This is a genomic window from Streptomyces sp. NPDC127106 (genome assembly GCF_042677605.1).
In the GTDB taxonomy this organism is placed as follows: Bacteria; Actinomycetota; Actinomycetes; order Streptomycetales; family Streptomycetaceae; genus Streptomyces.
This window is the reverse complement of record NZ_JBHXTC010000006.1, coordinates 138,178-191,195: the sequence shown is the minus strand read 5'-3', so window position 1 is coordinate 191,195 and position 53,018 is coordinate 138,178. Positions and strand designations below refer to the sequence as shown.

The 53,018-nt window shown below is 69.0% G+C and carries 57 protein-coding genes and 3 tRNA genes; 5 read left to right on the top strand and 55 right to left on the bottom strand.

Annotation, left to right across the window (positions count from 1 at the left end; genetic code table 11):
* Window positions 1-98: 98 nt before the first annotated feature.
* The 32 genes from ACFVGY_RS09145 to rfbB form a co-directional block, all read right to left on the bottom strand.
* The gene (locus tag ACFVGY_RS09145; protein ID WP_385673303.1) at window positions 99-746 is read right to left on the bottom strand and encodes an adenylate kinase; all 648 of its coding nucleotides are present in this window, start codon (window positions 744-746) and stop codon (window positions 99-101) included.
* A complete protein-coding gene (secY, locus tag ACFVGY_RS09140; RefSeq protein WP_385673300.1) occupies window positions 746-2,059 on the bottom strand; it encodes a preprotein translocase subunit SecY in 1,314 nt (437 codons plus the stop codon). The genes ACFVGY_RS09145 and secY overlap by 1 nt, the downstream gene beginning before the upstream one ends.
* A 186-nt stretch (window positions 2,060-2,245) precedes the next feature.
* A complete protein-coding gene (rplO, locus tag ACFVGY_RS09135; protein ID WP_385427934.1) occupies window positions 2,246-2,701 on the bottom strand; it encodes a 50S ribosomal protein L15 in 456 nt (151 codons plus the stop codon).
* A gap of 2 nt (window positions 2,702-2,703) precedes the next feature.
* Window positions 2,704-2,886: a 50S ribosomal protein L30 gene (gene rpmD, locus ACFVGY_RS09130; RefSeq protein ID WP_005313525.1), complete on the bottom strand. Its 183-nt coding sequence runs from the start codon at window positions 2,884-2,886 to the stop codon at window positions 2,704-2,706.
* Window positions 2,886-3,488 carry a 30S ribosomal protein S5 gene (rpsE, locus tag ACFVGY_RS09125; protein WP_179173317.1) on the bottom strand — a complete coding sequence of 201 codons (603 nt, stop codon included), beginning with the start codon at window positions 3,486-3,488 and terminating at the stop codon, window positions 2,886-2,888. The genes rpmD and rpsE overlap by 1 nt, the downstream gene beginning before the upstream one ends.
* 45 nt (window positions 3,489-3,533) lie before the next feature.
* On the bottom strand, window positions 3,534-3,917 hold the full coding sequence (gene rplR, locus ACFVGY_RS09120; protein WP_360624191.1) for a 50S ribosomal protein L18: 384 nt from the start codon (window positions 3,915-3,917) through the stop codon (window positions 3,534-3,536).
* A gap of 4 nt (window positions 3,918-3,921) precedes the next feature.
* Entirely contained in the window at window positions 3,922-4,461 is a 540-nt protein-coding gene (rplF, locus tag ACFVGY_RS09115; RefSeq protein ID WP_114053744.1) for a 50S ribosomal protein L6, read from the bottom strand.
* Between the two features lie 20 nt (window positions 4,462-4,481).
* Window positions 4,482-4,880 (bottom strand): 30S ribosomal protein S8, encoded by a 399-nt coding sequence (gene rpsH, locus ACFVGY_RS09110; RefSeq protein WP_042812335.1) that lies wholly within the window; start codon window positions 4,878-4,880, stop codon window positions 4,482-4,484.
* Window positions 4,881-5,100: 220 nt separating this feature from the next.
* Window positions 5,101-5,286, bottom strand: a complete 186-nt coding sequence (locus ACFVGY_RS09105) for a type Z 30S ribosomal protein S14 (RefSeq protein WP_003956452.1) — start codon at window positions 5,284-5,286, stop codon at window positions 5,101-5,103.
* A gap of 5 nt (window positions 5,287-5,291) precedes the next feature.
* Window positions 5,292-5,843, bottom strand: coding sequence for a 50S ribosomal protein L5 (gene rplE / locus ACFVGY_RS09100; RefSeq protein WP_189808023.1), 552 nt, complete (start codon window positions 5,841-5,843; stop codon window positions 5,292-5,294).
* Complete coding sequence (gene rplX / locus ACFVGY_RS09095; RefSeq protein WP_179173314.1) at window positions 5,843-6,154, bottom strand: 50S ribosomal protein L24; 312 nt, start codon at window positions 6,152-6,154, stop codon at window positions 5,843-5,845. Before rplX ends, rplE begins: the two co-directional genes overlap by 1 nt.
* A 2-nt stretch (window positions 6,155-6,156) precedes the next feature.
* Window positions 6,157-6,525, bottom strand: coding sequence for a 50S ribosomal protein L14 (gene rplN / locus ACFVGY_RS09090; RefSeq protein WP_003956455.1), 369 nt, complete (start codon window positions 6,523-6,525; stop codon window positions 6,157-6,159).
* Between the two features lie 102 nt (window positions 6,526-6,627).
* Window positions 6,628-6,909: a 30S ribosomal protein S17 gene (rpsQ, locus tag ACFVGY_RS09085; RefSeq protein WP_079429300.1), complete on the bottom strand. Its 282-nt coding sequence runs from the start codon at window positions 6,907-6,909 to the stop codon at window positions 6,628-6,630.
* A complete protein-coding gene (gene rpmC / locus ACFVGY_RS09080) occupies window positions 6,909-7,133 on the bottom strand; it encodes a 50S ribosomal protein L29 (RefSeq protein WP_125540842.1) in 225 nt (74 codons plus the stop codon). Before rpmC ends, rpsQ begins: the two co-directional genes overlap by 1 nt.
* Entirely contained in the window at window positions 7,133-7,552 is a 420-nt protein-coding gene (rplP, locus tag ACFVGY_RS09075) for a 50S ribosomal protein L16 (protein WP_352193895.1), read from the bottom strand. The genes rpmC and rplP overlap by 1 nt, the downstream gene beginning before the upstream one ends.
* 5 nt (window positions 7,553-7,557) lie before the next feature.
* Window positions 7,558-8,397 (bottom strand): 30S ribosomal protein S3, encoded by an 840-nt coding sequence (rpsC, locus tag ACFVGY_RS09070; RefSeq protein WP_179173312.1) that lies wholly within the window; start codon window positions 8,395-8,397, stop codon window positions 7,558-7,560.
* Window positions 8,397-8,744: a 50S ribosomal protein L22 gene (gene rplV, locus ACFVGY_RS09065; protein WP_361090680.1), complete on the bottom strand. Its 348-nt coding sequence runs from the start codon at window positions 8,742-8,744 to the stop codon at window positions 8,397-8,399. Before rplV ends, rpsC begins: the two co-directional genes overlap by 1 nt.
* Window positions 8,745-8,787: 43 nt before the next feature.
* Window positions 8,788-9,069, bottom strand: a complete 282-nt coding sequence (rpsS, locus tag ACFVGY_RS09060; RefSeq protein WP_179173310.1) for a 30S ribosomal protein S19 — start codon at window positions 9,067-9,069, stop codon at window positions 8,788-8,790.
* 12 nt (window positions 9,070-9,081) lie between these two features.
* Window positions 9,082-9,918, bottom strand: coding sequence for a 50S ribosomal protein L2 (gene rplB / locus ACFVGY_RS09055; RefSeq protein ID WP_045945287.1), 837 nt, complete (start codon window positions 9,916-9,918; stop codon window positions 9,082-9,084).
* A gap of 40 nt (window positions 9,919-9,958) precedes the next feature.
* Window positions 9,959-10,282, bottom strand: a complete 324-nt coding sequence (gene rplW, locus ACFVGY_RS09050) for a 50S ribosomal protein L23 (RefSeq protein WP_030298212.1) — start codon at window positions 10,280-10,282, stop codon at window positions 9,959-9,961.
* A complete protein-coding gene (gene rplD / locus ACFVGY_RS09045) occupies window positions 10,282-10,932 on the bottom strand; it encodes a 50S ribosomal protein L4 (protein WP_125540845.1) in 651 nt (216 codons plus the stop codon). Before rplD ends, rplW begins: the two co-directional genes overlap by 1 nt.
* Before the next feature lie 5 nt (window positions 10,933-10,937).
* Complete coding sequence (gene rplC, locus ACFVGY_RS09040; RefSeq protein WP_361090689.1) at window positions 10,938-11,582, bottom strand: 50S ribosomal protein L3; 645 nt, start codon at window positions 11,580-11,582, stop codon at window positions 10,938-10,940.
* A gap of 14 nt (window positions 11,583-11,596) precedes the next feature.
* The gene (gene rpsJ, locus ACFVGY_RS09035; protein WP_003948644.1) at window positions 11,597-11,905 is read right to left on the bottom strand and encodes a 30S ribosomal protein S10; all 309 of its coding nucleotides are present in this window, start codon (window positions 11,903-11,905) and stop codon (window positions 11,597-11,599) included.
* A 494-nt stretch (window positions 11,906-12,399) separates the two neighbouring features.
* Window positions 12,400-13,587 carry a hypothetical protein gene (locus ACFVGY_RS09030; protein ID WP_385673287.1) on the bottom strand — a complete coding sequence of 396 codons (1,188 nt, stop codon included), beginning with the start codon at window positions 13,585-13,587 and terminating at the stop codon, window positions 12,400-12,402.
* A gap of 81 nt (window positions 13,588-13,668) precedes the next feature.
* Window positions 13,669-15,267: an N-acetylmuramoyl-L-alanine amidase gene (locus ACFVGY_RS09025; RefSeq protein WP_385673284.1), complete on the bottom strand. Its 1,599-nt coding sequence runs from the start codon at window positions 15,265-15,267 to the stop codon at window positions 13,669-13,671.
* Window positions 15,268-15,329: 62 nt separating this feature from the next.
* A complete protein-coding gene (locus ACFVGY_RS09020; RefSeq protein ID WP_385673282.1) occupies window positions 15,330-17,270 on the bottom strand; it encodes a hypothetical protein in 1,941 nt (646 codons plus the stop codon).
* Between the two features lie 73 nt (window positions 17,271-17,343).
* Window positions 17,344-18,249 (bottom strand): glycosyltransferase family 2 protein, encoded by a 906-nt coding sequence (locus ACFVGY_RS09015; RefSeq protein ID WP_385673279.1) that lies wholly within the window; start codon window positions 18,247-18,249, stop codon window positions 17,344-17,346.
* A 5-nt stretch (window positions 18,250-18,254) separates the two neighbouring features.
* Window positions 18,255-18,677 (bottom strand): DUF2304 domain-containing protein, encoded by a 423-nt coding sequence (locus tag ACFVGY_RS09010; RefSeq protein WP_385673276.1) that lies wholly within the window; start codon window positions 18,675-18,677, stop codon window positions 18,255-18,257.
* On the bottom strand, window positions 18,677-19,363 hold the full coding sequence (locus ACFVGY_RS09005) for a glycosyltransferase family 2 protein (protein WP_385673273.1): 687 nt from the start codon (window positions 19,361-19,363) through the stop codon (window positions 18,677-18,679). Before ACFVGY_RS09005 ends, ACFVGY_RS09010 begins: the two co-directional genes overlap by 1 nt.
* Before the next feature lie 68 nt (window positions 19,364-19,431).
* On the bottom strand, window positions 19,432-20,763 hold the full coding sequence (locus ACFVGY_RS09000) for a lipopolysaccharide biosynthesis protein (protein ID WP_385673270.1): 1,332 nt from the start codon (window positions 20,761-20,763) through the stop codon (window positions 19,432-19,434).
* On the bottom strand, window positions 20,760-21,728 hold the full coding sequence (gene rfbD / locus ACFVGY_RS08995; RefSeq protein WP_385673267.1) for a dTDP-4-dehydrorhamnose reductase: 969 nt from the start codon (window positions 21,726-21,728) through the stop codon (window positions 20,760-20,762). Before rfbD ends, ACFVGY_RS09000 begins: the two co-directional genes overlap by 4 nt.
* Window positions 21,725-22,702 (bottom strand): dTDP-glucose 4,6-dehydratase, encoded by a 978-nt coding sequence (rfbB, locus tag ACFVGY_RS08990; RefSeq protein ID WP_385673264.1) that lies wholly within the window; start codon window positions 22,700-22,702, stop codon window positions 21,725-21,727. The genes rfbD and rfbB overlap by 4 nt, the downstream gene beginning before the upstream one ends.
* An 83-nt stretch (window positions 22,703-22,785) precedes the next feature.
* Here rfbB and rfbA point away from each other — a divergent pair, with 83 nt between their 5' ends.
* Both rfbA and rfbC read left to right on the top strand, forming a co-directional pair.
* A complete protein-coding gene (gene rfbA, locus ACFVGY_RS08985) occupies window positions 22,786-23,661 on the top strand; it encodes a glucose-1-phosphate thymidylyltransferase RfbA (protein ID WP_385673261.1) in 876 nt (291 codons plus the stop codon).
* Entirely contained in the window at window positions 23,658-24,257 is a 600-nt protein-coding gene (rfbC, locus tag ACFVGY_RS08980; protein WP_385673258.1) for a dTDP-4-dehydrorhamnose 3,5-epimerase, read from the top strand. The genes rfbA and rfbC overlap by 4 nt, the downstream gene beginning before the upstream one ends.
* A 274-nt stretch (window positions 24,258-24,531) precedes the next feature.
* Here the strand turns inward: rfbC and tuf are convergent, their stop codons facing one another.
* From tuf to rpsL, 4 genes are all read right to left on the bottom strand, one after another.
* Window positions 24,532-25,725 carry an elongation factor Tu gene (tuf, locus tag ACFVGY_RS08975; protein ID WP_385673255.1) on the bottom strand — a complete coding sequence of 398 codons (1,194 nt, stop codon included), beginning with the start codon at window positions 25,723-25,725 and terminating at the stop codon, window positions 24,532-24,534.
* A gap of 153 nt (window positions 25,726-25,878) precedes the next feature.
* The gene (gene fusA / locus ACFVGY_RS08970) at window positions 25,879-28,008 is read right to left on the bottom strand and encodes an elongation factor G (RefSeq protein ID WP_385673252.1); all 2,130 of its coding nucleotides are present in this window, start codon (window positions 28,006-28,008) and stop codon (window positions 25,879-25,881) included.
* Between the two features lie 39 nt (window positions 28,009-28,047).
* Window positions 28,048-28,518, bottom strand: coding sequence for a 30S ribosomal protein S7 (gene rpsG / locus ACFVGY_RS08965; RefSeq protein ID WP_114053724.1), 471 nt, complete (start codon window positions 28,516-28,518; stop codon window positions 28,048-28,050).
* Between the two features lie 2 nt (window positions 28,519-28,520).
* Entirely contained in the window at window positions 28,521-28,892 is a 372-nt protein-coding gene (rpsL, locus tag ACFVGY_RS08960) for a 30S ribosomal protein S12 (RefSeq protein ID WP_007265893.1), read from the bottom strand.
* 429 nt (window positions 28,893-29,321) lie between these two features.
* On the opposite strand from rpsL, the gene ACFVGY_RS08955 reads away from it, so the two are divergent.
* Window positions 29,322-31,826: a YfhO family protein gene (locus tag ACFVGY_RS08955; RefSeq protein WP_385673247.1), complete on the top strand. Its 2,505-nt coding sequence runs from the start codon at window positions 29,322-29,324 to the stop codon at window positions 31,824-31,826.
* Between the two features lie 196 nt (window positions 31,827-32,022).
* Here the strand turns inward: ACFVGY_RS08955 and ACFVGY_RS08950 are convergent, their stop codons facing one another.
* The 10 genes from ACFVGY_RS08950 to ACFVGY_RS08905 form a co-directional block, all read right to left on the bottom strand.
* Entirely contained in the window at window positions 32,023-35,922 is a 3,900-nt protein-coding gene (locus tag ACFVGY_RS08950; protein WP_385673244.1) for a DNA-directed RNA polymerase subunit beta', read from the bottom strand.
* 98 nt (window positions 35,923-36,020) lie between these two features.
* Window positions 36,021-39,503, bottom strand: a complete 3,483-nt coding sequence (rpoB, locus tag ACFVGY_RS08945) for a DNA-directed RNA polymerase subunit beta (RefSeq protein WP_385673241.1) — start codon at window positions 39,501-39,503, stop codon at window positions 36,021-36,023.
* A 597-nt stretch (window positions 39,504-40,100) separates the two neighbouring features.
* Window positions 40,101-40,484 carry a 50S ribosomal protein L7/L12 gene (rplL, locus tag ACFVGY_RS08940; RefSeq protein ID WP_362172486.1) on the bottom strand — a complete coding sequence of 128 codons (384 nt, stop codon included), beginning with the start codon at window positions 40,482-40,484 and terminating at the stop codon, window positions 40,101-40,103.
* Window positions 40,485-40,595: 111 nt separating this feature from the next.
* Window positions 40,596-41,126, bottom strand: coding sequence for a 50S ribosomal protein L10 (rplJ, locus tag ACFVGY_RS08935; RefSeq protein WP_385673238.1), 531 nt, complete (start codon window positions 41,124-41,126; stop codon window positions 40,596-40,598).
* Between the two features lie 275 nt (window positions 41,127-41,401).
* Window positions 41,402-42,319, bottom strand: coding sequence for a hypothetical protein (locus ACFVGY_RS08930; protein WP_385673236.1), 918 nt, complete (start codon window positions 42,317-42,319; stop codon window positions 41,402-41,404).
* 330 nt (window positions 42,320-42,649) lie between these two features.
* Window positions 42,650-43,378 (bottom strand): 50S ribosomal protein L1, encoded by a 729-nt coding sequence (rplA, locus tag ACFVGY_RS08925; RefSeq protein WP_385673233.1) that lies wholly within the window; start codon window positions 43,376-43,378, stop codon window positions 42,650-42,652.
* 89 nt (window positions 43,379-43,467) lie between these two features.
* The gene (rplK, locus tag ACFVGY_RS08920) at window positions 43,468-43,902 is read right to left on the bottom strand and encodes a 50S ribosomal protein L11 (RefSeq protein ID WP_385673230.1); all 435 of its coding nucleotides are present in this window, start codon (window positions 43,900-43,902) and stop codon (window positions 43,468-43,470) included.
* 166 nt (window positions 43,903-44,068) lie between these two features.
* A complete protein-coding gene (gene nusG / locus ACFVGY_RS08915) occupies window positions 44,069-44,983 on the bottom strand; it encodes a transcription termination/antitermination protein NusG (protein ID WP_385673227.1) in 915 nt (304 codons plus the stop codon).
* Window positions 44,984-45,067: 84 nt separating this feature from the next.
* A complete protein-coding gene (gene secE / locus ACFVGY_RS08910; protein ID WP_385673224.1) occupies window positions 45,068-45,349 on the bottom strand; it encodes a preprotein translocase subunit SecE in 282 nt (93 codons plus the stop codon).
* Window positions 45,350-45,454: 105 nt separating this feature from the next.
* Window positions 45,455-45,527: transfer RNA gene (locus ACFVGY_RS08905), tRNA-Trp, on the bottom strand.
* 192 nt (window positions 45,528-45,719) lie between these two features.
* Between ACFVGY_RS08905 and ACFVGY_RS08900 the strand changes: the two genes are divergently transcribed.
* Together ACFVGY_RS08900 and ACFVGY_RS08895 are read left to right on the top strand one after the other, a co-directional pair.
* Window positions 45,720-46,946 (top strand): pyridoxal phosphate-dependent aminotransferase, encoded by a 1,227-nt coding sequence (locus ACFVGY_RS08900; protein ID WP_385673221.1) that lies wholly within the window; start codon window positions 45,720-45,722, stop codon window positions 46,944-46,946.
* Between the two features lie 183 nt (window positions 46,947-47,129).
* On the top strand, window positions 47,130-48,161 hold the full coding sequence (locus ACFVGY_RS08895; protein WP_385673218.1) for an adenosine deaminase: 1,032 nt from the start codon (window positions 47,130-47,132) through the stop codon (window positions 48,159-48,161).
* 92 nt (window positions 48,162-48,253) lie between these two features.
* Here ACFVGY_RS08895 and ACFVGY_RS08890 read toward each other — a convergent pair whose 3' ends face one another.
* The 9 genes from ACFVGY_RS08890 to ACFVGY_RS08850 all read right to left on the bottom strand — a co-directional run bounded on the left by ACFVGY_RS08890 (window position 48,254) and on the right by ACFVGY_RS08850 (window position 52,536).
* Window positions 48,254-48,670, bottom strand: coding sequence for a hypothetical protein (locus ACFVGY_RS08890; protein WP_385673216.1), 417 nt, complete (start codon window positions 48,668-48,670; stop codon window positions 48,254-48,256).
* 15 nt (window positions 48,671-48,685) lie between these two features.
* A complete protein-coding gene (locus ACFVGY_RS08885; protein ID WP_385673213.1) occupies window positions 48,686-49,768 on the bottom strand; it encodes a UDP-N-acetylmuramate dehydrogenase in 1,083 nt (360 codons plus the stop codon).
* A 38-nt stretch (window positions 49,769-49,806) separates the two neighbouring features.
* Entirely contained in the window at window positions 49,807-50,205 is a 399-nt protein-coding gene (locus ACFVGY_RS08880; RefSeq protein ID WP_385673210.1) for a DUF3291 domain-containing protein, read from the bottom strand.
* A 118-nt stretch (window positions 50,206-50,323) separates the two neighbouring features.
* On the bottom strand, window positions 50,324-50,959 hold the full coding sequence (locus ACFVGY_RS08875) for a TetR/AcrR family transcriptional regulator (protein WP_385673207.1): 636 nt from the start codon (window positions 50,957-50,959) through the stop codon (window positions 50,324-50,326).
* A 117-nt stretch (window positions 50,960-51,076) separates the two neighbouring features.
* A complete protein-coding gene (locus tag ACFVGY_RS08870) occupies window positions 51,077-51,505 on the bottom strand; it encodes a MaoC family dehydratase (protein WP_385673204.1) in 429 nt (142 codons plus the stop codon).
* 2 nt (window positions 51,506-51,507) lie between these two features.
* Entirely contained in the window at window positions 51,508-51,960 is a 453-nt protein-coding gene (locus ACFVGY_RS08865; RefSeq protein WP_385673201.1) for a MaoC family dehydratase N-terminal domain-containing protein, read from the bottom strand.
* Window positions 51,961-52,087: 127 nt separating this feature from the next.
* Window positions 52,088-52,252, bottom strand: a complete 165-nt coding sequence (gene rpmG, locus ACFVGY_RS08860; RefSeq protein WP_003956487.1) for a 50S ribosomal protein L33 — start codon at window positions 52,250-52,252, stop codon at window positions 52,088-52,090.
* Window positions 52,253-52,341: 89 nt separating this feature from the next.
* Window positions 52,342-52,414: transfer RNA gene (locus ACFVGY_RS08855), tRNA-Met, on the bottom strand.
* Between the two features lie 49 nt (window positions 52,415-52,463).
* Window positions 52,464-52,536, bottom strand: a tRNA-Thr gene (locus ACFVGY_RS08850).
* Between the last annotated feature and the right edge of the window lie 482 nt (window positions 52,537-53,018).

Sequence of the window (53,018 nt, the reverse complement as noted above, 5' to 3'; positions counted from 1 at the left end):
TGGACCTTTACCGTGCTTACCACTTTTTACACGGGGTTTTAACAACCTTCCGGCCGCGGTGCCCGGGGTACACCGCGGCCGTACGCACAGCAGGGGTACTACTTCTTCAGGGCGTCCATCGCGCGCTGCGTGACTTCCTCGACCTTCCCGAGGGCGGGGATCGTCACCAGCAGGCCCTGGGCCTTGTAGTAGTCGATGATCGGCTCGGTCTGCGTGTGGTAGACCTCCAGCCGGGTCCGGACCGTGGCCTCGGAGTCGTCGTCGCGCTGGTACAGCTCGCCGCCACACTTGTCGCAGACGCCCTCGGCCTTCGGGGCGCTGTACTCGACGTGGAACACGTGTGCGGAGTCGTTGCGGCAGATCCGGCGGCCGGCGATGCGCTTGACGACCTCGTCCTCCTCGACCTCCAGGTCGAGGACGGCGTCGAGCTTCATGCCCGCGGTCTGGAGCATCTCGTCCAGGGCCTCGGCCTGCGACACGTTGCGCGGGAAGCCGTCCAGCAGGAAGCCGTTCGCGGCGTCCGGCTGCTCCATGCGGTCCTTGGCCATGCCGACGGTGATCTCGTCCGGGACGAGCTTGCCGGCGTCCATGAATTCCTTCGCGCGGCGGCCCAGCTCGGTGTTCTGGCTGATGTTGGCCCGGAACAGGTCGCCCGTCGAGATGTGCGGAATCGACAGGTTCTTTGCAAGGAACGCGGCCTGCGTTCCCTTGCCCGCACCGGGCGGTCCGACGAGGACGATACGCATCAGCGGAGGAACCCTTCGTAATTGCGCTGCTGGAGCTGGCTCTCGATCTGCTTCACGGTTTCCAGACCCACACCCACGATGATGAGGATGCTCGTCCCGCCGAACGGGAAGTTCTGGTTCGCTCCGAAGCCGGCCAACGCCATCGTCGGCACTAGAGCGATCAGACCCAGGTACAGCGACCCCGGCCAGGTGATCCGGTTGAGCACGTAGCTCAGGTACTCGGCGGTGGGTCGACCGGCACGGATACCCGGGATGAACCCACCATACTTCTTCATGTTGTCTGCAACTTCCTCGGGGTTGAACGAAATCGCCACGTAGAAGAACGCGAAGAAGACGATCAGGAGGAAGTAGGTCGCGATGTAGTACGGGTGGTCACCCTTGACGAAGTGCTTTTGGATCCAGATCGCCCAGTCTGCGGTGGATCCGCTGAACTGAACGATCAGCGCCGGGATGTACAGCAGCGACGAGGCGAAGATGACCGGAATCACACCGGCCTGGTTCACCTTGAGCGGGATGTAGGTCGAGGTGCCGCCGTACGCGCGCCGGCCGATCATGCGCTTCGCGTACTGCACTGGAATGCGGCGCTGGGCCTGCTCGACGAAGACCACCAGCGCGACCATCGCGAGGCCGACCAGGATCACGACACCGAACTCGACCCAGCCGTCGGCGATCTTGCCCTGGAGCTTGATCTGCCACAGCGCGCCGATGAAGCCGGCGGCGATCGAGATGAACATCAGGATCGACATGCCGTTGCCGATGCCGCGGTCGGTGACCAGCTCGCCGAGCCACATCACGACACAGGTACCGGCGGTCATCGTGACGACCATGGTGATGGTGGTGAAGATCGACCGGTCCGGGACGATCTGGCTCGCGACCGGGCAGCCCTGGAACAACGCGCCCGTACGGGCGGTGGCGACGAGACCCGTGCCCTGGAGGATGGCGAGCGCGACCGTCAGGTAGCGCGTGTACTGCGTGATCTTCGCGGTGCCGGACTGGCCCTCCTTCTTGAGGGTCTCCAGCTTCGGGATGACCACGGTCAGCAGCTGCAGGATGATGCTCGCCGTGATGTACGGCATGATCCCGAGCGCGAAGATCGTGATCTGGAGCAGCGCGCCGCCGCTGAACATGTTGACGAGACCGAAGAGGCTGTTGCTGCTTCCGGCCTGGTCGACACAGATCTGGACGTTCTTGTAGTTCACGCCGGGTACCGGGACGTGGGACCCGAGCCGGAACAGCACGATGATGCCGAGCGTGAAGAGCAGCTTCTTGCGCAGGTCGGGCGTCTTGAACGCCCGGGCGAACGCGGTGAGCACGGTGCCTCCTGCGACCCCCGCGCTACTGCGTCAGAGGTGACGGTCTGAGGTTCGACGAATACGTACAAGCAAAGGTGCAGGCCACCTTACCGGCGACTGCGCCCCCCGTGGAACGACCAACCGGGGATGCCCCATATGTGAGGCATCCCCGGTCGGGTTTTCAGCTATCTGTCACGTGGGTTCGTCTTAGACGAGCTCGGTGACGGAGCCGCCGGCGGCGGCAATCTTCTCCTTGGCGGAGGCGGAAACGGCGTCAACCGAAACCTGCAGCGCCACGGAGATCTCGCCCTGGCCCAGGACCTTGACGAGCTGGTTCTTGCGAACGGCACCCTTGGCGACCAGGTCGGCCACCGTGACCTCGCCACCCTGCGGGTAGAGCGCGGCCAGCTTGTCCAGGTTCACGACCTGGAACTCGGTGCGGAACGGGTTCTTGAAACCCTTCAGCTTCGGCAGGCGCATGTGGAGGGGCATCTGCCCACCCTCGAAGCGCTGCGGAACCTGGTAACGGGCCTTCGTACCCTTGGTACCACGACCGGCCGTCTTACCCTTCGACGCCTCACCACGACCAACACGGGTCTTGGCGGTCTTGGCGCCGGGGGCGGGACGGAGGTTGTGGGCCTTCAGCGGGCTGGTCTCAGCCATGATTAGTCAACCTCCTCAACCGTCACGAGGTGGCGGACGGTGTGCACCATGCCGCGGAACTCGGGGCGGTCCTCCTTGACGACCACGTCGTTCAGGCGCTTGAGCCCGAGCGAACGAAGGGTGTCGCGGTGGTTCTGCTTGCTGCCGATGTACGACTTCGTCTGCGTGATCTTGAGGCGAGCCATCACACACCCGCCCCTGCACGCGCACGGAGCAGGGCCGCGGGGGCGACGTCCTCGAGCGGCAGACCGCGGCGGGCCGCGATCTCCTCGGGACGCTGCAGGCCCTTGAGGGCCTCCACGGTCGCGTGCACGATGTTGATCGCGTTGTCGGAGCCGAGCGACTTCGACAGGATGTCGTGAACGCCGGCGCACTCCAGAACGGCGCGCACCGGGCCACCGGCGATAACACCGGTACCGGGGGAAGCAGGCTTCAGCAGGACGACGCCCGCAGCCTTCTCGCCCTGAACCGGGTGCGGGATGGTGCCCTGGATGCGGGGGACGCGGAAGAAGTTCTTCTTCGCCTCCTCGACACCCTTGGCGATGGCCGCGGGAACTTCCTTGGCCTTGCCGTAACCGACACCCACGGTGCCGTCACCGTCGCCCACCACGACCAGCGCGGTGAAGCTGAAGCGACGACCACCCTTCACAACCTTGGCGACACGGTTGATCGCGACAACGCGCTCAACGTAGGCGGTCTTCTCGGCGGCAGCGCCACCGTCGCGACCCTTCCGGTCCCGCCGCTCGCCGCCACCGGCACCGCTGCCGCGGCGCTGGGGTCCAGCCATTGGATTACCTCTCTCTGTTACGTCCGTTAGTCCCGGAACCGGGGCTTAGAACTTCAGCCCGGCTTCGCGGGCGGCGTCAGCCAGAGCGGCAATGCGCCCGGCGTACCTGTTGCCACCGCGGTCGAACACGACGGCCTCGACACCGGCGGCCTTGGCGCGCTCGGCGACCAGGGCGCCGACCTGCTTGGCCTGCGCGGACTTGTCACCCTCGCCGCCGCGGATCGACGCGTCCAGGTGCGACGCCGACGCCAGGGTGTGGCCCTGGAGGTCGTCGATGACCTGAGCGGTGATACCGCGGTTCGAGCGGGTCACGACGAGGCGCGGACGCTCCGCCGTACCCGAGATGCTCTTGCGGATGCGGATGTGGCGGCGCGCCTTCGCAGCGCGCTTGTAAGCGTCGCCCTTGGCGATCTTCACACCGTATGCCATGGCTTTACTTACCAGCCTTTCCGACCTTGCGGCGGATGACCTCGCCCGCGTACTTGACGCCCTTGGCCTTGTACGGGTCGGGCTTCCGCAGCTTGCGGATGTTGGCGGCGACCTCGCCGACCTTCTGCTTGTCGATGCCCTCGACCGAGAACTTGGTCGGCGACTCGACCTTGAAGGAGATGCCCTCGGGGGCCTCCACCAGGATCGGGTGGCTGTAGCCGAGCTGGAACTCCAGAGCGGAGCCCTTCGCGGCAACGCGGTAACCGACACCGCTGATCTCGAGCGCCTTGGTGTATCCCTGGGTCACACCGGTGATCATGTTGGCCACCAGCGTGCGGGACAGGCCGTGGAGGGCCTTGTTCTGACGCTCGTCGTTCGGACGGGTGACGTTCAGAACGCCGTCCTCGCCCTTAACGATCTCGATGGGGGCGGCGACGGTGTGGGAGAGGAGACCCTTGGGGCCCTTCACCGCGACCGTGCGGCCATCGATGGTGACGTCCACGCCGGCGGGAACCGGGATGGGGAGCTTGCCGATACGAGACATAGCTTTTCCTCCGTTCCCGACTACCAGACGTAGGCGAGGACTTCCCCACCCACGCCCTTCTTCTGCGCCTGCTGGCCGGTCAGGAGACCGTGGGACGTGGAGATGATCGCCACGCCCAGGCCGCCGAGGACCTTCGGCAGGTTGGTGGACTTCGCGTACACACGCAGACCCGGCTTCGAGATGCGCTTGATGCCGGCGATCGAGCGCTCGCGGTTCGGGCCGAACTTCAGCTCGAGGACGAGGTTCTTGCCGACCTCGGCGTCCTCGACCTTCCAGCCGGTGATGAAACCCTCCTGCTTGAGGATTTCCGCGATGTGCGACTTGATCTTGCTGTGCGGCATCACGACGGAGTCGTGGTACGCCGAGTTAGCGTTCCGCAGACGCGTGAGCATGTCTGCGATGGGGTCAGTCATGGTCATGAATTGGCCTTCGGCCTCTCTCGCCGGGGTTTCCTGTATGCGCCATCCCTCTCCCCGTACTGAGACGGGACGGGTGCGGTGCGGGGACCTACGGCGTAGTAAGTCGTGCGGGCGGCGGACGCCCAACCCCACTAGCCTACGGCATGGGGGAGGGGCCTCCGCCGACCCAGATGCTTACCGAGAGTTACCGGCAATCCCAACTGTCCAGGGACAGAAGGATTTACCAGGAGCTCTTGGTCACGCCCGGCAGCTCGCCACGGTGAGCCATCTCACGAAGGCACACGCGGCACAGGCCGAACTTGCGGTACACGGAGTGCGGGCGGCCGCAGCGCTGGCAGCGGGTGTACGCACGCACACCGAACTTGGGCTTACGAGCAGCCTTGGCAATCAGAGCCTTCTTCGCCATCTCGCTTACGCCTCCTTGAAGGGGAAGCCGAGGTGACGGAGGAGCGCGCGGCCCTCAGCGTCGTTGGTCGCCGTGGTCACCACGGTGATGTCCATACCCCGGACGCGGTCGATCTTGTCCTGGTCGATCTCGTGGAACATGACCTGCTCCGTGAGACCGAAGGTGTAGTTGCCACGGCCGTCGAACTGCTTCGGGGACAGGCCGCGGAAGTCGCGGATGCGCGGCAGCGCGAGCGACAGGGTGCGGTCCAGGAACTCCCACATGCGGTCGCCACGGAGGGTGACGTGGGCACCGATCGGCTGACCCTCGCGCAGCTTGAACTGCGCGATGGACTTGCGGGCCTTGGTGACGGCCGGCTTCTGACCGGTGATCGTGGTGAGGTCGCGGATGGCGCCGTCGATCAGCTTCGAGTCACGGGCGGCGTCGCCGACACCCATGTTCACGACGATCTTGACGAGGCCGGGGATCTGCATGACGTTCTCGTACTGGAACTCGTCACGCAGCTTGCCCGCGATCTCCTCGCGGTACTTCGTCTTCAGACGCGGAGTGGTAGCCATCAGATGTCCTCACCCGTGCGCTTGGCAACGCGGATCTTGTTGCCCTCGTCGTCGAAGCGGTAACCGACGCGGGTGACGACCTTCTTGCCGTCCTTCTCCACGACCAGCTGGACGTTCGAAACGTGGACGGGGGCCTCGGTGATCACGATGCCGCCGGCCTGGTTCGGACCAGCCTTGGTGTGCTTCTTGACCCGGTTGACACCCTCGACCAGGACGCGGTTCTCGCCGGGGAAGGCCGCGACGACCTTGCCCTGCTTGCCCTTGTCCTTACCGGTGATGACCTGGACCAGGTCGCCCTTCTTGATCTTCATGCTTACAGCACCTCCGGCGCGAGCGAGATGATCTTCATGAACTTCTTCTCGCGCAGCTCACGGCCGACCGGGCCGAAGATGCGGGTGCCGCGAGGGTCGCCGTCGTTCTTCAGAATGACGGCGGCGTTCTCGTCGAAGCGGATGTACGAGCCGTCCTGGCGGCGGCGCTCCTTGACGGTGCGAACGATGACCGCCTTGACGACGTCACCCTTCTTCACGTTGCCACCGGGGATCGCGTCCTTGACGGTGGCGACGATGACGTCACCGATGCCCGCGTAGCGGCGACCCGAGCCACCGAGAACACGGATGCAAAGGATCTCCTTGGCACCAGTGTTGTCGGCGACGCGAAGTCGCGACTCCTGCTGGATCACGTCTATCTCCTGTTTGTCTGCCGGTTCCCGGCCGGGGCGCCCTCAATCGGGCGGCCCCGGCCGAGCCTGGCGGAACGAACCTGAAGGAAACCCTTCAGGTGATTACTTGGCCTTCTCGAGGATCTCGACGATGCGCCAGCGCTTGCTCGCCGACAGCGGACGCGTCTCCATGATGAGGACGCGGTCGCCGACACCGGCAGCGTTCTGCTCGTCGTGAGCCTTGAGCTTGTTCGTACGGCGGATGACCTTGCCGTACAGGGCGTGCTTGACGCGGTCCTCAACGGCGACGACGACGGTCTTGTCCATCTTGTCGCTGACGACCAGACCCTCACGGGTCTTGCGGAAGCCGCGCTCGGTCTTCTCAGTCACGTTCTTCTCGCTCATCAGGCGTTCTCCACCGTCTCGATGCCGAGCTCACGCTCGTGCATCAGGGTGTAGATCCGGGCGATGTCCTTGCGGACGGCCTTGAGCCGGCCGTTGTTCTCGAGCTGTCCGGTCGCCGCCTGGAAGCGGAGCTTGAACAGCTCTTCCTTGGCCTCGCGCAGCTTGGCAACGAGCTCCTCGTTGCCCAGCTCGCGCAGCTCCGACGCCTTGGTACCGGCCGCCATCACGACTCACCTGCCTCGCGCTTGACGATCCGGCACTTCATCGGCAGCTTGTGGGCCGCACGAGTGAGAGCCTCACGCGCAATCTTCTCGTTCGGGTAGGACAGCTCGAACATGACCCGGCCCGGGTGCACGTTCGCGATCCACCACTCGGGGGAACCCTTACCGGAACCCATGCGGGTCTCGGCGGGCTTCTTCGTGAGCGGACGGTCCGGGTAGATGTTGATCCAGACCTTGCCACCACGCTTGATGTGACGGGTCATCGCGATACGAGCGGACTCGATCTGACGGTTCGTCACGTACGCCGGGGTCAGCGCCTGGATGCCGTACTCGCCGAATGCCACCTCAGTGCCACCCTTGGCCATGCCGCGGCGCTTGGGGTGGTGCTGCTTGCGGTGCTTGACCCTACGGGGGATCAGCATGTCGGTCAGGCCTCCGTTCCGGTGCTCTCAGCCGGAGCGGCGGCAGCGGCGTCGGCCTTGGGGGCCTCGGCAGCGGCAGCCTGCTGCGGCTTGCGGCCACCACGGCCGCCGCGCTCGCCACCGCGGCCACCACGGCCGGCGGGACGGTCGCCAGCGCCGGCACCACGGGCCGGGCGGTTACCCGCGCGGGCCGCAGCGTTCTCGGCGCGAACCTCGGCGATGTTCTTGACGTCGCCCTTGTAGATCCAGACCTTCACGCCGATGCGGCCGAAGGTGGTCTTGGCCTCGAAGAAGCCGTAGTCCACGTTCGCGCGCAGCGTGTGCAGCGGCACACGACCCTCGCGGTAGAACTCGGACCGGGACATCTCGGCGCCGCCGAGACGGCCACCACACTGGATCTTGATGCCCTTGGCGCCGGCCTTCATGGTGCCCTGCATGCTCTTGCGCATGGCACGGCGGAAGGAGACGCGGGAGGAGAGCTGCTCAGCCACGGCCTGCGCAACCAGCTGAGCGTCGAGCTCGGGGTTCTTGACCTCGAGGATGTTCAGCTGGACCTGCTTGCCGGTGAGCTTCTCGAGGTCACCGCGGATGCGGTCGGCCTCGGCGCCACGGCGGCCGATGACGATGCCCGGACGAGCGGTGTGGATGTCCACACGCACGCGGTCACGGGTGCGCTCGATCTCGACCTTGGAGATGCCGGCGCGCTCCATGCCGGACGTCATCATCCGACGGATGGCGACGTCTTCCTTGACGTAGTCCTTGTACAGCTTGTCGGCGTACCAACGCGACTTGAAGTCGGTGGTGATGCCGAGCCGGAACCCGTGCGGGTTTACCTTCTGGCCCATTACCGGGAACCTTCCTTGCTGCTGACGACCACGGTGATGTGGCTGGTCCGCTTGCGGATCCGGTAGGCACGGCCCTGGGCGCGCGGACGGAACCGCTTCAGGGTCGGGCCCTCGTCCACGAACGCCTCGCTGATGAACAGCGAAGAAGCGTCCGTGTGGTTGTAGTTGTGCGCGGCGTTGGCAATGGCGCTGTCCAGCACCTTGCCGACCGGCACGCTCGCGGCCTGCGGGGCGAAACGCAGGACCGCCTGAGCCTCCGTGGCGTCCATGCCACGGATGAGGTCCACCACGCGGCGGGCCTTCATGGGCGTGACGCGGATGTACCGCGCCTGGGCCCTGGCTTCCATGGTTGTCCCTTCGGTGTAAGTCATAGTCGTTCCCACCCCGCGATTAGCGGCGCTTCGACTTCCGGTCGTCCTTGACGTGGCCGCGGAAGGTGCGAGTCGGCGAGAACTCGCCGAGCTTGTGGCCGACCATGGACTCGGTGACGAACACCGGGACGTGGGTCTTGCCGTTGTGCACCGCGATCGTGTGACCCAGCATGCTGGGGATGATCATCGAGCGACGGGACCAGGTCTTGATGACGTTCTTGGTACCGGCTTCGTTCTGGGCGTCCACCTTCTTCACGAGGTGGCCGTCAACGAAGGGTCCCTTCTTGAGACTGCGCGGCATCTAAACCCGCTCCTAGCGCTTCTTGTTCGTCTTGCGGCGGCGGACGATGTACTTGTTCGAAGCCTTCTTCGGCGAACGAGTACGACCCTCCTTCTGACCCCACGGGGAGACCGGGTGGCGACCACCGGAGGTCTTGCCCTCACCACCACCGTGCGGGTGGTCAACCGGGTTCATCGCGACACCGCGGACGGTCGGGCGGACGCCCTTCCAGCGCATGCGGCCGGCCTTGCCCCAGTTGATGTTCGACTGCTCGGCGTTGCCGACCTCGCCGACCGTGGCACGGCAGCGCGCGTCGACGAGACGGATCTCACCGGACGGCATACGAAGGTGGGCCATCACGCCCTCCTTCGCCAGCAGCTGCACGGAGGCACCCGCGGAGCGGGCGAACTTCGCACCGCCGCCGGGACGCAGCTCGATGGCGTGGATGGTCGTACCGACCGGGATGTTGCGCAGCGCCAGGTTGTTGCCGGGCTTGATGTCGGCCGTCGGGCCGTTCTCGATCCGGTCGCCCTGCTGCAGACCGCGCGGCGCGATGATGTAGCGCTTCTCGCCGTCGGCGTAGTGCAGCAGCGCGATGCGCGCGGTGCGGTTGGGGTCGTACTCGATGTGCGCGACCTTGGCCGGCACGCCGTCCTTGTCGTGACGACGGAAGTCGATCACGCGGTAGGCGCGCTTGTGGCCACCGCCCTGGTGGCGAACGGTCACACGACCGGTGTTGTTACGGCCGCCCTTGCTGTGCAGGGGGCGGACCAGCGACTTCTCCGGCGTGGACCGCGTGATCTCGACAAAGTCGGCGACGCTGGAGCCACGACGGCCCGGGGTCGTCGGCTTGTACTTGCGGATACCCATTTCTCAGTCCTCGTCCGATTCCGGACGACTCAGGACTCCGTTAGGAGGCCTGGCCGCCGAAGATGTCGATACGGTCGCCCTCAGCGAGGGTCACGATGGCGCGCTTGGTGTCAGCACGCTTGCCAAAACCGGTCTTGGTGCGCTTGCGCTTACCCTGACGGTTGATCGTGTTGACCCCGGTGACCTTGACCGAGAAGACCGCCTCGACGGCCTGCTTGATCTGGGTCTTGTTGGCGCCGGGCGCGACGATGAACGTGTACTTGTTCTCGTCCAGCAGCGCGTAGCTCTTCTCCGAGACAACCGGCTTGATCAGCAGGTCGCGCGGGTCAGTGAAGGTCTTGCTGGTAACGGTCGCCTCGGACATCAGGCGTCGCTCCCTTCGGTCTCATCGGCCTTGGGGCCAGACACGAAGGACTCCAGCGCGGCCTGGGTGAAGACCACGTCGTCAGAGACGATCACGTCGTACGTGTTCAGCTGGCCCGGCTCCAGGATGTGAACCTGGGGCAGGTTGCGGGCGGACAGCCACGCGGCCTCGTCGGCGCGCTCGACGACCAGGAGCAGGTTCTTGCGCTCCGTGATCTTGCCGAACAGCGTCTTGGCGGCCTTCGTGGAGACGGCACCCTCGACCACGCCGGTGACGACGTGGATGCGGGAGTGACGCGCACGGTCCGAGAGGGCACCGCGGAGGGCGGCGGCCTTCATCTTCTTCGGGGTCCGCTGCGAGTAGTCACGCGGCACGGGGCCGTGGACGACGCCACCGCCGGCGAACTGCGGAGCGCGGGTCGAACCCTGACGGGCGCGGCCGGTGCCCTTCTGGCGGTAAGGCTTCTTGCCACCACCACGGACTTCGCCACGGGTCTTGGTCTTGTGCGTGCCCTGACGGGCCGCGGCCAGCTGCGCGACGACGACCTGGTGGATCAGCGGAACGCTGGTCTTCGCGTCGAAGATCTCCGCGGGGAGCTCGACGGTACCGGCCTTGTCGCCTGCCGGCGAAAGGATGTCAATGGTGCTCATTAACCTCAAGCCCCCTTGGCCGCGGTACGGACCAGGACGAGGCCGCCGTTCGGACCGGGGACCGCACCCTTGATGAGGAGCAGACCCTTCTCCGCGTCCACCGCGTGGATGGTCAGGTTCTGGGTGGTGACGCGCTCGTTGCCCATACGACCAGCCATGCGCACGCCCTTGAAGACGCGCCCAGGGGTGGCGCAGCCACCGATCGAACCGGGGGAGCGGTGCTTGCGCTGCACACCGTGACCGGCGCCGAGGCCCCGGAAGTTGTGCCGCTTCATGACACCGGCGAAGCCCTTGCCCTTGCTGTTGCCCGTGACGTCAACCTTGACGCCGGACTCGAACACGGCAGCGGTGATCTCCTGGCCGAGCGTGTACTCGCTGGCGTCGGAGGTGCGGAGCTCCACCAGGTGGCGGCGGGGGGTGACGTCGGCCTTGGCGAAGTGGCCCTTGAGGGGCTTGTTCACCTTGCGCGGGTCGATCTCGCCGAAGGCGATCTGGACCGACTCGTAGCCGTCGGTGTCGTTGGTACGGACCTGGGTGACGACGCAGGGACCGGCCTTGACGACGGTGACCGGGACGACACGGTTGTTCTCGTCCCAGACCTGGGTCATGCCGAGCTTCTCGCCCAGGACGCCCTTGATCTGCTTTGCCATCTTCTCGACGCCTCTCAGAGCTTGATCTCGATGTCAACGCCGGCCGGAAGGTCCAGGCGCATCAGCGAGTCAACGGTCTTGGGCGTCGGGTCGAGGATGTCGATCAGGCGCTTGTGCGTGCGCATCTCGAAGTGCTCGCGCGAGTCCTTGTACTTGTGCGGCGACTTGATGACGCAGTACACGTTCTTCTCAGTGGGCAGCGGCACCGGGCCCGCGACCGACGCACCAGTGCGGGTCACCGTCTCGACGATCTTCTTCGCCGAGGAGTCGATGACCTCGTGGTCGTAGGCCTTGAGCCGGATGCGGATCTTCTGTCCCGCCATGGCTACTCCGTAGTCCTGTCTGTTGTGGAAACGCTCTGGCTCCCGGTCGGCTGCGGATCTCTCCACCGCTTCCCTCCGACCCACGCGGTCGGGCGTGTCGCACTCCCTCTCAGAAAATTCCCATACGGAAATTCCCTTGTTCAGGGGGTGCGGTCCCTGGACCGCGTTTCGGGGGAGAAACACCCACCGAGCGCCTGGCCGGCACCGTGCTGACGCTTCCCGAAAGATTCCCGTACGTCCGCCCCATTGCTGCCCCGTGGGGCAGATAAAGGCGACGAGTACTGTGGGACTCGCTTCCAGTCCTCCCGGCGGGAGGCGCGCAGCATCGACACTCAGCCGAGCAACTTGAGTAGTCTGCCATACGAGGCGCGTACCTGGCCAATCGGGCCGAAGAGAATACCCCTCCCCGGTGAGCGGTCAAACCGCGCCACGCGGCCGTCGCCCGGGAACGCGTCCCGGGCGCTCCTGCACCGCCCGGCGGCCCTGCGGGGGCGTCAGAGCCGCGAGGCCGTGGCGCAGCCCTCCGTGCCGCCGCTGCGGATGTCCTTGCTGCGGTCGTACGGGTCCTGCGGGGTCCCGGACGGGGTGGGGCCGGAGGCCGGCCGCCCGGAGAACTCGGGATGCACGTACCCGTCCCACCGGTCGCACGAGGAGTTCGCTATGTCGGACGCGTACGGCCCGAGCTGCAGGGTTCCGGGCTTGATCCGCCAGCGCACCGGGTCGGCGATCGTGAACTCCATCTGCCGCCGGACGATCGAACGCGTGACCTCCTCCGCGCCCGCCCGCGCCTCGACGACCGGGTACACGAACGAGTAGTCGACGACCACGTCCACGAGGCCGGGCTTCTCGCCGGGCTCCAGCTCCATCCGGCCGCGGACCTTCACCACGTCGCCGGCGGGGCGTGCCTCCGCGGCCTGGAAGCGGGTGAACAGGTTCAGCGGGTCGCTGTCCCGGTCCGGCTTCGCCAGCGACCGCTCCACCAGGGCGACGAGCTCGTCCTGGGCCGGGTCGATCAGGTCCAGCGCCGCCTGGGGCCGCTCGCCCCGCAGGGTCGCCGGATCGAGGTTGGCCGCGACCAGGAACTGCTTGGTGCGGGCCAGGCCCTCGGCGACCTGCTCCTTCGACACCCCGTTCAGGGCCCGCGCCTCCGGCACCTCGATGCCGGCGGCCCCGTCGGCCCACTGCGCGGCCGGGGAACCCCGGAACGGCTCCCGCAGCGTCGGCCGGTCCGGGAGGGTCGCGGACGGCGCCCCGCTGGGGCGGGCCGTCTCGGCGGGCAGCGGCTCCCGGGCCGCCTCGGCCCCGCGCTGCGCGGCCTTGCCCGTGAGGCGGTCGATGACGAGCTCCGGCCGCAGGGCGACCAGCGCGAGGGCGGCGACGGCCGCGATGGCCAGGCCCGCCTTGAGGCGCCGCCGGCCCCTCCCCCGGCCCTCCAGCTCCTGCCAGGCCGGGCCGGTGCGCCAGCCGGGCGGGTCGCTCGGTCGGGTCCCGCCCTTCTTCCTCGTCCACTTCGCCGCCCTGGCCCGCTGCTCTTCCTCGCGGCGCAGCCGGGCCGTGACCTCCCGGGCCCGGGCGGAGGGCTCCTTGGGAGCGTCGGCCGTATCCGCCCCGGCCTGCTGCAGGAACCGGGCCCACTCCTCGTCGGAGACGGCCGGCCTGTCGTCGTTGGTGTTGTCGCCCATGTACGGAGTTCGTCCTTGCGTAGCGCGGCGGGGGCCGCCCCGTTTCCGGGGAGACCGTCGCCGAAGGGATGCGTTGTCGGATCACCGGGCGGTCGGCACGGACGTCGCCGGGCGACCCTCCGCGACCACTGAGACCGGGAGCGCGGTGGATGTGGCGCCGTTGGCGGCCGTGGCCCTGACCTCGATCCGGTGGCTGCCGGGGGCCAGCACGGTTTCCGCCGTACGGGCGGTGCCCGGCACCGTCGCGACCGGGGAGCCGTCGACCAGCAGCTCGAACTGCGCGAGCCGGTCGCCGGGCGTGCTGGTGGTCCACTCCAGGGAGAGCGGGCCGGAGGTCCGGTGGACCGTGCCCGGCCGGGGCGCCTCGCCGTTCACGGCGGCGACCTTCAGCCGTGCCGCGGGGCCGGCCGCGCGGATGGCGTCGAGCTGCCCGTACAGCGCGTCGCCCGGGCACCGGGTGTTGAAGCCGTCCCGGTGCCCGGACAGCGCGGGGAAGGCGTACGTCCGGCCGGCGCTGAAGGAGGCGCCGAGGAGGTTGGTCTGCGTGGCGCCCGCGGTCAGCGCGGCGGTGCCGCTCATGTCGCCGTCGTACTGGCCGTGCTTGTACGCGGCAATGCGCGCGATCGCGGCCTGTGCGGCCTGCGGGATCCCGGTGGTGGTGTGGTCGCCGAGGACGGCGATGCCCGCCGACTCGGAGTTCCAGCCGTGGGTGTGGGCCCCGAGGACGGGCCGGTCGATGCCGCCCTTGCGGCCCTCGAAGACCGTGCCGCACTTGTCGACGAGGAAGTTGTAGCCGAGGTCGCGCCAGCCGTTGGTCTGCACGTGGTAGACGTGGATGCCCCGGACGATGGCCGCGGACTCGGTGCAGTCGTAGGGCCGGGCGTCGGCGGTGTGGTGGACGAAGACCGCCTTGACCTTCCCGCCGGGGAGATAGCCGGGGCCCTCGCCGTTCAGCGACTCGTCGGCGCCCCACTCGGCGCGCGGGACCACGGCCGGCCGGGGCGCGGTGGAGGCCGGACCGGGGTCCGCTGCTCCGGTCGCGGCGGCAGCCGGGGCGGGGGCGGGGAAGGCCGCCGGCCGCGCGTCCGGCGTGCCGTTCCTGCGGGCCCCGCCGCCCCCGCTGCCCCTGCCTCCCGGGTCGACCAGGTTCAGCTCCAGGCCGGCGGGGAGCGTGCCGCCGCCCCTGACCCGTACCTCGGTGCCGTCGGAGGCGCCGACCCAGACGGGCTCGGTGGCTCCCCTGGCGCCGGGGCGCGGCCCGTCCATGCCGGGTTCCAGCGGCTCCAGCTCGATCCACCGCGACCACGTACCGGTCCGCGCATCGCGGGCCCGGGCCTCGATGGTGCCCTTGACCTCGGCTTTCGGGTCCGTCCACGAGACGCCCAGCAGGCCGAACGGCTGGGTGTCCTGCCGGGCGAGCACGGCCTCGCCGGCGGCCCTCGCCCTCAGGGCGAGCCTGTGCAGCCTGCTCCCGGCCCGGCCCTCGGCCCCGGCCCCGGAGCCGTACGCCGTCACCGGCCCGGTGCCGCGCGGGGCGGGAGCCTGCCCGGCCCCCGCAGTCGCCCGGATGCCCAGGACCGCGACGACGCCCAACGCAGCCGCCAGGGCCGTCCCCCGCACACGATTCGGCTTCACGTTCGCCTTCCCACCCTGCGGCGAGTCCGCCTCGATGATCGACATCTGTCGCGGCGGATGCTACTGGCGGGCACTGACAGCCCGGCGCGCAGGGCGGGACGGCTCCCCTACGGCTTCGTCTTGTTCTGCTCGGTCTTGTTCTGCGCGGCCTTGTTCTGATCGGCCTTGTTCTTCTGCTTCTCGTACTCCGCCTGCCGGTCCCGCTCGATGTCCAGCTTGGAGCGCACCTTCTCGGGGGCCTTCAGCCCGCAGACGGAGGGCCAGTCGTCGGCGACGATGCCCGCGCACCAGATGAAGTCCTCGATCGGGCCGGGCTTCCAGTCGTCCTTCTCGATGTCGTCGCAGGCCTTGACGGGCGAGAACCGCGGGCAGCTGCCGTCCCGCTTCTTGATCGTGTGCGCGCGGTACGCGTCGATGCCCATCGAGTCGACGTCGGCCGAGGGCATGTACCGGTTGACCGACCAGGACGACCCCATGGCGCCGAACAGGGCGAGCACGCACACCATGCCGGCGGCGAGCTGGCGCACCACGCGCCGCGGGATGACCCGGGCGGTACCCGCCCCGCCTGCGGTGTCGGCACGGGCCGCGCGCAGGGTGCGCTCGATCCACCCGGAGCCCCGGTGCACCGCCGACATCAGGCCGAACACGGCCAGGATCATCAGGCAGTACATGATGATCCAGGTGGTGCGCGGGTAGAGCTGTACGGCCTTGTCCTGGGCCATGTTCGAGGCGAACCAGAAGCGGGCCAGCCAGGCCCCCGCCAGGACGGCCCCCGCGGTGCGGACCATGACGTGGCGCAGGCCCAGGCCGAGACCGAGGCCCACTCCGAACAGCAGGAGCAGGGCGAAGCCGGTCTGGCCAGCCATCTCGCCGGCCACCGGCCAGGTCTGGTAGGTCAGGCTCCCGGACCGGTCCGAGACCCAGCCGAGGACGTAGCCCGGGTCCGCGTAGACGGACAGGAAGGCGTAGCGGTCGGGGTTCTGCGCGCCCAGCCGGACCATCTGGTACAGCAGCGGGGCGCCGACGATCCCGGCCGTCAGGATCGTGGTCCCTATGAACAGGCCGGCCCGCTTCCTGACGGACGCGCCCGCGTACCAGGGGAACAGGAACAGCGCGAGCACGGCCGCGCCGGGAGCGGCCCAGATGTACCAGCCGGAGTACCACAGGAAGAGCCCGCCGAAGATGACGCCGGCGGCGGCGCCGCGCAGCAGCAGTTTCCGCTGGGGGAGCCGGCCGGCCCGGCGCATGTGGCGCAGCCAGTAGCCGAGCAGCGGCAGCAGCACGATCATGACGACGTGGCTGTACGGCCGGATCGGGTCGAGGAAGAGGAGGGCGGCGGGGACGGCGATCAGCATCGCCCAGAACGGCCGCAGCAGCAGCCGCCAGGAGCAGTACGCCATCGGGCCGGCCACGGCGGTGAAGAAGATCTGCAGGTCGTGCAGGGCGAAGCCGGTCTCGCCGCGGCCGTGGTAGCGGATCTTCGCCCAGAGGGCGATCAGGGCCGGGAAGGCGGGCGGGTAGATGCCCGACATCCCCTCGTGGTGCAGGAACGAGTTGGCCATGTCGATCAGGACGCCCGGGTCGCCCTCCTGGCCGCCGAGCGCGTGGGGCGTGCCGCGCAGGGCGACGACCACACCGCCCGCTATCACGCCGGTGGCCAGGCCCGCCAGGGCCGCGCAGACCAGGCGCTTGACGATCCCGTGGCGGCGGGCCGACCCGCGGTAGGCGGTGTACAGCAGCAGCGCGAGCAGCGGGAGGCCGATGAGGGCCGCGTACTTCTGGAGCGCCCCCAGGGCGCTGACCTGGCCGAGGCGGACCAGGGGGTCGACGCCGATGCGGCGGCTGAGCAGCATGAAGCCGAGGGCGACCACCAGGCTGACGGCGACCTCGGCGGAGGCGTGCGCCCAGCGCCGCGACATCCACCCGCGGCGGCGCTGCGCGCCGGGCTCGACCGTCCCGTCGGCCGCCGGCCCGGTGCCGGAGGCGGCACCGGGCCGGCCGTGCGTTGTACCGGGCTCACCGACCACCTCGGGGGCCAGGTGCGTCATGTCCATCCAAATCGGTCGCGGGCGGCACCGCGGCCGCATGACACCGCGGCGGCGGTCTGTCGTGAACGCCGGGTCAGTCGGCTCGCCGACCGGAGGTGAAGGCGTGCCGGGCGAGCGTGCGCAGCCCCTCGCGGTTCCCGCGGCGCAGGGCGCCGGGCAGCATGGTGATCGCGTGGAGGCGGGAGGCGGTGTGCAACCGGGCCGCCTTGGCGGCCTTGGTCCAGCCGCGGGCGTCCATGCGGTCGGCCACGGCGTTGAAGTACCGCTCGGCCTCGGTGAAGCGGCTACCGGAGAACGCCTGGACGGAGGACTCGCTGACCGCGTGGCGGCGGTAGCTGAAGACGGTCTCCGTCTCGTCGATCACCATCTGCTCGCCGGCTTCGAGCAGGTCGACGACCAGCGCCAGGTCCTGGATCACCGAGTAGTCGTCCCGGAAGTTGACCTTGCGCAGCGCGTCGCCGCGCCAGCAGATCGACGGGAAGTACAGCCAGTTGCCGCGCAGCACGCTGGTGGCCAGCTCCTCGCCGCCCATCACCCGCCGGCCGTCCACCTGCGGGGCGTACAGCCGCCGCTTGGTCTGGTCGGCGAGCCCGTACGCCACCTTGCCCTCGCCGTCGATCACCTCGACGCCGGGCTGGACCATGCCGATGCCCGGGTTGGCCTCGATGATCCCGCGGACGGTCGCCAGGTAGTGCGGGTGCAACAGGTCGTCGCAGCCCATGATGACGACGTGGTCCGCCTCGGAGAGGTAGACGCACTTCTGGAAGTTCTTGGTGATGCCGAGGTTCTGCTCGTTGCGCAGGTACGTCACCCGCGGGTCGCGGAGCGACTCGAACCAGCCCGGGACCTCCGGCTCCTTGCCGTCGTCGATCACGACGAGGCGGAAGTCCGGGTCGGTCTGGGCCAGGACGCTGCGGACGGCGTCCTGCATCAGCCGCACGTCCCCGTAGTAGGGGAGCATGAAGTCGAAGGTCACCACGGGTGTCAGGCCTTCACGGTCTCGGAGTCGGCACCGGCCTTGGCGTCGGCACCGTCGGCACCGTCGGTGCTGGCGCCGAGGCGCTCCTCGTTGTGCCGGGCGCCCTCGCTCAGGGCCACCGTCCGGGCGAGGTCGGTGATCTTCTTCTCCAGCGAGCGGAAGCGCAGGAAGGTGTTGAGCGTCAGGAAGCCCATCGCCAGCACCATCACGTACAGCACCAGGTCGGTGCCACGGCCGACGCCGAGCGCGTGCGCGACCCAGGTGACGTCGCCCGGGCGGAGCACCGCGTACACGTTGACGACGACGAAGACCGAGAACGCGATGCGCTTCCACGCACGGTTCTTGGCCTGGCCCCACGTGCGTATGAACATCAGGGCCATCGACAGCGACCCGGCGATGAGCAGCAGCTGGATCCAGAAGTACTTCATCAGCGGCCACGCTCCCGCATAGTGATGTCGAAGACGATGTTGACGCCGTTGATCAGGGACTGGCCCTTGGCCCGCGAGTAGTCGGTGTACAGGATGTCCACCGGCACCTCGGTGACGCGCAGGTCGGAGGCGGCCAGGAAGCCGACGATCTCGGACGCGTGCGCCATGCCGTTCATGGTGATGTCGAGCTGCTCGGCCGCCTTGCGGCTGAGCACCCGCAACCCGTTGTGCGCGTCGGTGAGCTTGAGCTTGCGGGCGGTGGGGCTGACGGCGGCGGCCGTGCGGAGCACGACCCGCTTGATCCACGGCACCTGGCCGTTCTGCTCGATGAAGCGGGAACCGAGCACCACGTCCGCCTCGTCGGCGCGCAGGACGGCGACCATCTTCTCGACGTCCGCCGTCTGGTGCTGGCCGTCCGCGTCGAAGGTCGCGAAGTACTTGGCGCCGGGCTGGGCGAGGGCGTACTTCAGACCCGTCTGCAGGGCCGCGCCCTGGCCGAGGTTGACCGGGTGGCGCACCAGGTGGGCGCCGGTGGTCGCGACGTGCCGCGCCGAGTCGTCGGAGCTGCCGTCGTCGACGACGACTATGTTCGGGAAGGTGGCACGCGCTCCCTCGACGACCCCGGCGATCACCTGGCCTTCGTTATAGGCCGGTATGACCAGCCAGACATCGTCGTATTGGGACACGGTAGCTCCAGCGGAAAGTGGCACGTGCATGTGCTCGGTGATCGGTGAGACATCGAAGGCCGACATGGTCACTCCCTGACCGCCCCGGCGACCGGCGCGCGCTCGGCGCCCTGGCCCCCGGGTCCTTCGGTCACGCCCGGGGCTGCCCCGGGGAACCTCAGCCTCAGCACCGCCAGCATACCGAGCACGGTGGCAAGGGAGCCGAGAGTGTAGGCCAGGATGACGCGCAGGGCCACCTCACCCGGCGCGAAAGTAACGCCGGCCAGGACGGCGGTGCCGACGGCCCAGCACAACAGCTGCAGGTTGTGCCGCTTGAATACCATCAGCGCCTGACCCAGCACCATCGCGAACATGTACGCCACGGTGCCGACGGACAACAGGAAGAAGTCGACGCTCCCCAGGACCGCTTCGGCCCCGAACAGCACTTCGATCAGCCAGGGGCCGAGGGCGGTGGCGGGCACCCCGCCGAGCAGTCCGAGCAGTCCGACGACCACGCCGATCCGGCGCAGCATCGCCGAGAACGCCGCCCGGTCGCCCGCCGTGTACGCGGCCGTCAGCCCGCCCAGCAGCGAGGCCTGGAGCGAGCCGAAGACGAACAGCGGCACCCGCGCCAGGACCAGTGCGCTCAGCAGTGCCGCGATCAGCGCGCTGTCGGCCGGGGCGAGCAGCTTGGTGCTCATCACCGCGGCGTTGACGACGACCTGCGACAGCAGCGTCGAGCAGATCAGCAGGCCCAGCCCGCCCGTCAGCTCCCGCCAGGAGATCCCCTCGCCCGGCCCCACCGCGCGCAGCAGCGCCGGCAGCGTGGCCAGCACGGCGGTGACCGGGGCGACGGCCAGCACCAGGCTGAAGGCCAGCGCGGAGTCCAGCCCGGCCAGGGCGCAGCCGAAGGCCAGGGCGATCCGCAGCCCGCCGTCCAGGGCGAGTTGGAGTCCGTACGCGCCGAAGCGGCCGAGGCCGGCCAGGACCCCGCGGGTCAGGTAGCAGACGGCCATGCCGGTGAAGGCGCCGGCGAGGGCGGCGACCAGGCCGCGGTCGCCGCGGAAGAGGAGGTCCGCGATCGGGCCCGCGGCCAGGCCCAGCACGAGCAGGGTCGCGCCGAGCATCGCGGAGGTCAGCACGGTGGCCCGGCGCAGCACGGGGGCGGCGCCCTGGCCGAGGACCGCACGGGCGGCGACGATCCGGGTGAGCTCCTGCTCGACGGGGAAGAACACGCCGATGCCGACCGACATGACGATCGTCCACAGGACGGAGACGTTCGCCATGTCCTCGGTGGACAGGCTGTGTCCGGCCACGCCCAGGTGGACGTACGAGGCCGCACCCAGCACGACAGTGCCGCCGGCCACCGCGACGGTGCCCGGCGGCAGCGCCGCGGTGAGCCTGCTCAGCAGGGACTTCATCCCGTACTTCCGTTCCGGGCCGACGCCGCGTCGGCCAGTGCCGTGAACACCGGCGTCGCCAGGGCCTCGGCCAGCTGTTCGCGCCAGTCGGCGAGCGGGGTCAGGCCCGCCCCGGCCCACCGGTCGTGCCCGAGCACGCTGAAGGCCGGGCGCACGGCTGGCCGGACGAACGCGGCCGAGGTGGTCGGCCGGATCCGCTCCGGGTCCAGCCCGCTCAGCCGGTAGCTCTCGCGGGCCAGGCCGAACCAGGTGGTGCGGCCGCTCGCCGTGCCGTGGTACACCCCGCCCGGGGCGCGGCCGGCCAGCGCGGCCAGGCCCAGCTCGACCAGCCGGCGCGCGAGCGCGTACGACCAGGTGGGCTGCCCGTGCTGGTCGTCGACCACGTCGAGGGTGTCGCGCTGCGCGGCCAGCTTCAGCATGGTGGCGACGAAGTTCGGGCCGTGCTCGCCGTACAGCCAGGCGGTGCGGACCACGTAGCCGTTCTGCGGCAGCAGTTCGGCGACGGCTTCCTCGCCGACGAGCTTGCTGCGGCCGTACGCGTTGACCGGGCCGGTGGGCGCGTCCTCGCGGTACGGCTCGGAGGCGTCCCCCGGCAACACGTAGTCGGTGGAGACGTGCAGCAGTCGCGCGCCGGCGTCGGCGCAGGCCGCGGCGAGCACGCGCACGCCGGTCCCGTTGACGGCGGTGGCGGCCTCCTCGGCCGTCTCCGCGCCGTCCACGTCGGTCCAGGCGGCGCAGTTCACCACCACGGCGGCACCGTCGACGGCGGCGCGGACGGCCGCGGCGTCGGTGATGTCGAGGTCGGCGCGGCGCAGGCCGGCGGCCTCGATCCCAGCGGCCTTCAGGACGGCCAGGACGTCCTGGCCGAGCATGCCCGCGGCGCCGGTGACGAGCCAGCGTCCGGCGGCTGCGGGGGTGGTGGAGGAGAGGGGGGCGGCGTCGGCGTTCGTGTCGGCGGCGGTCACTTCTGCAGCGCTGCCTTGTCCTTCAGCGGTTCCCACCAGGCGCGGTTCTCGCGGTACCAGGCGATGGTCTGCGCGATGCCGTCCTCGAAACGGACCTGCGGGGCGTAGCCCAGCTCCGCGTTGATCTTGCTGATGTCGATGGAGTAGCGCAGGTCGTGGCCCTTGCGGTCCTCGACGTGCTCGACCATGTCCCAGCCGAGGCCCGCGGCCTCCAGCAGGACGCCGGTGAGCTCCTTGTTGGTGAGCTCGGTGCCGCCGCCGATGTTGTAGACCTCGCCGCCGCGGCCCTTGCGCATGGCCAGGTCGATGCCGCGGCAGTGGTCGGAGACGTGCAGCCAGTCGCGGACGTTGCCGCCGTTGCCGTACAGCGGGACCTTCCTGCCGTCCATCAGGTTGGTGACGAACAGCGGGATGACCTTCTCCGGGAACTGGTAGTGCCCGTAGTTGTTGGAGCAGCGGGTCACCACGACGTCCATGCCGTGGGTCCGCGCGTACGCCAGGGCCAGCAGGTCGGAGGAGGCCTTCGAGGCGGAGTACGGGGAGTTGGGCACCAGCGGCCACTCCTCGGTCCAGGAGCCCTCGTTGATGGAGCCGTACACCTCGTCGGTGGAGATGTGGACGAAGCGGCCGACGCCGTGCTTGCGGGCGGCGTCCAGCAGGACCTGCGTACCGACGACGTTCGTCATGACGAACGGGCCGGCGCCCGCGATGGAACGGTCCACGTGCGACTCGGCGGCGAAGTGCACCACGACGTCGTGGCCGGGCATGACCGCGTCGACGGCCTCGGCGTCGCAGATGTCGCCCTTGACGAACTTGTAACCCGAGTGCCCTGCGACCGGGGCGAGGTTCGCTTCGACGCCGGAGTAGGTCAGCTTGTCGAACACCGTGATCTGGGCCGATGCATCCGCGGCGAGCTGCTGGCGGACGAATTCTGAACCGATGAAGCCGGCGCCGCCGGTCACAAGAATGCGCATAGTACGGAGAGTCTAGTCGCTCGTACTACCGCCCCAGCGGCCCGGAGCCTTTCGTTCCGGTTGCTCTCGCATAGTGTGGTGCCATGCGTGGAATTCTCTTGGCCGGCGGCACCGGATCCCGACTCTGGCCGCTGACCCGGGCAGTCTCGAAGCAGCTGCTCCCCGTCTTCGACAAGCCGATGATCTACTACCCGCTCTCCACCCTGGTCATGGCCGGAATCAGCGAGATTCTGATCATCACCACGCCGGAGGACCGTCCCCAGTTCGAGCGCCTGCTCGGTGACGGATCCCAGTTCGGCCTGCGGCTGGAGTACGCGGTCCAGGAGCGCCCCGAGGGCATCGCCCAGGCGTTCGTGCTGGGCGCCGACTTCATCGGCGACGAGTCCGTGGCCCTCATCCTGGGCGACAACATCTTCCACGGCAGCGGCCTCGGCACCCGCCTGGCCGAGCACACCGACGCCAAGGGCGGCCGGGTCTTCGCGTACCCGGTCGCGGACCCGACGGCGTACGGAGTCGTCGAGTTCGACGAGAACGGCCAGGCCATCTCCATCGAGGAGAAGCCGGCCCAGCCGAAGTCCCGCTACGCGGTGCCCGGCCTGTACTTCTACGACAACCGCGTCGTCGAGATAGCCCGGGACCTCAAGCCCAGCGCCCGCGGCGAACTGGAGATCACCGCCGTCAACGACGCGTACCTCCAGGCCGGCGAGCTGAACGTCACCATCCTCGACCGCGGCACCGCCTGGCTGGACACCGGCACCTTCGTCTCGATGGTCCAGGCCTCCGAGTTCGTCCGCGTCATAGAAGAGCGCCAGGGCTTCAAGATCGGCTGCATCGAGGAGGCCGCCTGGCGCGCCGGCCTGATCGACGACGTCCAGCTGCGCGAGCTGGCCCAGCCGCTGCTGAAGAGCGGCTACGGCCAGTACCTGGTGGCCCTGCTCGACGAGGAGGCCGCCAAGTGAAGTTCCGCGAGCTCTCCCTCGAGGGCGTCTACGAGGTCACCCCGCAGCTGCACGGCGACCCGCGCGGCCTGTTCACCGAGTGGTACCGCTTCGACCGGCTGTCCGAGCTCGTCGGCCACCCGCTGAAGCTGGCGCAGGCCAACCTCTCGGTCTCCTCGCGCGGCGTGGTCCGCGGCATCCACTTCGCCGACGTGCCGCCCGGCCAGGCCAAGTACGTGACCTGCGTGCGCGGCGCCGTGCTCGACGTCATCGTGGACCTGCGGGTCGGTTCCCCGACCTTCGGCCGCTGGGAGGGCGTCCGCCTCGACGACGTGGACCGCCGGGCGGTGTACATCCCCGAGGGCATGGGCCACGGCTTCTGCGCGCTCTCCGACGACGCGACGCTTTCGTACCTCTGCTCGGAGACGTACAACCCGACCGGCGAGCACTCGGTTCACCCGCTCGACCCGGATCTGGGCATCGAGTGGCCGGCGGAGGTCCCGCTGCTGTCCGCGCGCGACGAGGCCGCCCCTTCGCTGGCCCGGGCCATCGAGACGGGCCTGCTGCCCGACTACGCCGCCTGCAAGGAGTTCACGGAGTCCCTGCGCGTGAACTGACGGCCGCCGCCGTACACCGGACACGAGGGCCGCACCCCGCCGACGGGGGGTGCGGCCCTTTCCCGTGGGCCGCCCCACGGCGCCCCTCCGTACGGCGCTCCTCCGTACGGCGCTCCTCCGTACGGCGCTCCACCTGCGGCGTCTCTCCGCACCGGCGCCGCGCAGGGGCCGGGTACGGCAAAGGGCCCCTCCCCCGCCACCTGGGTGACGGGGAAGGGGCCCCTTGTGTCAAACATGGTGCCCGCTCACGCGAGCTACCAGGTCAGAACACGAATTACTTCGTGATCTTGGTGACCTGGCCGGCGCCGACCGTACGACCACCCTCACGGATGGCGAACTTCAGGCCCTCCTCCATGGCGACCGGCTGGATCAGCTGGACGGACATCTCGGTGTTGTCGCCCGGCATGACCATCTCGGTGCCCTGCGGGAGGGTCACAACGCCCGTCACGTCCGTGGTACGGAAGTAGAACTGCGGACGGTAGTTGTTGAAGAACGGCGTGTGGCGGCCACCCTCGTCCTTGGACAGGATGTAGGCCTGGGCCTCGAACTCGGTGTGCGGGGTGACCGAGCCCGGCTTGATGATGACCTGGCCGCGCTCGACGTCCTCGCGCTTGATGCCGCGGAGCAGCAGACCGACGTTCTCACCGGCCTGGCCCTCGTCGAGCAGCTTGCGGAACATCTCGATGCCGGTGACCGTGGTGGTGGTCTTCTCGTTCTTGATGCCGATGATGTCGACGGTCTCGTTGACCTTCAGGACACCACGCTCGATACGGCCGGTGACGACCGTACCGCGACCGGTGATGGTGAAGACGTCCTCGACGGGCATCAGGAACGGCTTCTCGGTGTCACGCGGCGGGGTCGGGATCGACTCGTCCACGGCAGCCATCAGGCCGAGGAGCTTCTCGCCCCACTCCTTGTCGCCCTCGAGCGCCTTCAGCGCCGAGACGCGGACGACCGGCAGGTCGTCGCCCGGGAACTCGTACTCGGAGAGGAGCTCACGCACCTCGAGCTCGACGAGCTCCAGGATCTCCTCGTCGTCCACCATGTCGGCCTTGTTCAGGGCGACGACGATGTACGGAACGCCGACCTGGCGGGCCAGGAGCACGTGCTCCTTGGTCTGCGGCATCGGGCCGTCGGTGGCGGCGACCACGAGGATGGCGCCGTCCATCTGCGCGGCACCGGTGATCATGTTCTTGATGTAGTCCGCGTGACCCGGGCAGTCGACGTGGGCGTAGTGACGCGCCTCGGTCTGGTACTCGACGTGCGCGATGGAGATGGTGATACCGCGCTGGCGCTCCTCAGGAGCCTTGTCGATCTGGTCGAAGGCCGAGGCCTCGTTCAGGTCCGGGTACGCGTCGTGCAGCACCTTGGTAATGGCGGCCGTGAGGGTCGTCTTACCGTGGTCAATGTGACCGATGGTGCCGATGTTGACGTGCGGCTTAGTCCGCTCGAACTTCGCCTTCGCCACGGGGGTCCTCCTGGAGAGTGGTTCTGTACGCCTTACTCAGCGGCGCCAGGTGATCTTTGCTGGAAAGCCGGTCCCCGGGGCAACAGGTTTTTTGAATTACGCCTGTTGCCCCAGAGGTTCCGGTGACAAGCCTAAAGCGTGTACTCGGGAGAGTTACTCGCCCTTGGCCTTCGCGATGATCTCCTCGGCGACGTTCCGCGGAACCTCGGCGTAGGAGTCGAACTGCATCGAGTAGCTGGCGCGACCCGAGGTCTTGCTGCGGAGGTCTCCGACGTAGCCGAACATCTCCGAAAGCGGCACGAGGCCCTTCACGACGCGGGCGCCGTGACGCTCCTCCATGGCCTGGATCTGGCCACGGCGGGAGTTGATGTCGCCGATGACCTCACCCATGTAGTCCTCGGGCGTGGTGACCTCAACGGCCATCATCGGCTCGAGGAGCACGGGGGACGCCTTGCGCGCGGCCTCCTTGAAGGCCTGCGAACCGGCGATCTTGAACGCGAGCTCGGAGGAGTCGACCTCGTGGTAGCCACCGTCGAGAAGCGTGACGCGGACGCCCGTCATCTCGTAGCCGGCCAGGATGCCGAACTGCATGGCCTCCTGCGCACCCGCGTCGACCGAGGGGATGTACTCCTTCGGCACGCGGCCACCGGTGACCTTGTTCACGAACTCGTACGCCGGACCGTCGGTCTCGGTGATCGGCTCGATCGCGATCTGCACCTTGGCGAACTGACCGGTACCACCGGTCTGCTTCTTGTGCGTGTAGTCGTGGCGCTCGACCGCCTTGCGGATGGTCTCGCGGTACGCGACCTGCGGCTTGCCGACGTTGGCCTCGACCTTGAACTCGCGCTTCATACGGTCGACCAGCACCTCGAGGTGCAGCTCGCCCATACCGCCGAGGATGGTCTGGCCCGTCTCCTCGTCCGAGTGAACGTGGAAGGAGGGGTCCTCCTCCGCGAGACGCTGGATGGCGACACCCAGCTTCTCCTGGTCACCCTTGGACTTGGGCTCGATGGCGACCTGGATGACCGGCGCCGGGAAGTCCATGGACTCCAGGATGACCGGGTTCTTCTCGTCGCACAGCGTCTCACCGGTGGTGGTCTGCTTCAGGCCCATGACGGCGACGATGTCGCCGGCGCCCACGGCGTCGATCTCCTCACGCTTGTTCGCGTGCATGCGGTAGATCTTGCCGATGCGCTCCTTCTTGCCCTTGACGGAGTTCAGCACCGCGGTGCCGGCCTCCAGGCGGCCCGAGTAAACCCGGACGAAGGTGAGCTTGCCGAGGTGCGGGTCGCTCATGATCTTGAAGGCGAGCGCGGCGAGGGGCTCCTCGTCCGACGGCTTGCGCTTCACGACGGTCTCGGCGTCGCGGACGTCGTGGCCCTCGATGGCCTCGATGTCCAGCGGCGACGGCAGGTAGCGGACGACCGCGTCGAGCAGGGGCTGGACGCCCTTGTTCTTGAACGCCGTACCACAGAACACCGCGGTGATCGTGGAGCCCGTGCCCTTGCCGGAGCCGATGATGATGCGGCGCACGGCGGCGTGCAGCTGCTCCACGGACGGCTCCTCGCCGCCCAGGTACAGCTCCATGATCTCGTCGTCGTTCTCGGCGACGGTCTCGACCAGCTTGCCGCGCCACTCCTCGGCGGCCTCGGTGTGCGTGGCCGGGATGTCGACGACGTCGTACATCTCGCCCTTGGTCGCCTCGGCGGACCAGACGAACGCCTTCATCGTCACCAGGTCGACAACGCCCTGGAAGTCGGCCTCGGCACCGATCGGGAGCTGCATGACGATCGGAACCGCGCCCAGGCGGTCCTTGATCATGTCAACGCAGCGGTGGAACTCGGCACCGGTACGGTCGAGCTTGTTGACGAAGCAGATGCGCGGCACGCCGTAACGGTCGGCCTGACGCCACACCGTCTCGGACTGCGGCTCCACACCGGCGACACCGTCGAACACGGTGACGGCACCGTCGAGGACGCGGAGCGAACGCTCCACCTCGACCGTGAAGTCCACGTGACCCGGGGTGTCGATGATGTTGATGGTGTGGTCGACGTTCTCGAGCGGCCAGTGGCAGGTCGTCGCGGCAGACGTGATCGTGATGCCGCGCTCCTGCTCCTGCTCCATCCAGTCCATCGTGGCAGCGCCGTCGTGGACTTCACCGATCTTGTAGGACACACCGGTGTAGAACAGGATGCGCTCGGTGGTGGTCGTCTTGCCCGCGTCGATGTGGGCCATGATGCCGATGTTGCGCACCTTGGCCAGGTCAAGCGAAGTGGTAGCCATAAGGCTTCAGTCTTCTCTCGGTCTCGATGTGGGTTGCGACTACCAGCGGTAGTGCGCGAAGGCCTTGTTGGACTCGGCCATCTTGTGCGTGTCCTCACGCTTCTTCACGGCCGCACCAAGGCCGTTCGAGGCGTCGAGGAGCTCGTTCATGAGGCGCTCGGTCATGGTCTTCTCGCGGCGGGCGCGGGAGTAGCCCACGAGCCAGCGCAGCGCCAGGGTCGACTGACGACCCGGCTTGACCTCGACCGGAACCTGGTAGGTCGCACCACCGACGCGGCGGGACTTGACCTCCAGCGACGGCTTGACGTTCTCCAGCGCGCGCTTCAGCGTGATGACCGGGTCGTTGCCCGTCTTCTCGCGGAGGCCTTCCATGGCGCCGTAGACGATGCGCTCGGCGGTGGAGCGCTTGCCGTTCAGCAGGATCTTGTTGATCAGCGAGGTGACAAGAGGAGACTGGTAGACCGGGTCGATGATGACCGGGCGCTTCGGGGCGGGGCCCTTACGAGGCATTCTTACTTCTCCTTCTTGGCGCCGTAGCGGCTGCGGGCCTGCTTGCGGTTCTTGACAGCCTGGGTGTCAAGCGCACCGCGGATGATCTTGTAACGAACACCCGGCAGGTCCTTCACACGGCCACCACGCACGAGCACGATCGAGTGCTCCTGCAGGTTGTGTCCCTCACCCGGAATGTAAGCGGTGACCTCGATGCCGGAGGTCAGACGCACACGCGCGACCTTACGGAGCGCCGAGTTCGGCTTCTTCGGGGTGGTCGTGAACACACGCGTGCAGACGCCACGACGCTGGGGCGAAGCCTCAAGCGCGGGCGTCTTCGTCTTCTCGACCTTGTCCTGCCGGCCCTTACGGACCAGCTGCTGGATCGTAGGCACTACTTCTCCGGTTTCTGTGTGCCGTGTAGTAAAGCTAACCTGGAACTTCTGCCGACCCACGCGGTCGGGTGTGTCGGATCCGGCAGGCCCTCCCGCAAGCGGAAAGAGGCGTGTGGATCTCGGTGGCCGGTGCGACTCGCGTGCGGTTGATGGACACGCACGGGAGCCCAGGCACACCCCAGGCACAAGGTCTGAGCGTACCCACCGCATCCACTCCGGTCAAAACAAAGGCCCCGCCGCCGCCCCCGCGACACCCCCGCCGGTCATGTGGCACTTGGCCACCGGCCGCCCGGCATGCACCCGCCCCGCGGATGTGGTATGCACCGCCGGCGTCGGCCGTCCGCGGCGGCCGGGCCGGTTCCGCCCGGCAACTAAGATGCGTCAGCGATTCAGCCCAAACGGCACCACCACCCACCAGGGAGCGGGACATTGCGGACGGTCACCCCGGAGCCGACGGCCGCGGACAGCCCGGTCCTCTCCGACGCCGGCCCCCGGAGCCGTCGGGTGCCGCGGCCCGACCGCCTGTACGGGCCGCTGCTCGCCTTCCTGCTCACCGCCGGCGCGTTCTGCGCCTCCTGGGCGGTGCGCGGCACCTTCCCCTTCGGCAACACCGGACGGGCCATCAACGACCAGGCCAACCAGTACGTGCCCTTCCACCGGGGCCTGTGGGACCTGGTCCACGGGCAGGCCGCGGGCGACGTCCTGTTCAGCTGGCGCGGCGGCTTCGGACAGCAGTTCCTGTCCGACTACTACACGTACCTCGGCAATCCGTTCTCCTGGCTGGCCGTCCTCGTCCCGCGGGCCCACGTCGACCTCGCCGTCTTCCTGGTCACCCCCGTCACCATGGGCACGGCCGCCGCCGTGATGGCCGTCTACCTCGGCCGGCTGCACCCCGGGCCGTGGTGGCAGCGCGGGGTCCTCGGCGCCTGCTACGGGCTGTGCGGCTGGGCGCTGAGCGACGCCTCGTACATCCCCATGTGGCTGTGGGGCCTGGTGGCGTTCCCGCTGCTGGGCATCGCCGTCGAGTGGTGCCTGCAGGGCCGTCGCTGGACGGCCGCCGCCCTGTTCGTCGCGCTCGCCTGGTTCGGCAACTTCTACACCGCGATGATGGCCACGATGGCCGCCTGCGTGCTGCTCGCCGTCCGCGCGGCCACGCTCGACCTGACCGGCCGGCAGCGGCTGCACGCCCTGTGGCGGGCCTCTACCGCCGCCGCGACGGGCATCCTGCTCACGCTGCCGCTGCTGCTGCCGTCCTTCCTGTCCAGCGGCGCCGCCCAGCCGACGCAGGCCGCGGCCTTCGACCCCGTGCGCATCGAGGTCTTCCTGTCCGGGCTGCTGCCGGCCACCCACCTGTGGGGCGGCCGGCCCCGGCTGTACGTGGCCTCGCTGGGCCTGATCCTGGCCGGGTCCTTCCTGTTCAACGCGGCCATCGCCAGGAAGACCCGCCTGGTGTGGGCCGCGGCGACCCTGCTGGTCCTCGCCTCCTTCCAGTTCCCGCCCACCCAGTACCTGTGGCACGGGCTCGCGGTGCCGAACGGCAACCCGTACCGGGAGGCGTTCGTCTTCAGCGGGATGGTCGTGGTCCTGGCCTGGCTGTCCCTGGCCCACCGGCCGCGCCCCCTCCACCTCGCCTCGGCGGCGGGCCTGCTGGTCGCGGCCGCCTTCCTGCTCCGGCACACCGACGACTTCGGCGGCTGGACCGTGCGGGCGGTCATCGGCGGCGGCGCGGTCTCCCTCCTGGCCCTGGTCCTCCTGGTGCGGGCGGACCGGGGGCAGGGCGGCCGGCGCCGCTTCCTGGTCCCCGCGGCCGCCGTGCTCATGGCCGGCGTGGTCTTCGCCGAGTCCACCGCGGCCGCCGCCAGTGCCGACGCCCGCCGCTCCCGCGAGCGCTGGGCCAAGCCGATCGCCACCTCGAACCGCTCGATCAGCGCGCACCACGACGCCGTCCGCGCGGTGAACGGCTGGCCCCGGTACCGGACCGACTCGGGCGCGCCGCAGACCTCGTACAACGACGCCCTGGCGCTGGGCGCGGAAGGCCCGCAGTACTACAGCAGCTACCTGCCGCAGGCCACGTACGAGGCGCTGGAGCCGCTCGGCTACGGCTTCAAGAACGACGGCCGGACCTTCTTCGGCGCCGACAACCCGGTCCTCGACGCCGTCTTCGCGATCGGCGCCCGCGTGAGCCCCGGCCCGGCCGAGGACACCTGGACCGCGGCCCGCTTCCCCGCTCCCCCGCTCGTCACGGTCCGCAGCGCCGCCTTCACCTCCCCCAACCCGGCCGGCAGCGTCTACGCCCGGCAGGAGAACGTCCTCGGCGCGGCCGTGTACCAGGTCCCGCGGACGGTCCGGGGCGGCACGGCCACGGAACAGACGTACGCCGCGGAGTGCACCCCCGGCTCAGAGGCCTACTGGTTCTCCCCCGACCTGTACGGAACCCTCGCCTCCGGCGGCGCGCAGCGGCCCCTGGAGGACCAGATGACGGGGGTCGTGAAGCTGGGCCCCGTCCCGGCGAACGGCAAGGTGGCGGTAACGGTCCAGACCCGGACCGAGGGTGCCACCGCCGGGGACCACCCGATCGGCTGCCTGGACCGCGCCAAGCTGGACGACGCCGTCGCCGGCCTCACCCGGACGGGTGCCACCGACGTCCGGACGGGCGGGCACGACATCCGGGCCGTCCTCCCCGCGGGCGCCGGCGGCACGGCCGTCTTCGCCATGACCGCCGTCCCCGGCTGGCAGTGCACGGCGGACGCGAAGCCGGTGGCCCCGGCCTCGCACCACGGCCTGCTCGCCCTCCCCGTCCCGCCCGGCGCGACGGAGCTCGCCTGCACCTTCACCCCGAAGGGGCTCGCTCCGGGGCTGGCCGGAGCCGCCCTGTCCCTGCTGACCCTGGCCGGGGCCACCCTGGCAGGCCTCCGCAGCCGGCGCCGAGCCTGAGGCCGGGGGGCTGAGGCCGGGGGCTGAGGCCGGGGGCTGAGGCCGGGGGCTGAGGCCGGGGGCTGAGGCCGGGGGCTGAGGCCGGGTGCCCGGCCCCCGGCCCGATGCGTAGGCCTCGGCCCCGCCCCGTACGCAGATACGAGGAAGCCCCCCGCCGCTCCTTCCGGAGCAGCGGGGGGCTTCCTCTTGGTGACCCTTAGCCGTTGTACGGGCCGTAGTCGTAGTCCTCCAGCGGGACGGCCTGGCCGGAGCCGGTGCCGAAGGGCGAGTAGTCGATGTCGTCGTAACCGACGGCCGAGTACATCGCGGCCTTCGCCTCCTCGGTGGGCTCGACCCGGATGTTGCGGTAGCGGGCGAGGCCCGTACCGGCCGGGATGAGCTTACCGATGATGACGTTCTCCTTGAGGCCGATGAGGCTGTCGGACTTGGCGTTGATCGCCGCGTCCGTCAGGACTCGGGTCGTCTCCTGGAAGGAGGCGGCCGACAGCCAGGACTCCGTCGCCAGCGAGGCCTTGGTGATACCCATCAGCTGCGGGCGGCCGGAGGCGGGGTGACCGCCCTCGGTGACCACACGACGGTTCTCGGTCTCGAAGCGCGAACGCTCGACGAGCTCGCCCGGGAGCAGCTCGGCGTCGCCCGACTCGATGATCGTCACGCGGCGGAGCATCTGCCGGATGATGATCTCGATGTGCTTGTCGTGGATCGACACGCCCTGCGAGTTGTAGACCTTCTGGACCTCGCCGACCAGGTGGACCTGGACCGCACGCTGGCCGAGGATGCGCAGCACGTCGTGCGGGTTGGTGGCACCCGCGGTGAGCTTCTGGCCCACCTCGACGTGGTCGCCCTCGTGGACGATCACCTTGGCGCGCTTGGAGATCGGGAAGGCCGTCTCGTCGCTGCCGTCGTCCGGCGTGATGACGATCTTCTTGGTCTTCTCGGTCTCCTCGATCCGCACGCGACCGGCGGCCTCGGAGATCGGGGCGACACCCTTCGGGGTACGGGCCTCGAAGAGCTCGACGACACGCGGCAGACCCTGGGTGATGTCGTCACCGGCCACACCACCGGTGTGGAAGGTACGCATCGTCAGCTGGGTACCGGGCTCACCGATGGACTGGGCGGCGATGATGCCGACCGCCTCACCGATGTCGACCAGCTTGCCGGTGGCCAGGGAGCGGCCGTAGCAGAAGGCACAGGTGCCGACGGCGGACTCACAGGTCAGGACCGAGCGGGTCTTGACCTCCTCCACGCCGGCCGCGACGAGCTGGTCGATGAGGACATCGCCCAGGTCGACGTTGGCCGGGGCCAGGACCTTGCCGTCCACGACGACGTCCTCGGCGAGCATGCGCGCGTACACCGACGTCTCGACGTCGTCGGCCTTGCGCAGGACACCGGTCTCGTCCTTGGAGGCGATCTTCAGCTTGAGGCCGCGCTCGGTGCCGCAGTCCTCCTCGCGGATGATCACGTCCTGCGAGACGTCCACCAGACGACGGGTGAGGTAACCCGAGTCGGCGGTACGCAGGGCGGTGTCGGCCAGACCCTTACGGGCACCGTGGGTGGAGATGAAGTACTCCAGCACGGACAGGCCCTCACGGAACGAGGCCTTGATCGGACGCGGGATGGTCTCGTTCTTCGCGTTCGACACCAGACCACGCATACCGGCGATCTGCCTCATCTGCATCATGTTTCCTCGGGCACCCGAGTCAACCATCATGAAGATGGGGTTGGTCTTGGGGAAGTTCGCGTTCATCGCCTCGGCAACCTCGTTGGTCGCCTTGGTCCAGATCGCGATGAGTTCCTGCGTGCGCTCGTCCTTGGTGATCAGACCGCGCTCGTACTGCTTCTGGACCTTCTCGTCCTGGGCCTCGTAGCCCGCGACGATCTCCTTCTTGGCCTCGGGGACCACGACGTCGGAGATGGCCACGGTGACGCCGGAACGGGTCGCCCAGTGGAAGCCGGCCGCCTTCAGGTTGTCGAGCGTCGCCGCCACGATGACCTTGGGGTAGCGCTCGGCCAGGTCGTTGACGATCTCGGAGAGCTGCTTCTTGCCCACCGAGTAGTCGACGAACGGGTAGTCCTCCGGCAGCAGCTCGTTGAAGAGCGCACGACCCAGCGTGGTCTTCAGACGGAAGCTGTCGCCCGGCTGGAACTCCGGCTCACCCTCCTCGGCGACCGGGGGGACCCAGCCGCGCGGCGGGATGGTGCCCACCGGGAAGCGGATGTCGACCAGCGACTGCAGCGAGAGCTCGCCGGCGTCGAAGGCCATGATCGCCTCGGCGGTGGAGCCGAAGGCACGACCCTCGCCCTTGACGTCGCGCAGCTCGCCGTCCGTGGTGAGGAAGAACAGACCGAGGACCATGTCCTGGGTCGGCATCGTCACCGGGCGGCCGTCGGCCGGCTTGAGGATGTTGTTCGAGGACAGCATCAGGATGCGGGCCTCGGCCTGCGCCTCCGCGGACAGCGGCAGGTGCACGGCCATCTGGTCACCGTCGAAGTCCGCGTTGAACGCGGTGCAGACGAGCGGGTGGATCTGGATGGCCTTGCCCTCGACCAGCTGCGGCTCGAAGGCCTGGATGCCGAGGCGGTGCAGCGTGGGCGCACGGTTCAGCAGCACCGGGTGCTCGGCGATGACCTCTTCGAGGACGTCGTACACGACGGTGCGGCCGCGCTCGACCATGCGCTTGGCCGACTTGATGTTCTGCGCGTGGTTCAGGTCGACCAGGCGCTTCATCACGAACGGCTTGAAGAGCTCCAGCGCCATGGCCTTGGGCAGACCGCACTGGTGCAGCTTCAGCTGCGGGCCGACGACGATGACGGAACGCGCCGAGTAGTCGACTCGCTTGCCGAGCAGGTTCTGACGGAAGCGACCCTGCTTGCCCTTCAGCATGTCGCTGAGGGACTTCAGCGGACGGTTGCCGGGGCCCGTGACCGGGCGGCCGCGGCGGCCGTTGTCGAAGAGGGCGTCGACCGCCTCCTGGAGCATGCGCTTCTCGTTGTTCACGATGATCTCGGGGGCACCGAGGTCGAGAAGGCGCTTCAGGCGGTTGTTGCGGTTGATGACACGGCGGTACAGGTCGTTCAGGTCGGAGGTCGCGAAGCGGCCACCGTCCAGCTGCACCATCGGACGCAGGTCCGGCGGGATGACCGGGACGCAGTCCAGGACCATGCCCTTGGGGCTGTTGCTGGTCTGCAGGAACGCGGAGACGACCTTCAGACGCTTCAGCGCACGGGTCTTCTTCTGGCCCTTGCCGGTGCGGATGATCTCGCGGAGGCGCTCGGCCTCCTCCTCCAGGTCGAAGGACTCCAGGCGCTTCTGCAGCGCCGCGGCACCCATCGAGCCGTCGAAGTACGTGCCGAAGCGGTCACGCAGCTCGCGGTAGAGGAGCTCGTCGCCCTCCAGGTCCTGGACCTTGAGGTTCTTGAAGCGGTTCCAGACCTCGTCCAGGCGGTCGATCTCGCGCTGGGAGCGGTCGCGGAGCTGCTTCATCTCGCGCTCGGCGCCCTCGCGCACCTTGCGGCGCACGTCGGCCTTGGCGCCCTCGGCCTCGAGCTCGGCCAGGTCGGTCTCGAGCTTCTTGGCGCGGGCCTCGAGGTCGGCGTCGCGGCGGTTCTCGATCTGCTGGCGCTCGACGGAGACGTGGGCCTCCAGCGACGGCAGGTCGCGCTGGCGGCGCTCGTCGTCGACGAACGTGATCATGTACGCGGCGAAGTAGATGACCTTCTCGAGGTCCTTCGGCGCGAGGTCCAGCAGGTAGCCCAGGCGCGACGGGACGCCCTTGAAGTACCAGATGTGGGTGACGGGGGCGGCAAGCTCGATGTGGCCCATCCGCTCACGGCGCACCTTGGCGCGCGTGACCTCGACGCCACAACGCTCACAGATGATGCCCTTGAAGCGGACACGCTTGTACTTGCCGCAGTAGCACTCCCAGTCCCGGGTCGGACCGAAGATCTTCTCGCAGAAGAGTCCGTCCTTCTCGGGCTTGAGGGTGCGGTAGTTGATGGTCTCCGGCTTCTTGACCTCGCCGTGCGACCAGGTACGGATGTCGTCCGCGGTGGCAAGGCCGATCCGCAGCTCGTCGAAGAAGTTGACGTCGAGCACTGTGCGTCAATCCCTCTTTCGGGGTCGTGTCTCAATCATGGTCTGAACGGTCCCGGGGATGGCCGGGGGCTGCGGTTGCGAGCCCCCGGCCAGGCCCGTCAGACCTCTTCGACGCTGCTCGGCTCGCGCCGGGACAGGTCGATACCCAGCTCCTCCGCAGCGCGGAAGACGTCCTCGTCGGTGTCGCGCATCTCGATGGACATGCCGTCCGAGGACAGCACCTCCACGTTGAGGCAGAGCGACTGCATTTCCTTGATGAGCACCTTGAAGGACTCGGGAATGCCCGGCTCGGGGATGTTCTCGCCCTTGACGATGGCCTCGTAGACCTTCACTCGGCCGGTGACGTCGTCGGACTTGATGGTCAGGAGCTCCTGGAGGGCGTAGGCGGCGCCGTAAGCCTCGAGCGCCCACACCTCCATCTCACCGAAGCGCTGGCCACCGAACTGCGCCTTACCACCCAGCGGCTGCTGCGTGATCATCGAGTACGGACCGGTCGAACGGGCGTGGAGCTTGTCGTCGACCAGGTGGTGGAGCTTGAGGATGTACATGTACCCGACCGAGATCGGGTCCGGGAACGGCTCGCCGGAGCGGCCGTCGAACAGGCGCGCCTTACCGGACGGGAGCACCATGCGCTCGCCGTCGCGGTTCGGGATCGTGTGCTGCAGGAGGCCGGCCAGCTCGTCCTCGCGGGCGCCGTCGAACACCGGGGTGGCGACGTTGGTGCCCGGGGCGACCTGGTCCGCACCGATGACCTGCAGACGCTGGGCCCACTCGTCCGCGAGGCCGGAGACGTCCCAGCCGCGGCTGGCGAGCCAGCCGAGGTGGATCTCCAGGACCTGTCCCGGGTTCATTCGGGACGGGACACCGAGCGGGTTGAGGATGATGTCGACCGGGGTGCCGTCCTCGAGGAAGGGCATGTCCTCGATCGGGAGGATCTTGGAGATGACACCCTTGTTGCCGTGGCGGCCGGCGAGCTTGTCACCGTCGGTGATCTTGCGCTTCTGGGCGACGTAGACGCGGACCAGCTGGTTCACGCCCGGGGGAAGCTCGTCCCCCTCCTCGCGGTCGAAGACGCGGACGCCGATGACCTTGCCGATCTCACCGTGCGGCACCTTCAGGGAGGTGTCACGGACCTCACGGGCCTTCTCACCGAAGATCGCGCGGAGCAGGCGCTCCTCCGGGGTCAGCTCGGTCTCACCCTTGGGGGTGACCTTGCCGACCAGGATGTCGCCGGCGACGACGTCCGCACCGATGCGGATGATGCCGCGCTCGTCGAGGTCGGCGAGGACCTCCTCGGAGACGTTCGGGATGTCCCGGGTGATCTCCTCGGGGCCGAGCTTGGTGTCACGGGCGTCGACCTCGTGCTCCTCGATGTGGATCGAGGAGAGGACGTCGTCCTGGACGAGGCGCTGCGACAGGATGATCGCGTCCTCGTAGTTGTGACCCTCCCACGGCATGAACGCCACGAGCAGGTTCTTGCCCAGCGCCATCTCGCCGTTCTCGGTCGCCGGACCGTCGGCGAGGACCTGGCCGTCGATGACCCGGTCGCCCTCGTTGACGATGACCTTCTGGTTGACCGAGGTGCCCTGGTTGGAGCGGTTGAACTTGGCGACGCGGTACGTGGTGTACGTGCCGTCGTCGTTGGTGACGGTGACGTAGTCGGCCGAGACCTCCTGGACGACACCGTCCTTCTCCGCCTTGATGGAGTCGCCGGCGTCGACGGCGCAGCGGTACTCCATGCCGGTGCCGACGAGCGGGGCCTCCGCCTTGATGAGCGGAACGGCCTGGCGCATCATGTTCGCGCCCATGAGGGCGCGGTTGGCGTCGTCGTGCTCCAGGAAGGGGATCATGGCGGTCGCGACCGACACCATCTGGCGCGGCGAGACGTCCATGTAGTCCACGTCGTCCCCGGGGACGTAGTCGACCTCGCCGCCACGGCGGCGGACCAGGACGCGGGGCTCCGCGAAGCGCAGGTCCTCGTCCAGGCGCGCGTTGGCCTGGGCGATGACGAAGCGGTCTTCCTCGTCGGCGGTCAGGTAGTCGACCTCGTCGGTGACCTGGCCGTCGACGACCTTGCGGTACGGGGTCTCGACGAAGCCGAACGCGTTGACGCGGCCGTAGGACGCGAGCGAGCCGATCAGACCGATGTTCGGGCCTTCGGGGGTCTCGATCGGGCACATGCGGCCGTAGTGCGACGGGTGGACGTCACGGACCTCGAAGCCCGCCCGCTCACGGCTCAGACCACCGGGGCCGAGCGCGGACAGACGGCGCTTGTGGGTCAGACCAGACAGCGGGTTGTTCTGGTCCATGAACTGCGACAGCTGGCTGGTGCCGAAGAACTCCTTGATGGAGGCGACGACCGGCCGGATGTTGATCAGGGTCTGCGGCGTGATCGCCTCGACGTCCTGGGTGGTCATGCGCTCGCGGACGACGCGCTCCATACGCGCCAGACCCGTGCGGACCTGGTTCTGGATGAGCTCGCCGACGTTGCGCAGGCGGCGGTTGCCGAAGTGGTCGATGTCGTCGGTCTCGACAACGATCGAACGGCCGGACTCGCCGATGGTCTCGGTCTCGCCCGCGTGGAGCTTCACGAGGTACTTGATCGTCGCGATGACGTCGTCGACGGTCAGCACGCCGGCGTCGAGCGGCTCGTCGGCGCCGAGCTTCTTGTTGACCTTGTAGCGGCCGACCTTCGCCAGGTCGTAGCGCTTCGGGTTGAAGTACAGGTTCTCGAGCAGCGTCTGCGCGGCCTCACGGGTCGGCGGCTCGCCCGGACGCAGCTTGCGGTAGATGTCGAGCAGCGCGTCGTCCTGGCCCTGGGTGTGGTCCTTCTCCAGGGTGGCGCGCATGGACTCGTACTCGCCGAACTCCTCGAGGATCTGCTCGGTGGTCCAGCCGAGGGCCTTCAGGAGGACGGTGACGGACTGCTTGCGCTTGCGGTCGATGCGGACACCGACCATGTCGCGCTTGTCGACCTCCATCTCCAGCCAGGCACCACGAGACGGGATGATCTTGGCGGAGAAGATGTCCTTGTCGGACGTCTTGTCGATGGAGGAGTCGAAGTAGACGCCGGGGGAGCGCACCAGCTGCGACACGACGACACGCTCGGTGCCGTTGATCACGAAGGTGCCCTTGTTGGTCATGAGCGGGAAGTCGCCCATGAAGACCGTCTGAGACTTGATCTCACCGGTCTCGTTGTTCGTGAACTCGGCGGTGACGAAGAGCGGCGCCGCGTACGTGAAGTCGCGCTCCTTGCACTCGTCGACCGAGTTCTTCGCCGGCTCGAACCGGTGGTCGCGGAAGGTCAGCGACATCGACCCGGAGAAGTCCTCGATCGGCGAGATCTCCTCGAAGATCTCCTCAAGACCGGACTTCGTGGGAACGTCCAGTCCACTCTCGAGCGCCGACTCGACGCGAGACTTCCAGGCGTTGTTGCCGAGCAGCCAGTCAAAGCTCTCGGTCTGCAGCGCCAGGAGGTTCGGAACCTCGAGCGGCTCCTTGATCTTTGCAAAGGAGATGCGCAGCGGGGCGGTGCTGGCACCGTTGTTCGTATTGGTCGAGGCGTTGCGCGAGGCGGCCAAGAGGGGGTCCTTCCGAGGGCTCGGACTCACTACGCGCGTACCGGTCCCAGCCGACACAGGAGACGCACTCCCCGAACTGGTTGAAATGCCAGGTCAGGGCGTATCAATCAAGTGTGCTCGAGCGTGGGCATGCCCCTGGCGACGGGCAGGGGACAGCTAACAGGCAGCGCAAAGGGTCAGTGTAGCCACTTGGCTCACTGATGTCCAGACCAGGTTTCCGGAAACCGGCAACAGGCCTTCCCCACGTCGTTAAAACCCAACCGCTGCGTCCAACGTCGCGTCTCTCGTACACAGAGCGCGTATCAGTACTGCCCTCTTCGTAGTCGATCCATGCCTCGGACCCTCGATCGGTGCTCCCGATCGCGGATCGAGCCGGTGCGACGGTCCTGAGAATTGCGCGCCGCGTGCCGTTCGTCAAGGCCCCCTGCTCCGTGCGGATCATCTCGGCCCCGTCGCGGGACCCTGGCACGGGGCAACGATGATCACCCTACTCCCCAACGACGACAGGGCAAGTCAGGCACCGCCGGGTACGCCGAAGGGCGACCACCCTTACGGGTGATCGCCCTTCGCAGAGGCCGTCAGGCGGCCTCAGAGGTGTTACTTGACCTCGACGGAGGCACCGGCGCCCTTGAGGGCCTCGGCGGCCTTGTCAGCGGCCTCCTTGTTGACCTTCTCGAGGACCGGCTTCGGGGTGCCGTCGACGAGGTCCTTGGCCTCCTTCAGACCCAGGGAGGTCAGCTCACGCACGACCTTGATGACCTGGATCTTCTTGTCGCCAGCGCCGGTGAGGATGACGTCGAACTCGTCCTTCTCCTCGACCTCGGCGGCCGGGGCACCCGGGGCGCCGGCGGCGGCAACGGCGACCGGAGCGGCGGCGGTGACGTCGAACTTCTCCTCGAAGGCCTTCACGAACTCGGCGAGCTCGATGAGGGTCATCTCCTCGAACTGAGCGAGCAGGTCGTCCTGAGACAGCTTCGCCATGATGGGCGATCCTTCCACTAATTCGGCTGGTGCCGAGATGTCTAGAAAGGCGGGCGTAACGGCCCGCTACGACCCGCGCACTAGGCGGCGCGGATCAATGCGCGAGCCGAATTACTCGGCACCGCCCTGCTCGTCCTGCTTGGCACGAAGCGCTTCCACGGTGCGGACGAGCTTCGACGGCAGCGCCTGGAAGAGCGCGGCAGTCTGGGACTGCTTGCCCTTCATGGCACCGGCCAGCTTGGCGAGCAGAACCTCGCGGGACTCGAGGTCCGCAAGCTTCTTGATCTCGTCGGCGGACAGCGCCTTGCCGTCAAGGACACCGCCCTTGATGACGAGCTTCGGGTTGTCCTTGGCGAAGTCACGCAGAGCCTTCGCCGACTCCACCGGGTCCCCGGTGACGAAGGCGACCGCGGTCGAACCAGCAAGGTGCTCGTCCAGCGCGGTGATCCCGACCGAGTTGGCCGCAATCTTGGTCAGCGTGTTCTTCACCACGGCGTACTGGGCGTTCTCACCGAGCGAACGACGCAGCGTCTTGAGCTGCGCAACGGTGAGCCCCGTGTACTCGGTCAGCACAGCGGCGTTCGAGCTGCGGAACATGTCCTCCAGCTCGGCTACCGCGGCAGCCTTGTCGGGCCTTGCCATAGAGCGTCGGCCTCCTTCCGGGTGATGAGGACCGCGCAGAAGGGGCTGGACAAAACAAAGCGCCCCGGGCGCAGGCGCACGGGGCAACGCTCTACCAGGATCGAAATCCCGGGAGCCTTCCACAGTCACCTGCGCGGGTCGCCCGCTTTCAGCGGATCCTTCGGCCACCGCACCCTCACGGGCGCGGCAACGACCAGCGGTCTTTGGCTTCCGTGGAACTGTACGTGACCGGGTCCCGGGAGGGCAAATCGCCCCCCGGGGGCCCGGCCGGGGCCTCAGTGGCCGAGGCCCTTGAGGATCTTGTCGGTCTCCGCGAGGGATTTCTCGGTGTCCTTGAGCGACTTCCGGGTGTCCTTCAGGGAGGCCTCCGTGTCGGCCAGCGACTCGTCGACCCCCTTCATCACCGCGTCGAAGTCGGCTGTGTCGCCCTCCGGCGGGGCCTGTACGGCCGGCGCCGCCCCGTACTGGGAGAACTCCGAGGTGACGCGGTCGACGCCCTTGTCGTCGGTGCGCTGCGCCTCGGCCTTGAGGGGGTGGCCGTCCTTGTCGATCCACACGTCGAGGCCGTACGAGGTGACCTTGGCGCGCTGGAGGGCCTCGCGCAGGCTCGCGCGCTCGGCGTCCGGCACGAGCCGGCTCTTCTCGTCGCTGGCCAGCAGCTGGTCGAGGGTGAAGGTGCCGCGGTAGTGCTCCGTCTGCACGCCCCCCACCTGCTCGGTGCCGGCGTGCTGCACCCCGGGCTGGTCGATCATCAGCGCGAGGTACTCGACCGGGGTGTCCTCGAACCGGGCCGTGGGCTTGCCGTCCTTGGCCAGACCCATCTTCATCCAGTTCTTGCCTTCGAGCGGCTTGTCCATCTCCGTGTAGACCACGCCGGGCAGCATGACCTGCCGCTTGCCGTTGGGCTGCGTCAGCTCGCGGGCGGTGGGGTACCAGCCCACGGTTCCGGAGACCTCCGTGGTCTTGCCGTCGGCCTGGACGGCTGTCGTCCGGAACGCCGAGGTCTTCGCCTGCAGCGTCTTGGCGTAGGCGGCCTTGACGGCCTCCTGGGGCGACTGTGGGGCGGCTGCGGCGGGCTTGCCGCCCTCCCCTGCGTCCTTGCCCCCGTCGGAGCCGCAGGCGGTCAGACCGCCCAGGAGCAGCGCGGTGCCCGCCAGGGCGACGCCCGCTCGTGTCCGGACAGCCTTGTTCATGATGTTTCCCCCAGATGGTGCCGCGTGGTGCGCGGTGCGCGGTGCGTGGTGTTCCGCCGACCCCGGTGGGCCTCGTGGCGGCCCGGATGCGGCCTGGTGCGGCCGGATGTCGGACGTAGGGCTGGTCAGGCCCGCCCCCCGCCGGGTACGCGACCGGTGTCGATCACCGTCGACTGTACGTGTGGTCACCACGGAAAGTCGTGCGCATTTGCGTGCACAACGGCCGGGGACGGGCACGGGCACGCGAACGGGCCCCCGCCCTCCCCGGAGGGAGTGCGGGGGCCCGCTCAGGCGTTCAGCCGGTCAGGTGAGCCGGACGGCTCCGCCCGATCAGACAGCAGCCGGGTCTTCCTCGACGAGGAGGTTCCGGGTGCGGTTCGGGTCGAGCTGGATGCCGGGGCCCATGGTGGTGCTCACGGCGGCCTTCTTCAGGTACCGGCCCTTGGCGGCGGACGGCTTCAGACGGAGGATCTCCTCCAGGGCCGCGCCGTAGTTCTCGACGAGCTGCTCATCGGAGAAGGAGACCTTGCCGATGATGAAGTGCAGGTTCGAGTGCTTGTCGACGCGGAACTCGATCTTGCCGCCCTTGATTTCGGTGACGGCCTTGGCCACGTCCATCGTCACGGTGCCGGTCTTCGGGTTCGGCATCAGACCACGCGGACCGAGCACGCGGCCGAGGCGGCCGACCTTGCCCATGAGGTCCGGGGTGGCGACAACCGCGTCGAACTCGTTCAGGCGGTTGCCCTTGGCGATCTCGTCGATCAGCTCGTCGTTGCCGACGATGTCGGCGCCGGCGGCCTCCGCGGCCGCAGCACGGTCACCGGTCGCGAAGACCAGGACCCGGGCGGTCTTACCGGTGCCGTGCGGGAGGTTCACGGTGCCACGGACCATCTGGTCGGCCTTGCGCGGGTCAACACCCAGGCGGAAGGCGACCTCGACGGTGGCGTCGAACTTGACCGAGGAGGTCTCCTTGGCGAGTCGGACGGCCTCGAGCGGGGCGTACAGCTTCTCCCGGTCGACCTTGGCGTCCGCAGCGCGGAGAGTCTTGCTGCGCTTCACTTCAGCTCCTGTTTTTTCGCTTCAGGCATGGAGTTGTGGTGCGGGCCAGCGCTTGGCCCTACCACGGGTGGTGCAGGGGGCGGCTGAAATCAGCCCTCGACGGTGACGCCCATCGAACGCGCGGTGCCGGAGATGATCTTCATCGCGGCGTCGACGTCGTTGGCGTTCAGGTCGGGCATCTTCAGCTCGGCGATCTCGCGGACCTGGGCAGCCGTCAGCTTGGCGACCTTGTCCTTGTGCGGGGTGCCGGAGCCCTTGTCGATGCCCGCAGCCTTGAGGATCAGCCGCGCGGCCGGCGGGGTCTTGGTGACGAAGGTGAAGGAACGGTCCTCGTAGACCGTGATCTCCACCGGCACGACCATGCCACGCTGCGACTCGGTCGCGGCGTTGTAGGCCTTGCAGAACTCCATGATGTTGACGCCGTGCTGACCCAGTGCGGGGCCGACCGGCGGGGCCGGGTTGGCCGCACCGGCGTTGATCTGGAGCTTGATAAGCCCCGTGACCTTCTTCTTCTTGGGAGGCATTGCTCTCTCCGGGTCCTAGTGAGAGTTTTCCGCCGCCGATCCGGGTCATCCGGATGGAGGCATACCGCACCACGATAGCGGGTATCGGTGCGGGGCTTAAAACCGAGCAGGTCAGACCGCCCTTCGCGGGGCTGCCTGACCTGCTCGGAAGCTGTGACTCAGAAGATCAGTTCTTCTGGATCTGGTCGAAGCTGAGCTCGACCGGGGTCTCGCGACCGAAGATCTCGACGAGGCCCTTGACCTTCTTCGAGTCCGGGTTGATCTCGTTGATGGTCGCCTGCAGCGTCGCGAACGGGCCGTCGGTGACGGTGACCGAGTCGCCGACCTCGAAGTCCAGGACCTCGATGGTGCGCTTGACCGCGGGCGCCGGCAGGCCGGCTTCCTCGGCGGCCTGCTTGGCGGCCTTCTCCTGCGCCTCCGGGGCGAGCATCTTGACGATCTCGTCCAGGGTCAGCGGGTACGGGTCGTAGGCGTTGCCGACGAAGCCGGTGACGCCCGGGGTGTTGCGGACGACGCCCCAGGACTCGTTCGTCAGGTCCATGCGGACGAGCACGTAGCCGGGCAGCTTGTTCTGCCGGACGTTCTTGCGCTCGCCGTTCTTGATCTGGACGATCTCTTCCTCGGGCACCTCGGCCTGGTAGATGAACTCCTCGACGTTCAGCGAGACGGCGCGCTGCTCCAGGTTGGCCTTCACGCGCTTCTCGTAGCCCGCGTAGGTGTGGATCACGTACCACTCGCCGGGCAGCGTGCGCAGCTCGTCGCGCAGGGCCTGGATCGGGTCGACGTCCTCCGCCTCGGCGGCCTCCTCGGCCTCCTCCGCGGGCTCGGCCGCGGCCTCGGCGGCCTCGTCCTCAGCGGCGTCGGCGTCGGCGTCAACGTCGGCGTCGGCGTCGGCGTCGGCGTCGGCGTCGGCGTCGGCGTCGGCGACGTGCAGCGCGGCCTCCTCGGCAGCGGCACCGGCCTCGGCGTCGGCGAGCTCCGCCTCGTCGGGGTCCACAGCGTCTGCCGCCTCGACGATGTCGAGCTCGTCCTCGACGGACTCGACGGAGTCGTGGCTCGCGTTCAGGTTCGGGTCAGACACGGTGGCTGCTTCTTCCTGGATACAAAAGGTGGTGGAACATGCGAAAAGGGGCGGCACCCATCAAGGCGCCGCCCTCCGCGAGGATCAGCCGAAGACGAACTTGATGGCTTCCTGGAACCCATAGTCAATCACGGTCACCAGACCGATCATGATGACGACGAAGACAATCACCACGGTGGTGTACGTGGTGAGCTGGTTGCGGGTCGGCCAGACGACCTTGCGGAGCTCCGCCACGATCTGGCGGTAGAACAGCGCGAGTCGGCCCAGAGGGCCCTTCTTGCCGCGCTTGCCGCCCTTGCGGGCCTTCTTCTCGCGGGTGCCGTCCTCGGCGTCAGGCTTGTCGATGGAGCCCAGGGCGTCCGTCACGTCTCTCACCTGAATCCGGGTCGGGGCCGTGGCCGCGCCCGGTTGCGCCGCACGGCGTTGCATCTAAGTACGTACCTGCGCACACATCCGAGGAGGAGTGTGGAGCAGGGCCGGAGGGACTCGAACCCCCAACCGCTGGTTTTGGAGACCAGTGCTCTACCAATTGAGCTACGACCCTTTGCGTTCCCCAACCTACCGCATACAGACGAGTGCACGGAGTGCTCACGCTCTGCTGTGGTCGGCGAGGCCCAACGACAGGTGAGTGTACGTGTTCCACGCCCTGACGTCGAACAGAGCGCAGATCCGGGTGGTCCGTCCGATGTCTGGAACAGTGTGCGGGGCCTCAGGGGCTTCTGGGACGATTGGCCGTATGAGCTCTGCTACGCCTTCCTCCGAGCGCCGGGTGTCCGCCCGTATCGGCGCCATCTCCGAGTCCGCCACCCTCGCCGTCGATGCCAAGGCCAAGGCCCTCAAGGCCGCCGGGCGCCCGGTCATCGGCTTCGGCGCGGGCGAGCCCGATTTCCCGACCCCCGGCTACATCGTCGAGGCCGCGGTCGAGGCCTGCCGCGACCCGAAGTTCCACCGGTACACGCCGGCGGGCGGCCTGCCCGAGCTGAAGAAGGCCATCGCCGAAAAGACGCTGCGCGACTCCGGTTACGAGGTCGACGCGTCGCAGGTGCTGGTGACCAACGGCGGCAAGCAGGCGATCTACAACGCCTTCGCCGCGATCCTGGACCCGGGTGACGAGGTCATCGTCCCGGCCCCGTACTGGACCACCTACCCGGAGTCGATCCGGCTGGCCGGCGGTGTCCCGGTCGAGGTCGTCGCCGACGAGACCACCGGCTACCGGGTCTCCGTCGAGCAGCTGGAGGCCGCGCGCACCGAGCGGACCAAGGTCGTCCTGTTCGTCTCCCCCTCGAACCCGACCGGCGCGGTCTACAGCGAGGAGGACGCGAAGGCGATCGGCGAGTGGGCCGCCGAGCACGGCTTGTGGGTGCTGACGGACGAGATCTACGAGCACCTGGTCTACGGCGAGGCGAAGTTCACCTCGCTGCCGGTGCTGGTGCCGGCCCTGCGCGACAAGTGCATCATCGTCAACGGCGTCGCCAAGACGTACGCGATGACCGGCTGGCGCGTGGGCTGGGTCATCGGCCCGCAGGACGTCGTCAAGGCCGCGACCAACCTGCAGTCGCACGCCACCTCGAACGTCTCGAACGTGGCCCAGGTCGCCGCGATCGCCGCCGTTTCCGGGAACCTGGACGCCGTCGCGGAGATGCGCAAGGCCTTCGACCGCCGCCGCCAGACGATGGTGAAGATGCTCAACGAGATCGACGGCGTCTTCTGCCCGACCCCCGAGGGCGCCTTCTACGCGTACCCGTCGGTCAAGGAGCTGCTCGGCAAGGAGATCCGCGGCAAGCGCCCGCAGACCTCCGCGGAGCTCGCCTCGCTGATCCTGGACGAGGCCGAGGTGGCGGTCGTCCCGGGCGAGGCCTTCGGCACCCCCGGCTACCTGCGTCTTTCGTACGCCCTGGGGGACGAGGACCTGGTCGAGGGCGTGTCCCGGATCCAGAAGCTGCTGGCCGAGGCGAAGGCCTGAGGCTGAGCCGACCGACCGGCTGACCGAGCGGCGCCGTCCCCTGCGGGGCGGCGCCGCTTTTCTGCCCTGCGGGGGTTCGGGGGGCGGCGCATCGCGGCTTCGAGGGCACGATTTTACGTTCGAGCAAGGTCCCGTTCAGGGAATCCGGTGCCGAACGGGTGACGGGTACGGCAGGATCACCGGATGGAGCACGTACGCGATCTGACGCTTCTGCCGAAAGCCCATCTGCACCTGCACTTCACCGGGTCCATGCGGCCGTCGACCCTGCTGGAGCTCGCCGACAAGTACGGCGTGCGCCTGCCCGAGGCGCTGACCGAGGCCCTGACCGGCGGGGAGCCGCCGAAGCTCCGCGCCACGGACGAGCGCGGCTGGTTCCGCTTCCAGCGGCTGTACGACGCCGCCCGCTCGTGCCTGCGGCAGCCCGAGGACATCCAGCGCCTGGTCCGCGAGGCCGCGGAGGAGGACGTCCGCGACGGTGGCGGCTGGCTGGAGATCCAGGTCGACCCCACCTCGTACGCCCCGCACCTGGGCGGTCTGATCCCGGCGGTCGAGGTCATCCTGGACGCGGTCGAGTCGGCGTCCCGGCACACGGGGCTCGGCATCCGGGTGCTGATCGCGGCCAACCGCATGAAGCACCCGCTCGACGCCCGTACGCTCGCCCGTCTGGCCGTCCGCTACGCCGACCGCGGCATCGTCGGCTTCGGCCTGTCGAACGACGAGCGCCGCGGCATGGCCCGGGACTTCGACCGGGCCTTCGCCATCGCCCGGGAGGGCGGCCTGCTCGCGGCCCCGCACGGCGGCGAGCTCACCGGCCCGTCCTCGGTCCGGGACTGCCTGGACGATCTGCACGCGGCGCGGATCGGGCACGGGGTGCGGGCGGCCGAGGACCCGCGGCTGCTGCGGCGGCTCGCCGAGGCGGGGGTCACCTGCGAGGTGTGCCCCGCGTCGAACGTGGCGCTCGGGGTGTACGAGCGGCCGGAGGACGTCCCGCTGCGGACGCTGTTCGAGGCGGGCGTGCCGATGGCGCTGGGCGCCGACGACCCGCTGCTGTTCGGGGCGCGGCTGGCGGCGCAGTACGAGATCGCCCGCCGGCACCACGGGTTCACGGACGCGGAGCTCGCGGAGCTGGCGCGCCAGTCGGTGCGGGGGTCGGCGGCGCCGCACGACGTGCAGGACAAGCTGCTGACCGGGATCGACCACTGGCTGGCGGGGTAGCCGCGGCGCGCCCGGGGCCCGCGGACGGCCGCAGGCCGGCGGGTGAGCCGCCGGCCAGCGGGTGAGCCGCCGGCCAGCGGGTAAGCCGCAGGTCAGCGAGTGAGCCGCAGGTCGCCCTGCCAGCAGTCGGCCCGGACCCGGTCGCCGTCGCCGAAGCCGATCTCCAGCTGGGTGCGCCCGGTCTCGGGCGCCGCGAATTCGGACACCCGGGCCACGGTGTCGCCGAGGTGGCGCAGGAAGGGGTGGTAGCCGAGGTCCTCGCCGACCTCGATGCGACCCCACTCCCCCATGTCGTACGGCTCGTGCGGGGCGGTGGACTCGACGATCAGGCAGCCGTCGGACCCGGTGCTGATCCTGGTGGAGTCGCCCTCGCTGTCGATGAGCCAGACGTCGAGGGGTACCTCGGAGCGTTCGCCCTCGTAGACGTGCCAGGACGCGATGATGCGGCTGATCGTGCGTCCCACCAGGCGGGTGGGGTCCGTACCGGCCCCGTGCCGTGGACAGAGCATGGCGGCCGGGGCTCCTCAGAGGCTGACGCCGACCGTCACCGGCTCGTTGACCAGGGTGACGCCGAAGGCCGCGTGGACGCCGGCGACGACCTCGCGGGCCAGGGTGAGCAGGTCCTCGGTGGTGGCCTCGCCGCGGTTGGTGAGGGCGAGGGTGTGCTTGGTGGAGATCCGGGCGGGGCCGGTGCCGTAGCCCTTGGTGAAGCCGGCCTTGTCGATGAGCCAGGCGGCGCTGGTCTTCGTACGGCCCTCGCCGGCCGGGTAGGCGGGCGGGGTGGTGTCGGGACCGAGGCGCTCCTGGGCGCGGGTGAGGAAGGCGGCGTACGCCTCGGCGGTCAGGATCGGGTTGTGGAAGAAGGAGCCGGCGGACCAGGTGTCGTGGTCGGCCGGGTCGAGGACCATGCCCTTGCCGGCGCGCAGCCGCAGGACGGTGTCGCGGGCGGTGGTGGCCGGGACGCGGTCGCCGGCCCCGACGCCGAGGGCGCGGGCGGTCTCGGGGTACTTGATCGGCGCGGACAGTCCGCCGGCGTCCTCCAGGGCGAAGCGGACGCGCAGGACGACGTACCGGTCGGGCTGGTGCTTGAAGAGGCTGTCGCGGTACGCGAAGGCGCACTCGGCGGCGGTCAGGGTGACGGTCTCGCGCAGGGTGCGGTCGTAGGCGACGACCTCGGTGATGGTGTCGCAGACCTCCTGCCCGTACGCGCCGACGTTCTGGATCGGGGTCGCGCCGGCGGAGCCGGGGATTCCGGCAAGGCATTCGATGCCGGCGAGGCCCGCCTCGACGGTGCGGGCGACGGCGTCGGACCAGTTCTCGCCGGCAGCGAGCTCCAGGGTGGTGCCGTCGAGGTGGAAGCCGGTGGTGGCGATGCGCAGGGCGGTGCCCTCGAAGCCGCGGTCGCCGATGACCAGGTTGCTGCCGCCACCGATGACGAGGAGCGGGGTGCCGCTCTCGTCCGCGGCGCGGACGGCTTCGACCACCTCGGCGTCGGTGGTCGCGGTGACCAGCCGGGTGGCGGGTCCGCCGAGGCGGAACGTGGTCAGCGGGGCGAGGGGGGCGTCGTGGAGTTCCTGCACGTGGACAAGAGTACGGTCCGCCGCCACGGGTTCCCGGCGGGGCCACGGACCGTACGTCCTCGCGGTCAGTACCGGGCCTGCTCGGCGGCGAGCCGTCGCTCGGCCTCCTCCCAGGTGACGGGGAGGGCCGAGGCCGGGGCGGTCCAGAAGGTGAAGGCCGATTCCTTCATGTGCGCGGCGGCGGCGCGGGAGTTGGAGCGGTGCGGCTCGCTGCGGGCGAACCGGTGGAGGGCGTCGCGGTCGGACCAGGCCGAGAGGGTGAGGAAGGTCCGGGCGCCGACCCGGGCCCGGAGGGCGGCGCCGTGGGCGCCGGGGGCCTTGCGGATCTGGAGGACGATCCCGGGCGACCTGAGGAGGAACCGGAGGGCCCCGAGCAGGGTCCGGGTCTCGAAGCGGGAGGCCATGACGTAGACCTCGGCGTCGGGGGCCGGGGCCGTGGGCGTGGTCCAGGGCATGTCGGGCATGGCGGAGCTCCTTCGTACGGGTCGTGCACGGACAGGAGTGGGACGACAGTTTCGCTAGTGATTGATCACTAACTTTCGATGGCAGGCGGAGGCCGGCGCCGCGGCCCGGCGACCGGGCCTACGCGCCGTCCGGTGCTCCGGTTCCGGTCTCCGTTCCGGTCTCGGTTCCGGTCTCGGGTTCGGTCTCGGGTTCGGTCTCGGTTCCGGCGTCGGTTCCGGGGTGCAGTCCCGCCCAGACCCGGTGACCGGGCGGGAACCCCATGGCGGTCAGGGCGTTGATCAGCATCCCGTAGGCCATGAAGTTCGTGGTCTCGTCGAGGTCGCCGCCGAGCGGCAGGTGGACGGTGTCCCAGAGCCGGAGCCAGCCGGCCCGGACCAGTTCGCCGAACTCCGGGTCGCCGGCCCGCTCGGCGGCGGCCACGGCGACGTACATCTGCATCTGGAGCTGGAGCTTGTCGGGGTCCTCGGTGATCAGCCGGCCGTAGGCCCCGGCCATGGCGGCCAGCGCCTCGGCGCCGTGCAGCCCGTCGGCGGCCCGCTCGAAGACCCGGCGGGTGTCCTCCAGGCAGCGGGTGGCGGCCGCGACGAAGAGCGCCTGCTTGTTGGGGAAGAGCCGGAAGAGGTACGGCTGGGAGACGCCGACGCGCTTGGCGATGGCCTCGGTGGAGGTGCCGTGGTACCCGCCGCGGGCGAATTCGTGCATCGCCGCGCGGATGACGCTCTCGCGCCGCTCCTCTGCGCTCATCCTTGCCATGCCAACCTAAGTTAGTGGCCAATCACTAACTTAGCAAGAGGAGAGGAAGGGGCGCCCGCGACGGTGCTGCGGGCGCCCCTACCGGACTGTGTCGGCCGTTCGCCGGCCGGGACCGGCTCAGGCCAGTCGGACCACGGCCCGCGACATGCCCAGCACCTTCTGGCCGGCGCTGATCGCGGTCAGGTCCACCCGGACCTTGTGGTCGTCGAGTTTGGCCGCGACCTTGCCGCTGACCTCGATCAGGGCGCCCGTGTCGTCGTTCGGGACCACGACCGGCTTGGTGAAGCGGACGCCGTACTCGACGACCGCGCCCGGGTCGCCGGTCCAGTCGGTGACGACGCGGATGGCCTCGGCCATGGTGAACATGCCGTGGGCGATCACGTCCGGGAGGCCGACCTCCTTGGCGAACTTCTCGTTCCAGTGGATCGGGTTGAAGTCTCCGGAGGCGCCGGCGTACTGGACGAGCGTGGCGCGGGTCACGGGGAAGGACGCCGCCGGGAGCTCGGTGCCGACCTCGACCTCGTCGTACTTGATCTTCGCGGTCACTCTCAGGCCTCCTCGGGGGCGCGGGAGACGAGCTTCGTCCACGCCGTCACCACGTGTTCGCCGGTCTCGTCGTGGACCTCGCCGCGGATGTCGATGATGTCGTTCCCGGCCAGGGTCTTGACCGCCTCGATGGTGGAGGTCACGGAGAGCCGGTCACCGGCCCGTACGGGGCGGTGGTAGGCGAACTTCTGGTCGCCGTGGACGACCCGGCTGTAGTCGAGCCCGAGCTGCGGGTCGGCGACGACCTGGCCCGCGGCGGCGAAGGTGATCGCGAAGACGAAGGTCGGCGGGGCGATCACGTCCTGGTAGCCGGCGGCCTTGGCGGCTTCGGCGTCGGTGTAGACGGGGTTGTCGTCCCCGACCGCGACCGCGAACTCGCGGATCTTCTCGCGGCCGACCTCGTACGGATCGGTGGGCGGGTAGCTCCGCCCGACGAAGGACTGGTCGAGCGCCATGGCTCCCTACCTCCTGTGGAAAATGACGGACACGGACGGGGACTCGAGGTCGTGGAAACGACACGAGGCCGCCCCCATTGAAGGGGACGACCTCATGGCGTTGCCTATATTCGAGACTGCGCCGGTGTCAGCGGGTCTCGCGGTGCGCGGTGTGCGAGTTGCAGCGCGGGCAGTGCTTCTTCATCTCAAGACGGTCCGGGTTGTTGCGCCGGTTCTTCTTGGTGATGTAGTTCCGCTCCTTGCACTCCACGCAGGCCAGCGTGATCTTCGGGCGGACGTCGGTGGCAGCCACGTGAGTGCTCCTTGACGGACTAATGGACGGATCGAACGCATAAAAGAGTAGCCGATCGGGAGACCGACCCCGCAATCGGCTACTGTGGGTAGCGGCGACCGGACTTGAACCGGTGACACAGCGATTATGAGCCGCTTGCTCTACCGACTGAGCTACGCCGCTTTGATGATGATCGGCTCCCCACCCGAGGGTGGGGGGCCTCTCTCACCAGAGCCCCAATGCGGAATCGAACCGCAGACCTTCTCCTTACCATGGAGACGCTCTACCGACTGAGCTATTGGGGCGAGCGAGGAAGACATTACACGGTTGCCAGCCGATCGCCCAAATCCATTGCCGGGGCCGCCCCGGGACCCCCTTCCGCAGCGGTGCGGGGGCCGTGCGCGGGGCCGCCGCGCGGGGTGCACGGCGGCCGGTCGGGCGGGTCGGTCAGCCGGCTGATGGGGCGGCCGGTCAGCCGCCGGTGGGCCGTGGCACGGCGGTACGACTAATGCGGCCTGCGTGAAGGCGGGAGCCTCGCGCCCTAGGCTCTGGGCACGCTGCGTGATCTTGGGCCGCAGGCTGCGGCCCGCCCCAGGCCCAGGACCCGCCCGAGCCACTGCACCACCGCACCACCGCAGGAGCGCGATGTCCGACAGCCAGCCGCAGCAGCCGCCCCCCTCCCCCCGCCGCGGGCGCGCGCGGGGGGGGCCCCGGGGCGAGCGCGGCGGCCGCGGCCCCGGCCCGGCGCCGGGGGCGCCCCCCGCCCCCGCCCAGACCCCCGCGCGGG

Coding starts and splice junctions, on each gene's coding strand:
- rplW (WP_030298212.1), bottom strand. CDS start 10,282: ATGTCCGAGGCGACCGTTACCAGCAAGACCTTCACTGACCCGCGCGAC.
- ACFVGY_RS08930 (WP_385673236.1), bottom strand. CDS start 42,319: ATGAACAAGGCTGTCCGGACACGAGCGGGCGTCGCCCTGGCGGGCACC.
- ACFVGY_RS09025 (WP_385673284.1), bottom strand. CDS start 15,267: ATGTCGATCATCGAGGCGGACTCGCCGCAGGGTGGGAAGGCGAACGTG.
- rfbA (WP_385673261.1), top strand. CDS start 22,786: ATGCGTGGAATTCTCTTGGCCGGCGGCACCGGATCCCGACTCTGGCCG.
- rpsC (WP_179173312.1), bottom strand. CDS start 8,397: ATGGGCCAGAAGGTAAACCCGCACGGGTTCCGGCTCGGCATCACCACC.
- ACFVGY_RS09000 (WP_385673270.1), bottom strand. CDS start 20,763: ATGAAGTCCCTGCTGAGCAGGCTCACCGCGGCGCTGCCGCCGGGCACC.
- ACFVGY_RS09105 (WP_003956452.1), bottom strand. CDS start 5,286: ATGGCGAAGAAGGCTCTGATTGCCAAGGCTGCTCGTAAGCCCAAGTTC.
- rplL (WP_362172486.1), bottom strand. CDS start 40,484: ATGGCGAAGCTGTCTCAGGACGACCTGCTCGCTCAGTTCGAGGAGATG.
- rplB (WP_045945287.1), bottom strand. CDS start 9,918: ATGGGTATCCGCAAGTACAAGCCGACGACCCCGGGCCGTCGTGGCTCC.
- rpsH (WP_042812335.1), bottom strand. CDS start 4,880: ATGACCATGACTGACCCCATCGCAGACATGCTCACGCGTCTGCGGAAC.
- rpsQ (WP_079429300.1), bottom strand. CDS start 6,909: ATGAGCGAGAAGAACGTGACTGAGAAGACCGAGCGCGGCTTCCGCAAG.
- fusA (WP_385673252.1), bottom strand. CDS start 28,008: ATGGCTACCACTTCGCTTGACCTGGCCAAGGTGCGCAACATCGGCATC.
- ACFVGY_RS09010 (WP_385673276.1), bottom strand. CDS start 18,677: ATGAAGTACTTCTGGATCCAGCTGCTGCTCATCGCCGGGTCGCTGTCG.
- rplP (WP_352193895.1), bottom strand. CDS start 7,552: ATGCTGATCCCCCGTAGGGTCAAGCACCGCAAGCAGCACCACCCCAAG.
- ACFVGY_RS08890 (WP_385673216.1), bottom strand. CDS start 48,670: ATGCTCTGTCCACGGCACGGGGCCGGTACGGACCCCACCCGCCTGGTG.
- rplK (WP_385673230.1), bottom strand. CDS start 43,902: ATGCCTCCCAAGAAGAAGAAGGTCACGGGGCTTATCAAGCTCCAGATC.
- ACFVGY_RS08895 (WP_385673218.1), top strand. CDS start 47,130: ATGGAGCACGTACGCGATCTGACGCTTCTGCCGAAAGCCCATCTGCAC.
- rplC (WP_361090689.1), bottom strand. CDS start 11,582: ATGGCAAAGCAGATCAAGGGCGTCCTGGGCGAGAAGCTCGGCATGACC.
- ACFVGY_RS09020 (WP_385673282.1), bottom strand. CDS start 17,270: ATGACGCACCTGGCCCCCGAGGTGGTCGGTGAGCCCGGTACAACGCAC.
- rplX (WP_179173314.1), bottom strand. CDS start 6,154: ATGAAGATCAAGAAGGGCGACCTGGTCCAGGTCATCACCGGTAAGGAC.
- rpmD (WP_005313525.1), bottom strand. CDS start 2,886: ATGGCTCGCCTCAAGATCACGCAGACGAAGTCGTACATCGGCAGCAAG.
- ACFVGY_RS09145 (WP_385673303.1), bottom strand. CDS start 746: ATGCGTATCGTCCTCGTCGGACCGCCCGGTGCGGGCAAGGGAACGCAG.
- rpsE (WP_179173317.1), bottom strand. CDS start 3,488: ATGGCTGGACCCCAGCGCCGCGGCAGCGGTGCCGGTGGCGGCGAGCGG.
- rfbB (WP_385673264.1), bottom strand. CDS start 22,702: ATGCGCATTCTTGTGACCGGCGGCGCCGGCTTCATCGGTTCAGAATTC.
- ACFVGY_RS08880 (WP_385673210.1), bottom strand. CDS start 50,205: ATGCCCGACATGCCCTGGACCACGCCCACGGCCCCGGCCCCCGACGCC.
- rpsG (WP_114053724.1), bottom strand. CDS start 28,518: ATGCCTCGTAAGGGCCCCGCCCCGAAGCGCCCGGTCATCATCGACCCG.
- rplF (WP_114053744.1), bottom strand. CDS start 4,461: ATGTCTCGTATCGGCAAGCTCCCCATCCCGGTTCCCGCCGGCGTGGAC.
- rplR (WP_360624191.1), bottom strand. CDS start 3,917: ATGGCATACGGTGTGAAGATCGCCAAGGGCGACGCTTACAAGCGCGCT.
- rpsS (WP_179173310.1), bottom strand. CDS start 9,069: ATGCCGCGCAGTCTCAAGAAGGGACCCTTCGTTGACGGCCACCTCGTG.
- ACFVGY_RS08865 (WP_385673201.1), bottom strand. CDS start 51,960: ATGGCGCTCGACCAGTCCTTCGTCGGGCGGAGCTACCCGCCCACCGAT.
- ACFVGY_RS08875 (WP_385673207.1), bottom strand. CDS start 50,959: ATGGCAAGGATGAGCGCAGAGGAGCGGCGCGAGAGCGTCATCCGCGCG.
- rplD (WP_125540845.1), bottom strand. CDS start 10,932: ATGAGCACCATTGACATCCTTTCGCCGGCAGGCGACAAGGCCGGTACC.
- rplJ (WP_385673238.1), bottom strand. CDS start 41,126: ATGGCAAGGCCCGACAAGGCTGCCGCGGTAGCCGAGCTGGAGGACATG.
- rpmC (WP_125540842.1), bottom strand. CDS start 7,133: ATGGCGGCCGGTACCAAGGCGTCGGAGCTGCGCGAGCTGGGCAACGAG.
- rpsJ (WP_003948644.1), bottom strand. CDS start 11,905: ATGGCGGGACAGAAGATCCGCATCCGGCTCAAGGCCTACGACCACGAG.
- rplV (WP_361090680.1), bottom strand. CDS start 8,744: ATGGAAGCCAGGGCCCAGGCGCGGTACATCCGCGTCACGCCCATGAAG.
- rplE (WP_189808023.1), bottom strand. CDS start 5,843: ATGGCTACCACTCCGCGTCTGAAGACGAAGTACCGCGAGGAGATCGCG.
- ACFVGY_RS08900 (WP_385673221.1), top strand. CDS start 45,720: ATGAGCTCTGCTACGCCTTCCTCCGAGCGCCGGGTGTCCGCCCGTATC.
- ACFVGY_RS09030 (WP_385673287.1), bottom strand. CDS start 13,587: ATGGGCGACAACACCAACGACGACAGGCCGGCCGTCTCCGACGAGGAG.
- rplO (WP_385427934.1), bottom strand. CDS start 2,701: ATGGCTGAGACCAGCCCGCTGAAGGCCCACAACCTCCGTCCCGCCCCC.